General features: G+C 71.6%; 55 protein-coding genes (2 of these 55 running past the window's edge). 22 read left to right on the top strand and 33 right to left on the bottom strand.

Translation table 11 applies throughout. From position 1 onward, the window contains the following. Positions 1 to 590: the 3' portion of an MBL fold metallo-hydrolase gene (locus ACWDZ7_RS11555; RefSeq protein ID WP_451796472.1), read on the top strand. 67 nt of this gene lie to the left of the window's left edge; 590 of the gene's 657 nt are visible here — the last part of the coding sequence; the start codon falls outside the window, past its left edge; the stop codon is at positions 588 to 590. A 34-nt stretch (positions 591 to 624) separates the two neighbouring features. Here the strand turns inward: ACWDZ7_RS11555 and aroQ are convergent, their stop codons facing one another. After that, a complete protein-coding gene (gene aroQ, locus ACWDZ7_RS11550; RefSeq protein ID WP_451796471.1) occupies positions 625 to 1,104 on the bottom strand; it encodes a type II 3-dehydroquinate dehydratase in 480 nt (159 codons plus the stop codon). Positions 1,105 to 1,180: 76 nt separating this feature from the next. On the opposite strand from aroQ, the gene ACWDZ7_RS11545 reads away from it, so the two are divergent. Both ACWDZ7_RS11545 and ACWDZ7_RS11540 read left to right on the top strand, forming a co-directional pair. Then, positions 1,181 to 2,230 (top strand): S66 family peptidase, encoded by a 1,050-nt coding sequence (locus tag ACWDZ7_RS11545; protein WP_451796470.1) that lies wholly within the window; start codon positions 1,181 to 1,183, stop codon positions 2,228 to 2,230. 62 nt (positions 2,231 to 2,292) lie between these two features. Next, the gene (locus ACWDZ7_RS11540; RefSeq protein ID WP_451796469.1) at positions 2,293 to 3,582 is read left to right on the top strand and encodes an MFS transporter; all 1,290 of its coding nucleotides are present in this window, start codon (positions 2,293 to 2,295) and stop codon (positions 3,580 to 3,582) included. Positions 3,583 to 3,588: 6 nt separating this feature from the next. Here ACWDZ7_RS11540 and ACWDZ7_RS11535 read toward each other — a convergent pair whose 3' ends face one another. From ACWDZ7_RS11535 to ACWDZ7_RS11510, 6 genes are all read right to left on the bottom strand, one after another. Continuing rightward, entirely contained in the window at positions 3,589 to 4,689 is a 1,101-nt protein-coding gene (locus tag ACWDZ7_RS11535) for a calcium:proton antiporter (RefSeq protein WP_451796468.1), read from the bottom strand. Between the two features lie 73 nt (positions 4,690 to 4,762). Further along, positions 4,763 to 5,767 carry a TerC family protein gene (locus ACWDZ7_RS11530; protein WP_451796467.1) on the bottom strand — a complete coding sequence of 335 codons (1,005 nt, stop codon included), beginning with the start codon at positions 5,765 to 5,767 and terminating at the stop codon, positions 4,763 to 4,765. A gap of 264 nt (positions 5,768 to 6,031) precedes the next feature. After that, positions 6,032 to 8,248 carry a TerD family protein gene (locus ACWDZ7_RS11525; protein WP_451796466.1) on the bottom strand — a complete coding sequence of 739 codons (2,217 nt, stop codon included), beginning with the start codon at positions 8,246 to 8,248 and terminating at the stop codon, positions 6,032 to 6,034. Between the two features lie 44 nt (positions 8,249 to 8,292). After that, positions 8,293 to 8,871 carry a TerD family protein gene (locus tag ACWDZ7_RS11520; protein ID WP_451516855.1) on the bottom strand — a complete coding sequence of 193 codons (579 nt, stop codon included), beginning with the start codon at positions 8,869 to 8,871 and terminating at the stop codon, positions 8,293 to 8,295. Positions 8,872 to 9,026: 155 nt separating this feature from the next. After that, positions 9,027 to 11,177 carry an excinuclease ABC subunit UvrB gene (gene uvrB, locus ACWDZ7_RS11515; RefSeq protein WP_451796465.1) on the bottom strand — a complete coding sequence of 717 codons (2,151 nt, stop codon included), beginning with the start codon at positions 11,175 to 11,177 and terminating at the stop codon, positions 9,027 to 9,029. Between the two features lie 62 nt (positions 11,178 to 11,239). Beyond that, positions 11,240 to 12,115, bottom strand: coding sequence for an MHYT domain-containing protein (locus tag ACWDZ7_RS11510; protein WP_451796464.1), 876 nt, complete (start codon positions 12,113 to 12,115; stop codon positions 11,240 to 11,242). Positions 12,116 to 12,389: 274 nt separating this feature from the next. Between ACWDZ7_RS11510 and ACWDZ7_RS11505 the strand changes: the two genes are divergently transcribed. The 3 genes from ACWDZ7_RS11505 (at position 12,390) to ACWDZ7_RS11495 (ending at position 15,242) form a co-directional block, all read left to right on the top strand. After that, complete coding sequence (locus ACWDZ7_RS11505; protein WP_451796463.1) at positions 12,390 to 13,286, top strand: glycerophosphodiester phosphodiesterase family protein; 897 nt, start codon at positions 12,390 to 12,392, stop codon at positions 13,284 to 13,286. Between the two features lie 52 nt (positions 13,287 to 13,338). Next, a complete protein-coding gene (locus tag ACWDZ7_RS11500) occupies positions 13,339 to 13,884 on the top strand; it encodes a methylated-DNA--[protein]-cysteine S-methyltransferase (protein ID WP_451796462.1) in 546 nt (181 codons plus the stop codon). Between the two features lie 83 nt (positions 13,885 to 13,967). Then, complete coding sequence (locus ACWDZ7_RS11495) at positions 13,968 to 15,242, top strand: MFS transporter (RefSeq protein WP_451796461.1); 1,275 nt, start codon at positions 13,968 to 13,970, stop codon at positions 15,240 to 15,242. Between the two features lie 35 nt (positions 15,243 to 15,277). Here ACWDZ7_RS11495 and ACWDZ7_RS11490 read toward each other — a convergent pair whose 3' ends face one another. Then, entirely contained in the window at positions 15,278 to 15,643 is a 366-nt protein-coding gene (locus ACWDZ7_RS11490) for a cupin domain-containing protein (protein ID WP_451796460.1), read from the bottom strand. Between the two features lie 140 nt (positions 15,644 to 15,783). Here ACWDZ7_RS11490 and ACWDZ7_RS11485 point away from each other — a divergent pair, with 140 nt between their 5' ends. Both ACWDZ7_RS11485 and ACWDZ7_RS11480 read left to right on the top strand, forming a co-directional pair. After that, the gene (locus ACWDZ7_RS11485; RefSeq protein WP_451796459.1) at positions 15,784 to 16,689 is read left to right on the top strand and encodes a pseudouridine-5'-phosphate glycosidase; all 906 of its coding nucleotides are present in this window, start codon (positions 15,784 to 15,786) and stop codon (positions 16,687 to 16,689) included. Further along, positions 16,686 to 17,627 (top strand): carbohydrate kinase family protein, encoded by a 942-nt coding sequence (locus ACWDZ7_RS11480; RefSeq protein WP_451796458.1) that lies wholly within the window; start codon positions 16,686 to 16,688, stop codon positions 17,625 to 17,627. Before ACWDZ7_RS11485 ends, ACWDZ7_RS11480 begins: the two co-directional genes overlap by 4 nt. 506 nt (positions 17,628 to 18,133) lie before the next feature. Here ACWDZ7_RS11480 and ACWDZ7_RS11475 read toward each other — a convergent pair. Together ACWDZ7_RS11475 and ACWDZ7_RS11470 are read right to left on the bottom strand one after the other, a co-directional pair. Further along, entirely contained in the window at positions 18,134 to 18,964 is an 831-nt protein-coding gene (locus ACWDZ7_RS11475) for a methyltransferase domain-containing protein (RefSeq protein ID WP_451516846.1), read from the bottom strand. Between the two features lie 120 nt (positions 18,965 to 19,084). Continuing rightward, the gene (locus tag ACWDZ7_RS11470) at positions 19,085 to 19,273 is read right to left on the bottom strand and encodes a hypothetical protein (RefSeq protein ID WP_451796536.1); all 189 of its coding nucleotides are present in this window, start codon (positions 19,271 to 19,273) and stop codon (positions 19,085 to 19,087) included. On the opposite strand from ACWDZ7_RS11470, the gene ACWDZ7_RS11465 reads away from it, so the two are divergent. Beyond that, positions 19,184 to 20,293 carry a magnesium and cobalt transport protein CorA gene (locus tag ACWDZ7_RS11465; RefSeq protein WP_451796529.1) on the top strand — a complete coding sequence of 370 codons (1,110 nt, stop codon included), beginning with the start codon at positions 19,184 to 19,186 and terminating at the stop codon, positions 20,291 to 20,293. The two genes, ACWDZ7_RS11470 and ACWDZ7_RS11465, sit on opposite strands and share 90 nt — an antisense overlap. Positions 20,294 to 20,306: 13 nt before the next feature. On the opposite strand, the gene ACWDZ7_RS11460 is transcribed toward ACWDZ7_RS11465, so the two are convergent. From ACWDZ7_RS11460 to ACWDZ7_RS11450, 3 genes are all read right to left on the bottom strand, one after another. Further along, on the bottom strand, positions 20,307 to 20,726 hold the full coding sequence (locus ACWDZ7_RS11460) for a CBS domain-containing protein (protein ID WP_451516844.1): 420 nt from the start codon (positions 20,724 to 20,726) through the stop codon (positions 20,307 to 20,309). Between the two features lie 109 nt (positions 20,727 to 20,835). Continuing rightward, the gene (locus ACWDZ7_RS11455; protein ID WP_451796457.1) at positions 20,836 to 21,294 is read right to left on the bottom strand and encodes a PPOX class F420-dependent oxidoreductase; all 459 of its coding nucleotides are present in this window, start codon (positions 21,292 to 21,294) and stop codon (positions 20,836 to 20,838) included. 76 nt (positions 21,295 to 21,370) lie between these two features. Continuing rightward, positions 21,371 to 22,003, bottom strand: a complete 633-nt coding sequence (locus ACWDZ7_RS11450; RefSeq protein ID WP_451796456.1) for a uridine kinase — start codon at positions 22,001 to 22,003, stop codon at positions 21,371 to 21,373. Between the two features lie 127 nt (positions 22,004 to 22,130). On the opposite strand from ACWDZ7_RS11450, the gene ACWDZ7_RS11445 reads away from it, so the two are divergent. After that, the gene (locus tag ACWDZ7_RS11445) at positions 22,131 to 22,610 is read left to right on the top strand and encodes an anthrone oxygenase family protein (RefSeq protein ID WP_451796455.1); all 480 of its coding nucleotides are present in this window, start codon (positions 22,131 to 22,133) and stop codon (positions 22,608 to 22,610) included. A 13-nt stretch (positions 22,611 to 22,623) separates the two neighbouring features. Here ACWDZ7_RS11445 and ACWDZ7_RS11440 read toward each other — a convergent pair whose 3' ends face one another. The 3 genes from ACWDZ7_RS11440 to ACWDZ7_RS11430 are packed head-to-tail and all read right to left on the bottom strand — an operon-like array spanning position 22,624 to position 24,662. Continuing rightward, positions 22,624 to 23,421: an SAM-dependent methyltransferase gene (locus ACWDZ7_RS11440; RefSeq protein WP_451796454.1), complete on the bottom strand. Its 798-nt coding sequence runs from the start codon at positions 23,419 to 23,421 to the stop codon at positions 22,624 to 22,626. A gap of 58 nt (positions 23,422 to 23,479) precedes the next feature. Then, complete coding sequence (locus tag ACWDZ7_RS11435; RefSeq protein ID WP_451796453.1) at positions 23,480 to 23,800, bottom strand: DUF397 domain-containing protein; 321 nt, start codon at positions 23,798 to 23,800, stop codon at positions 23,480 to 23,482. Between the two features lies 1 nt (position 23,801). Continuing rightward, positions 23,802 to 24,662 carry a helix-turn-helix domain-containing protein gene (locus ACWDZ7_RS11430; RefSeq protein WP_451796452.1) on the bottom strand — a complete coding sequence of 287 codons (861 nt, stop codon included), beginning with the start codon at positions 24,660 to 24,662 and terminating at the stop codon, positions 23,802 to 23,804. Between the two features lie 158 nt (positions 24,663 to 24,820). Between ACWDZ7_RS11430 and ACWDZ7_RS11425 the strand changes: the two genes are divergently transcribed. Both ACWDZ7_RS11425 and ACWDZ7_RS11420 read left to right on the top strand, forming a co-directional pair. After that, entirely contained in the window at positions 24,821 to 25,324 is a 504-nt protein-coding gene (locus ACWDZ7_RS11425; protein WP_451796451.1) for an ATP-binding protein, read from the top strand. 240 nt (positions 25,325 to 25,564) lie between these two features. Beyond that, positions 25,565 to 25,996 (top strand): hypothetical protein, encoded by a 432-nt coding sequence (locus ACWDZ7_RS11420; RefSeq protein ID WP_451796450.1) that lies wholly within the window; start codon positions 25,565 to 25,567, stop codon positions 25,994 to 25,996. Between the two features lie 88 nt (positions 25,997 to 26,084). On the opposite strand, the gene ACWDZ7_RS11415 is transcribed toward ACWDZ7_RS11420, so the two are convergent. From ACWDZ7_RS11415 to ACWDZ7_RS11400, 4 genes are all read right to left on the bottom strand, one after another. Beyond that, the gene (locus tag ACWDZ7_RS11415; RefSeq protein WP_451796449.1) at positions 26,085 to 26,270 is read right to left on the bottom strand and encodes a hypothetical protein; all 186 of its coding nucleotides are present in this window, start codon (positions 26,268 to 26,270) and stop codon (positions 26,085 to 26,087) included. 171 nt (positions 26,271 to 26,441) lie between these two features. After that, a complete protein-coding gene (locus ACWDZ7_RS11410; RefSeq protein WP_451796448.1) occupies positions 26,442 to 27,125 on the bottom strand; it encodes a DUF899 domain-containing protein in 684 nt (227 codons plus the stop codon). Positions 27,126 to 27,279: 154 nt separating this feature from the next. Beyond that, on the bottom strand, positions 27,280 to 28,725 hold the full coding sequence (locus tag ACWDZ7_RS11405; protein ID WP_451796447.1) for an amidohydrolase: 1,446 nt from the start codon (positions 28,723 to 28,725) through the stop codon (positions 27,280 to 27,282). Positions 28,726 to 28,822: 97 nt separating this feature from the next. After that, positions 28,823 to 29,875, bottom strand: a complete 1,053-nt coding sequence (locus ACWDZ7_RS11400; protein WP_451796446.1) for a phosphatidylinositol-specific phospholipase C domain-containing protein — start codon at positions 29,873 to 29,875, stop codon at positions 28,823 to 28,825. A gap of 177 nt (positions 29,876 to 30,052) precedes the next feature. On the opposite strand from ACWDZ7_RS11400, the gene ACWDZ7_RS11395 reads away from it, so the two are divergent. Both ACWDZ7_RS11395 and ACWDZ7_RS11390 read left to right on the top strand, forming a co-directional pair. Continuing rightward, positions 30,053 to 30,652, top strand: coding sequence for a 2'-5' RNA ligase family protein (locus ACWDZ7_RS11395; protein ID WP_451796445.1), 600 nt, complete (start codon positions 30,053 to 30,055; stop codon positions 30,650 to 30,652). Between the two features lie 164 nt (positions 30,653 to 30,816). Further along, positions 30,817 to 31,323: a DUF3574 domain-containing protein gene (locus tag ACWDZ7_RS11390; RefSeq protein WP_451796444.1), complete on the top strand. Its 507-nt coding sequence runs from the start codon at positions 30,817 to 30,819 to the stop codon at positions 31,321 to 31,323. Between the two features lie 98 nt (positions 31,324 to 31,421). On the opposite strand, the gene ACWDZ7_RS11385 is transcribed toward ACWDZ7_RS11390, so the two are convergent. The 3 genes from ACWDZ7_RS11385 to ACWDZ7_RS11375 are packed head-to-tail and all read right to left on the bottom strand — an operon-like array spanning position 31,422 to position 36,645. Next, the gene (locus tag ACWDZ7_RS11385) at positions 31,422 to 31,859 is read right to left on the bottom strand and encodes a hypothetical protein (protein ID WP_451796443.1); all 438 of its coding nucleotides are present in this window, start codon (positions 31,857 to 31,859) and stop codon (positions 31,422 to 31,424) included. A gap of 60 nt (positions 31,860 to 31,919) precedes the next feature. Further along, positions 31,920 to 33,308, bottom strand: coding sequence for an SWIM zinc finger family protein (locus tag ACWDZ7_RS11380; RefSeq protein WP_451796442.1), 1,389 nt, complete (start codon positions 33,306 to 33,308; stop codon positions 31,920 to 31,922). A 13-nt stretch (positions 33,309 to 33,321) separates the two neighbouring features. After that, positions 33,322 to 36,645, bottom strand: coding sequence for a DEAD/DEAH box helicase (locus ACWDZ7_RS11375; protein WP_451796528.1), 3,324 nt, complete (start codon positions 36,643 to 36,645; stop codon positions 33,322 to 33,324). A gap of 293 nt (positions 36,646 to 36,938) precedes the next feature. Between ACWDZ7_RS11375 and ACWDZ7_RS11370 the strand changes: the two genes are divergently transcribed. The 4 genes from ACWDZ7_RS11370 to ACWDZ7_RS11355 all read left to right on the top strand — a co-directional run bounded on the left by ACWDZ7_RS11370 (position 36,939) and on the right by ACWDZ7_RS11355 (position 41,014). Next, positions 36,939 to 37,931 carry a metallophosphoesterase family protein gene (locus ACWDZ7_RS11370; RefSeq protein WP_451796441.1) on the top strand — a complete coding sequence of 331 codons (993 nt, stop codon included), beginning with the start codon at positions 36,939 to 36,941 and terminating at the stop codon, positions 37,929 to 37,931. Between the two features lie 14 nt (positions 37,932 to 37,945). Further along, positions 37,946 to 39,295 (top strand): MFS transporter, encoded by a 1,350-nt coding sequence (locus tag ACWDZ7_RS11365; protein ID WP_451796440.1) that lies wholly within the window; start codon positions 37,946 to 37,948, stop codon positions 39,293 to 39,295. Beyond that, entirely contained in the window at positions 39,292 to 40,410 is a 1,119-nt protein-coding gene (locus ACWDZ7_RS11360) for a TolB family protein (protein WP_451796439.1), read from the top strand. Before ACWDZ7_RS11365 ends, ACWDZ7_RS11360 begins: the two co-directional genes overlap by 4 nt. Positions 40,411 to 40,555: 145 nt before the next feature. Beyond that, positions 40,556 to 41,014, top strand: coding sequence for an N-acetyltransferase family protein (locus ACWDZ7_RS11355; RefSeq protein WP_451796438.1), 459 nt, complete (start codon positions 40,556 to 40,558; stop codon positions 41,012 to 41,014). Here the strand turns inward: ACWDZ7_RS11355 and ACWDZ7_RS11350 are convergent. The 4 genes from ACWDZ7_RS11350 to ACWDZ7_RS11335 all read right to left on the bottom strand — a co-directional run bounded on the left by ACWDZ7_RS11350 (position 41,011) and on the right by ACWDZ7_RS11335 (position 46,239). Further along, positions 41,011 to 42,246 (bottom strand): glycoside hydrolase family 6 protein, encoded by a 1,236-nt coding sequence (locus ACWDZ7_RS11350; RefSeq protein WP_451796437.1) that lies wholly within the window; start codon positions 42,244 to 42,246, stop codon positions 41,011 to 41,013. The two genes, ACWDZ7_RS11355 and ACWDZ7_RS11350, sit on opposite strands and share 4 nt — an antisense overlap. A gap of 1,070 nt (positions 42,247 to 43,316) precedes the next feature. After that, positions 43,317 to 44,267: a prolyl aminopeptidase gene (pip, locus tag ACWDZ7_RS11345; RefSeq protein WP_451796436.1), complete on the bottom strand. Its 951-nt coding sequence runs from the start codon at positions 44,265 to 44,267 to the stop codon at positions 43,317 to 43,319. A gap of 25 nt (positions 44,268 to 44,292) precedes the next feature. Continuing rightward, positions 44,293 to 45,483 carry an MFS transporter gene (locus ACWDZ7_RS11340; RefSeq protein ID WP_451796435.1) on the bottom strand — a complete coding sequence of 397 codons (1,191 nt, stop codon included), beginning with the start codon at positions 45,481 to 45,483 and terminating at the stop codon, positions 44,293 to 44,295. A 33-nt stretch (positions 45,484 to 45,516) separates the two neighbouring features. Then, complete coding sequence (locus ACWDZ7_RS11335; protein WP_451796434.1) at positions 45,517 to 46,239, bottom strand: uracil-DNA glycosylase; 723 nt, start codon at positions 46,237 to 46,239, stop codon at positions 45,517 to 45,519. Between the two features lie 261 nt (positions 46,240 to 46,500). Here ACWDZ7_RS11335 and ACWDZ7_RS11330 point away from each other — a divergent pair, with 261 nt between their 5' ends. Further along, positions 46,501 to 46,962 (top strand): RNA-binding S4 domain-containing protein, encoded by a 462-nt coding sequence (locus ACWDZ7_RS11330; RefSeq protein WP_451796433.1) that lies wholly within the window; start codon positions 46,501 to 46,503, stop codon positions 46,960 to 46,962. 202 nt (positions 46,963 to 47,164) lie between these two features. Here ACWDZ7_RS11330 and ACWDZ7_RS11325 read toward each other — a convergent pair whose 3' ends face one another. Both ACWDZ7_RS11325 and ACWDZ7_RS11320 read right to left on the bottom strand, forming a co-directional pair. Continuing rightward, positions 47,165 to 47,602 (bottom strand): DoxX family protein, encoded by a 438-nt coding sequence (locus tag ACWDZ7_RS11325; RefSeq protein ID WP_451796432.1) that lies wholly within the window; start codon positions 47,600 to 47,602, stop codon positions 47,165 to 47,167. Positions 47,603 to 47,736: 134 nt separating this feature from the next. Next, positions 47,737 to 48,453, bottom strand: coding sequence for a class I SAM-dependent methyltransferase (locus ACWDZ7_RS11320; protein WP_451796431.1), 717 nt, complete (start codon positions 48,451 to 48,453; stop codon positions 47,737 to 47,739). Between the two features lie 121 nt (positions 48,454 to 48,574). On the opposite strand from ACWDZ7_RS11320, the gene ACWDZ7_RS11315 reads away from it, so the two are divergent. Continuing rightward, positions 48,575 to 48,838 carry a DUF6343 family protein gene (locus tag ACWDZ7_RS11315; RefSeq protein WP_451796430.1) on the top strand — a complete coding sequence of 88 codons (264 nt, stop codon included), beginning with the start codon at positions 48,575 to 48,577 and terminating at the stop codon, positions 48,836 to 48,838. Positions 48,839 to 48,868: 30 nt separating this feature from the next. Here the strand turns inward: ACWDZ7_RS11315 and ACWDZ7_RS11310 are convergent, their stop codons facing one another. From ACWDZ7_RS11310 to rpsA, 4 genes are all read right to left on the bottom strand, one after another. After that, entirely contained in the window at positions 48,869 to 49,237 is a 369-nt protein-coding gene (locus ACWDZ7_RS11310) for a tetratricopeptide repeat protein (protein WP_451796429.1), read from the bottom strand. Between the two features lie 28 nt (positions 49,238 to 49,265). After that, on the bottom strand, positions 49,266 to 49,904 hold the full coding sequence (coaE, locus tag ACWDZ7_RS11305) for a dephospho-CoA kinase (protein ID WP_451796428.1): 639 nt from the start codon (positions 49,902 to 49,904) through the stop codon (positions 49,266 to 49,268). 23 nt (positions 49,905 to 49,927) lie between these two features. Beyond that, positions 49,928 to 50,866 carry a PAC2 family protein gene (locus ACWDZ7_RS11300; RefSeq protein WP_451519882.1) on the bottom strand — a complete coding sequence of 313 codons (939 nt, stop codon included), beginning with the start codon at positions 50,864 to 50,866 and terminating at the stop codon, positions 49,928 to 49,930. Between the two features lie 167 nt (positions 50,867 to 51,033). After that, on the bottom strand, positions 51,034 to 52,554 hold the full coding sequence (gene rpsA, locus ACWDZ7_RS11295; protein WP_451519881.1) for a 30S ribosomal protein S1: 1,521 nt from the start codon (positions 52,552 to 52,554) through the stop codon (positions 51,034 to 51,036). 363 nt (positions 52,555 to 52,917) lie between these two features. Here rpsA and ACWDZ7_RS11290 point away from each other — a divergent pair, with 363 nt between their 5' ends. Together ACWDZ7_RS11290 and hrpB are read left to right on the top strand one after the other, a co-directional pair. Continuing rightward, entirely contained in the window at positions 52,918 to 53,739 is an 822-nt protein-coding gene (locus tag ACWDZ7_RS11290) for a class I SAM-dependent methyltransferase (protein ID WP_451796427.1), read from the top strand. Positions 53,740 to 53,743: 4 nt separating this feature from the next. Next, on the top strand, positions 53,744 to 55,263 hold the 5' portion of the coding sequence (gene hrpB, locus ACWDZ7_RS11285; protein ID WP_451796426.1) for an ATP-dependent helicase HrpB. Its footprint extends 1,051 nt past the window's final position; only the first 1,520 of its 2,571 coding nucleotides appear in the window; its start codon is at positions 53,744 to 53,746; the stop codon falls past the right edge of the window.

Genomic DNA, 55,263 nt, shown 5'->3' with positions numbered 1-55,263 from the left:
TTTCCAAGGTCGCGGTCGGGCCGATGGACAACAACGCGTACCTGCTGCGGTGCCGGGCCACCGGCGAGCAGCTTCTGATCGACGCGGCCAATGACGCCGAGACGCTGCTGACGCTGATCGGTGACGACGGCATCGCGTCCGTCGTCACCACGCACCAGCACGGCGACCACTGGCAGGCGCTCGCCGCCGTCGTCGAGGCGACCCGCGCGCGGACGTACGCGGGCCGCGAGGACGTCGAGGGCATCCCCGTGCCGACGGACGTACCGGTCGACGACGGCGACACCGTCCGCGTCGGCCGGGTCGAACTGACCGCCCGCCATCTGGTGGGCCACACGCCGGGCTCCATCGCGCTCGTCTACGACGACCCGCACGGCCATCCGCACGTGTTCACCGGCGACTGCCTCTTCCCGGGCGGCGTCGGCAACACCTGGAAGGACCCGAAGGCCTTCGCGAGCCTCATCGACGACGTCGAGACGAAGATCTTCGGGACGCTCCCTGACGAGACGTGGGTCTACCCCGGCCACGGCGACGACACGACGCTGGGCGCCGAGCGGCCGCACCTCCCGGAGTGGCGCGTCCGAGGCTGGTGAGCACAGGCGGCGCCGGTCGGCCGAGGGGTACGCGTCACGCCCCGGCGGCGACCAGCGCCGCCACCCGCTCCACCGCGAAGGCGTACCCCTGGACGCCACAGCCCGCGATGACACCGTCGGCGCGCTGCGAGACGTAGCTGTGGTGCCGGAACGCCTCGCGCTGGTGGATGTTGGAGATGTGCACCTCCACCACGGGCATCCCGTCACAGGTGTTGAGGGCGTCCAGGATCGCGACGGACGTGTGGGAGTAGGCCGCCGGGTTGATGACGATGCCCGCGTGGTGCTCGCGCGCCTCGTGGATCCAGTCGACCAACTCCCCCTCGTGGTTGCTCTGTCGCAGGTCCACCGTCCCGCCGTGCGCGGCCGCCGCCTTGGCGCAGAGGGCCTCGACGTCGGCGAGGGTGTCCGAGCCGTAGATCTCGGGCTGGCGCTGCCCGAGAAGGTTCAGGTTCGGGCCGTTCAGGATCATGATCGGGGCGGTGGCGAGGCCACGGGTACCGGTACTGGGGGTCATGGAGGAGGTCTATCACGCCTCCCGCGCGCGGGAACTCGCGTGCGCCCCCCGGGAGTACGACCCTACGCTGCCCCGCATGACTGCCGAGCCGCTGTACCCGCCCAAGCCCTCACCCGGTGACCGCATCGCCGTGATCTCACCCTCCAGCGGTCTTCCGGGACTCTTCCCGCTCCCCTACGAGCTGGGCCTCGAACGGCTCCGCAAGCAGTTCGGACTAGAACCGGTGGAGTACCCCTCGACACGGAAGATGGGCGCCACGCCGCGGGAGCGGGCCGACGACATCCACGCGGCGTTCACCGATCCGACGATCAAGGCTGTCGTCGCGAGCATCGGAGGCGACGACCAGATCATCGTACTGCCGCACCTGGACCGGGAGTTGATCCGCGCGCACCCGAAGCCGTTCTTCGGCTGGAGCGACAACACCAACCTGCTCGCCTACCTCTGGCAGTGCGGCATCGTCGGCTACCACGGCGCGTCCGTGATGTGCGAGCTAGGCCGGCCCGGCGCGATGGCACCCCTGACCGAGGAGTCGCTGCGCGCCGCGCTCTTCACCTCGGGACCCTACGAACTCCGCCCCGCCGACCGCTACCGCGACGTCGACCTGCCCTGGGAGGACCCCGCGACGCTCGCGCAGGAGCCGCCGACCGAGCCGGGCGGCGGCTGGCGCTGGCACCGGCCGGAGCGGGTCGTGGAGGGCCGTTCCTGGGGCGGCAACCTGGAGATCATCTCGTGGCTCCTGATGGCGGACCGTGAGATCGCGGGAGACCCGTCGGTGTACGACGGGTGCGTGCTGTTCCTGGAGACCTCGGAGGAACTGCCGAGCGCCGACGAGGTGTTCCGCATCCTGCGCAGCATGGGTGAGCGCGGGCTGCTGCGCCGCTTCCCCGCCCTCCTGATGGGGCGCGCCAAGGCCTGGTCCTTCACGCGCCCCCACGACGCGGACGCGAAGGCCGCGTACGCGCGTGAGCAGCGGGAAGCCGTGCTGCGGGCGCTGGACGCGTACGCCCCGGACACCATGGCGGTCTTCGACGTGGACTTCGGGCACACGGACCCCCAGCTGGTGATGCCCTACGGAGGCGCCGTACGGGTCGACGGGCCGGGGCGGCGCATCACCGTGACGTACTGAGCGACCCGATCACCTCCGTACGCCCCCCGTAACCACTCGTCACTCTGGGTAGTTGTCGCGGCATGCGCACCACTGAACCACCCTCCCTGCCGCGGCTCGCGGCGGCCTCGCTCGCCGGGACCGCCATCGAGTTCTACGACTTCTTCATCTACGGGACGGCCGCGGCGCTGGTCCTGGGCCCGTTGTTCTTTCCGACGTTCTCCCCGCTGGCGGGCACGCTCGCCGCCTTCGCGACCTTCGGCGTGGGGTTCGTGGCGCGGCCGTTGGGGTCGATCCTCTTCGGGCACATCGGTGACCGGCGCGGGCGGCGGCCCGTACTCGTCGGGTCGCTGCTCCTGACGGGCCTCGCCACGGTCGCCGTCGGCTGCGTACCGACGTACGAGTCGATCGGGATCGCCGCTCCCCTGCTCCTCCTTGTGCTGCGCTTCGTGCAGGGGCTCGGTCTCGGGGGCGAGTGGGGTGGCGCCGTGCTGCTGACGGCGGAGCACGCGCCCGCCGAGCGGCGCGGGCTGTGGGCGAGCTTTCCCCAGATCGGGCCCCCGGTCGGCTTTCTGCTGGCCAACGGCGTCATGCTGGTGCTCTCGGTGACCCTTTCCGACGCGCAGTTCGCGGCCTGGGGGTGGCGGGTGCCGTTCTGGGCGGCGGGGGTGCTCGCGGCGGCCGGGCTCGCGCTGCGCACCTCGCTCGCGGAGAGCCCGGACTTCCTGCGCGTGCGCGAGCACGCGCGCGTGCCGCTCGTCGAGGTGGTCCGCGGGCACTGGCGCCTGGTGCTCCTGACGGCGGGCGCGCTCGCCGTCGGGTACGCCGTCTTCTACGCGGTGACGACCTGGTCGCTCGCCTACGGAGTGGAGCGGCTCGGCGTGAGCCGCACGGTCATGCTGGCCTGCATCATGGCGGCCGTGGTGGTGAAGGGCGCCCTGACGCCCGTGGTGGCCGTGCTCGGCGACCGGTACGGGCGGCGGCCGCTGTGTCTGCTCGGGTGCGCCGCGTCCGCGCTGTGGATGTTCCCGATGATCGCGCTGCTCTCGACCGGGCAGCCGCTGCTGATCTTCCTCGGCTTCCTGGTGGCGATGCTCGCGTTCATCACGATGTTCGCCGTGATCGCCGCGTATCTGCCCGAGCTGTACGAGCCACGGGTGCGCTGCACGGGCGCCGCGGTCGGCTACAACCTCGGCGGGGTGCTCGGCGGCGCGCTCACGCCCATCGTGGCGACGGCGGTTGCGCGCGGGGAAGGCACTCCCTGGGGCGTGGCCGCGTATCTGTCGTGCATCGCCCTGCTGAGCCTCGGGTGCTTCGCGCTGCTCCCGGAGACACGGCCGGTGCGCGAGGTGGCGGCGCCGGTCACGGGCTGACCCGGCCTAGGGAGTGACCGCCAGTTCCAGGTACGCCGCGAACAGCACCAGGTGGACGCCGCCCTGAAGCGGTGTGGCGCGGCCCGGCACGACCGTGAGCGTGCCGACGATCACCGTGAGGACGAGCAGCACCATGTGGGTCGCGCCCAGGCCGAGCACGAGCGGCCCCGACAGCCAGACGGAGGCGACCGCGACGGCCGGGATGGTGAGGCCGATGCTGGCCATCGCCGAGCCGAGGGCGAGGTTCAGGCTGGTCTGCACGCGGTCGCGGCGGGTGGCGCGCACGGCCGCGATCGTCTCCGGGAGCAGCACGAGCAGCGCGATGATGACGCCGACCACGGCGTGCGGCATGCCCGCGTTCTCCACACCCGTCTCGATCGTCGGCGACACGCCCTTGGCGAGTCCGACCACGCCGATCAGGGCCAGCGCGAGCAGTCCGAGGCTGAGCAGTGCCTGCCGGGAGGAGGGGCCCTCGGCGTGGCTGTCGGCGTCGATGACCTGGCCCTGTTTGGTGAGGGGCAGGAAGTAGTCGCGGTGGCGCACGGTCTGGGTGGTCACGAACAGGCCGTACAGGATGAGCGAGGCGACGGCGGCGAAGGTGAGCTGGCTGGGGGAGAACTCCGGGCCCCGCCTGGTGGTGGTGAACGTCGGCAGGACCAGGCAGAGGGTGGCCAGGGTGGCGACGGTCGCGAGGGCGGCGCCGGTGCCCTCGGGATTGAAGACGGCGACGCGGTGGCGCAGGGCGCCGACCAGGAGGCAGAGCCCCACGATGCCGTTGCAGGTGATCATCACTGCGGCGAAGACGGTGTCGCGCGCCAGCGTCGAACTCTTGTCGCCGCCGTCGGCCATGAGGGTCACGATCAGCGCCACTTCGATGATCGTGACGGCGATGGCGAGGACGAGTGAGCCGAAGGGTTCGCCGACCCGGTGTGCGATCACCTCGGCGTGGTGGACGGCTGCGAGCACCGCTCCCGCGAGGACCAGTGTCACCACGGCGACGACCACGCCCGGCAGGTCGCGCCCCCAGGTGAGGGCGAGGAGGACGACCGCGAGGATCGGGACCACGGTCGTCCACTGCATGCCGAGCGCCCGGAGCCGAGTGACCATGACTCGATGCTGCCCCGGGCGCTCAGGTGTCGCTACTCGGTGCCGCCCCGCTGGGGAGGCGGCTCGGAGGCGGTCAGGCCTCGATGCTGTCCTTGGAGGTCTCCCCGGCGGCTTCGGCCTCGGCCGCCGCCTTCTGCGCCTGCTTCTTGGAGGCGATGAGGCTGGTGATCGTGGTGATCACCAGGACGCCGCAGATCACGGAGAGCGAGAGGGGGATGGAGATCTCGGGGACATGCACCCCGGACTCGTGCAGGGCGTGCAGGACGAGCTTCACGCCGATGAAGCCGAGGATCACCGACAGGCCGTAGCTGAGGTGGACCAGCTTCCTGAGCAGTCCGCCGATGAGGAAGTACAGCTGGCGCAGACCCATCAGGGCGAAGGCGTTGGCGGTGAAGACGATGTACGGGTCCTGGGTGAGGCCGAAGATCGCCGGGATGGAGTCCATCGCGAAGAGCACGTCGGTGGTGCCGATGGCGAGCATGACGACCATGAGGGGCGTCATGATCTTCTTGCCGTTCTTCCGGATGAAGAGCTTCGTGCCCTCGTACCGGTCGGAGACTCCGAACTTCTTCTCGACGGACTTCAGGAGGCGGTTCTCCTCCCAGTCCTCTTCGTCCTCGTCGGCACGCGCCTCCTGGATGAGCTTCCAGGCGGTGTAGATCAGGAACGCGCCGAAGATGTAGAAGACCCAGGAGAAGTTGGCGATGACCGCGGCGCCGGCGGCGATGAAGATCGCGCGCAGGACCAGGGCTATCAGCACACCGAACAGCAGGACACGCTGCTGGAGATGGGTCGGCACCGAGAACTTCGCCATGATCAGGATGAAGACGAAGAGGTTGTCGACGGAGAGCGACTTCTCGGTGATGAAGCCCGCGAAGAACTCGCCGGACGCCTGGCTCTCACCAGCGACCAGCAGGCCGACACCGAAGAGCGCCGCGAGGGCGATCCAGACGACCGTCCATATTCCGGCTTCCTTGATCGACACGTCATGGGGCTTGCGCCCGATGAAGAAGTCGATCGCGATCAGGGCACACAGACCTAGAACGGTCGTTACCCACAGGGTCATTGAAACGTCCACTGCGCCTCCGGCGTCGTACGGCTACTGATCAGCGTCGTCGCTGCCGGAGGTCTCTTCCACCCGAGGCGGTCACCGCCATGAGTCGGGCCGACGCCCCGGGACCGATGGCGGTCCGTATTGACGGGTACGTCGCAGCCGGGAGTACTCCCCTCCGCTGATAGAAGAGTACGCGAAATACCAAGGGTTGGTAAAGGCGATGGCAAACAAAAACCAAGAGCCCAGCTCAGAAGGGGGCAAAAGGCGCTTTGCCGTCGACGCGGGACCTCAGCGGCCGCCGGTGCGGCGGGCTGCGGCGACCCGGTCGAGTACCTCCCGCAGGACCTGGCTGCCCGGCGGGAAGACCGGCGGGTCGTACGTCCAGGTGTGACCGACCCACGGGTCGGCGAGGTGGTCGTCCGGGACCGGGGTCAGACGCAGGAGCGCGCGCCACAGGGGGTCGAGCAGCGGGCCGTACTCGGCGGCGTCCTCGCGGTCGGCGACCATCATGAGGTGGACGCCGACGGCCGGGCCCTCGTCCGCGAGGTAGCGCAGCTGGGTCACGGCACGGTCGTCGAAGCCGTGCGGGAAGTCGTTGACGATCAGGAGCTGCTCGGCGGTGTCGAGGTCCGGGGGGAGCGCGTCGGCGGCGCCGCCGCGGATCGCCATCTGGACCAGGTCGACGCGCTGGGTGAGCGCGGCGAGGACCGCGCGGACACCGGCCGCACCGGAGGCCGGGGGCCCGGCGAGGACACCGGCCGACACGAGCGGCGCGAACGCGGACGCGGCGGCACCCGCCGCGTCGATGACGTGCACCTGGAACTCGCCCGCCGGATAGGCGGCGAGCAGCCGGGCCGCGTGCGCGACCGCGGTGTCCACGGCGAGGCGGCGCAGCTCGGCGGAGTCGGTGAAGTGGTTGGTGAGGGCCTTGCCGCTGTCGATCCACAGGCCGCGCTCCAGCGGCAGCCGGACGAGCATGGGAATCCGCAGGTCGGTGCGCTCGGGGAGGTGGAGGTCGCCGAGGCGCAGGGCCATCGGGATCTCCATGGGCGCGCGGTAGGCGTGCCAGACGGGGCTGCTCCATGCCGCGTACGCCGGGGGCAGGGCGGGCTCGACGACGTCGGCCTCGGCGGCGAGCTGGGCGAGATCGCGGTCGAGGGCCGCCCTGGCCTGGCCGACGAGGTCGCTGTGCTTGGCACGGGCGCGCTCGCGGGCGGCGTCACCGACGCCGCCGATGCGGCTGCGCGGGTCGTCGAGGACCTTGTCCAGCTCCTGCTCCATGCGGGAGTCGGCGAAGTCGACGGCGCTTCGGTACGCCGCCGTGGCGCGGGCCAGGTCTTCGAACATGCCCCACACCTGGTTGTAGAGCCGCTCCTCCATGGACCAGCCGGTGGCGTCACCCGCGACGGGCTGCGCGGACTCCCCGGGCCGGGCCGGGGGCGCGGCGGACGGTGCCGACGACGGGGGCGCGGCGGCCTGCCGTCCCGGGTGGGTGTAGTCGACGGGGCCGCTCGACGGATCAGCGGGACCGCTCGCGGGGCCGGCGGGGGCGTCACCGCCGGCCGGCTGCCGCGCGGGTGGGACGGGTGGCCCTTGGGGCGGTGCGGGCTCGCCTTGGGCGGGCATGGGCTGGCCTTGACCCGGTAGGGGCTCGCCTTGGGCGGGCATGGGCTGGCCTTGACCCGGTAGGGGCTGGCCGTGCGGAGGCGTCGGCTGCCCTTGAGTCGGCGTGAGTTGACCGTGGGGCGGCGTGGGGTGGCCCTGCGAGGGCGTGGTCTGGCCCTGGGTCGGAGTTGGCGGGACCTGGGACGCGGGCATCTGACCCTGGGTCGGAGTTGGCGGGACCTGGGACGCGGGCGTCTGGGGCCGGGGTGGGGTTGGCGCGGCACGCGGCGCCGTACGCACTCGGGGGTCGTCCGAGGACCGGAGTGGCGGCGCGGCCACGGAGCGGGCCAAGCCCTGTGCCACGGCGTCGTTGATGGCGCCCGCGAGTTCGCGGGCCTCGGGCAGGCCCTGGTCGGTGAGCAGCTCGGCGAGGCCGCCCGCGTACCCCTGGCCGACGGCGCGAACCTTCCAGGCGCCCTGGCGGCGGTAGAGCTCCAGGGCGACGACGGCGGACTCGGCGTCGAGGTCGGTGATGGTGTAGCTGGCGACTTCGGTGCCGTCGAGCCCGGTGACCGCGACGAAGGGGGCGGCCAGGCCGCGGAAGCTCGCAGGGCCCGCGACGCCGCCGGGCAGCGCCAGCAGGACGTTGACCCGGTGGACGGTGGCCGGCAGGGCGCCGAGGTCCACGGCGAGGCGGTGGTCGGCCGCCGCCTGCTTGGAGACTTCGAGGCCCGGCAGGGTGGGCGAGCCGGGGTGGGCCACCCATTCCACGCCGCGGACCTTGCCCTGGTCGTCGCCGAGCGTGGCCCCCGCCACGATCGGCCGGCCGGCCGAGACGCGGATCTCCAGGCGGGTCCCGGGCAGCGGGTGGTTCTGCCCCCGCACCAGCTCGGCCGTCATCGCGTTTCGTTCCCCCTCGTACGTACGGATGGTGCTTATGCGGCTTACAGGTGCGGCAGGATCGACGGCATCAGGTCCTGGAAGGTGCGGCCGTTGGCGGGGTTGCCGATGGCCGTCATCTGCCAGCCCGCGCCCGCGCGGTGGACCTTCGCCATGATCTGGGCGGTGTACTGGCCGCCGCCGTCGAGGGTGTAGCGGGCGAGCTCCTGGCCGTTGGTCTCGTCGACCAGGCGGCAGAACGCGTTCTGCACCTCCTGGAAGGTCTGGCCGGTGAATGAGTTCACCGTGAAGACGATCTGGTCGATGTGGACGGGGATCCGCTGCAGGTCGACGAGGATCGCCTCGTCGTCCCCGCCCTGGCCGACGCCGCCGACGAGGTTGTCGCCGGTGTGCCGCACGGAGCCGTCGTCGCTGACGAGGTGGCGGAAGAAGACGACGTCCACCGGCTGCTTGTCCGCGAACAGGACCGCCGAGGCGTCCAGATCGACCTCGCGGGTGCGGGTGCCGAACAGGCCGCGGCGCGGGGCCGCCTGCCATCCGAGTCCCATGCGCACCGCGGACAGGGCGCCCCCGTCGTCCTTCTGCAGGTTGATGGCCTGACCCTTGGTCATGTTGACCGTCACGCGCTGTCCCCTCTCGAACTGCCTGGGCAACCGCCTCTTGCGGTTGCCCAGAACCCTATGCAGTGCGGCTCGCCCGGCCGAACCGCGGGCCGCACATTGTGGCGGTCCTGCAACAGACCGGCCAGTACGCCGTTTCCCCTGCCCCAGGCGTGCTTCTAGGCCTGGCCCGCCTCCTTCATCTGCCGCAGCTCCTTCTTCATCTCCGACACCTCGTCGCGCAGCCGCGCGGCGATCTCGAACTGCAGGTCGGCGGCGGCCGCGCGCATGCGCGCGGTCATCTCCTCGATCTGCTCGGCCAGTTCGGCCGCGGGGCGGTCGGTCGGGACGGTCCGCCCGCCCTTCTTGCCCTTGGCGGAGGTGGCCGCCTTGCCGGCCTTGGCCGTCTCGCCGCCGAGCGAGGGCACCGGCGCCTTGGCGCCCTTGCCGGCCTTCGGCTTGCGGTAGTCGGAGCCGAGGAGCTGTTCGGTGTCGACCTCTTCGCGCGCGATCGCCGACACGATGTCGTTGATCTTCTTGCGCAGCGGTTGCGGGTCGATGCCCCGCTCCTTGTTGTACGCGATCTGCTTCTCCCGGCGGCGGTTGGTCTCGTCGATGGCCTTCTCCATCGCCGGGGTGATCTTGTCGGCGTACATATGGACCTGTCCGGAGACGTTGCGCGCCGCGCGGCCGATGGTCTGGATCAGGGAGGTCCCCGAGCGCAGGAAGCCCTCCTTGTCGGCGTCGAGGATCGCCACCAGGGAGACCTCGGGCAGGTCGAGGCCCTCGCGCAGGAGGTTGATGCCGACCAGGACGTCGTACTCACCGGCGCGCAGCTCGCGCAGCAGTTCGACGCGGCGCAGGGTGTCGACGTCGCTGTGGAGGTAGCGGACCTGGATACCCAGTTCGAGGAAGTAGTCGGTGAGGTCCTCGGCCATCTTCTTGGTGAGCGTGGTGACCAGGACGCGCTCGTCCTTCTCGGTGCGCGTGCGGATCTCGTGCACCAGGTCGTCGATCTGCCCCTCGGTGGGCTTGACGACGACCTCGGGGTCGATGAGGCCGGTGGGGCGGATGATCTGTTCGACGAAGCCGTCGCCGCGCGAGAGCTCGTACTTCCCCGGGGTCGCCGAGAGGTAGACCGTCTGGTCGATGCGGCCCAGGAACTCCTCCCACTTCAGAGGGCGGTTGTCCAGCGCGGAGGGCAGCCGGAAGCCGTGGTCGACGAGGGTGCGCTTGCGGGAGGCGTCGCCCTCGTACATCGCGCCGATCTGCGGGACCGTGACGTGCGACTCGTCCAGGACGAGGAGGAAGTCCTCGGGGAAGTAGTCGAGGAGGGTGTTGGGGGCGGTGCCGGGGGCGCGGTCGTCGAAGTGCATCGAGTAGTTCTCGACGCCGGAGCAGGAGCCGATCTGGCGGAGCATCTCCAGGTCGTACGTGGTACGCATGCGCAGGCGCTGGGCCTCCAGCATCTTGCCCTGCTTCTCCATCTCGGCGAGGCGGTCGGCGAGCTCCTTCTCGATGCCGTTGACCGCCTTCTCCAGGCGCTCCGGGCCCGCTACGTAGTGCGATGCCGGGAAGACGTACAGGTGGTCGTCGTCGCTGATGACCTCGCCGGTGAGCGGGTGGAGGGTGGAGAGCGCCTCGATCTCGTCGCCGAACATCTCGATGCGGACGGCCAGCTCCTCGTAGACCGGGAAGATCTCGATGGTGTCGCCGCGGACGCGGAAGGTGCCGCGGGTGAACGCCAGGTCGTTGCGCGTGTACTGGATGTCGACGAAGCGGCGCAGCAGCTGGTCGCGGTCGATCTCGTCGCCGATCTTGAGCGAGACCATCCGGTCCACGTACTCCTGCGGGGTGCCGAGGCCGTAGATGCAGGAGACGGAGGCGACCACGATCACGTCGCGGCGGGTCAGCAGCGAGTTCGTCGCGGAGTGGCGCAGGCGCTCCACTTCCTCGTTGATCGAGGAGTCCTTCTCGATGTAGGTGTCCGACTGCGGGACGTACGCCTCGGGCTGGTAGTAGTCGTAGTACGAGACGAAGTACTCCACCGCGTTGTTCGGCAGCAGCTCGCGGAACTCGTTCGCCAGCTGGGCGGCCAGCGTTTTGTTCGGCGCCATCACGAGGGTGGGGCGCTGGAGCTTCTCGATCATCCACGCGGTGGTGGCCGACTTGCCGGTGCCGGTCGCGCCGAGGAGGACGACATCCTTCTCGCCTGCGCGGATGCGTCGCTCCAGCTCGGCGATGGCCGCCGGCTGGTCGCCACTGGGCTGGTACGGACTGACGACCTCGAAAGGTGCCACCGTGCGTTCGATCTTGGATACGGGCCGCATGGAATCCACCGTACGACCCCGCACTGACAACCGGGCAGGATCGGCCGCCGGGCGGCGCTACGTCACCGGTTCTGCGGGGTGCGCGAGCCGGGCCGCCGGCCGGAGCCGCGGCGGGGCCCGGGGACGTGCCGGTCGCCCGAGCGCGGGACGGGGTAGGACCGGCCGGGGCGCCCGCCCTTCGCGCCGCTCCTGGTGTCCGTCCGGTGGCCGCCCATCACCATCAGCGGGTCGAACATCACGATCACGCCCGCGAGGAGCAGGAAGGCGAGCGGCCCGATCATCATCGGCGCGAGGATCTCGGCGGACGAGTCGCCGGGCGGCGCGGCGTCCGAGCCGTGCAGATGGACGCTGAGGGCCGCCATCCCGGTGTAGTGCATGCCGCTCACGGCCAGGCCCATGACGAGGCTCGCGCCCAGGCTCCACAGGAAGCCCCGCACCTGCGCGGCCGCCCAGAGCGCGGCGGTGGCGGCGACCATGGCGATCACCACGGACGCGGCGACGGTGAGCGTGTTGTACTCCAGCGTCCCGCGAAGACGCATACCGGCCATTCCCAGGTAGTGCATCGATGCCACGCCGAGGCCCGTGATCGTCCCGCCGGTGAACAGGGCCGTGCCGGTCGTGCCGCGGTAGCCGACGATGAAGATGCCGACGCCGACCATGACGATGGCGACGGCGAGGCTGGCGAAGGTCAGCGCCTTGTCGTAGTGGATGGGCGCCTCTTCGACGGTGAAGCCCATCATCGCCACGAAGTGCATGGTCCATATCCCGGAGCCGATCGCGGCCGAGCCGAGCGCGAGCCAGCCGGGCCGCCAGGAGTGCGCGACGAGCAGCGATCTGGTCGTGCAGCGCAGCCCGAGTGCTCCTCCTAGGCAGGCCATGGCGTAGGCCACCACCGGTGTGACGACTCCGTAGCTGAACCCGTCGACCGTGCCCTGCATGCGCGGTAGCCCTTCCGCCTGTTGTGCCCAAATGCCGTAAAACGCCCTATTTACCCCCTACCGTCGGCCGTCTGAAGGACCATCGGCTGAGGCAGAGAGTAAAGCTCACGCCGGGGCGTCCGAACGATTTTCCGGCAAAGAATCGCGTTTCCCGCGCGCGGGGTCCTCGACTTTGGTGACTCCGTTCAACCTGTGGCCATCCTGCACCTGTTTCTCGTTGGCCGTGGACTGTCACTCTCGACCGGTCCGCGATCTCACGACGCGAGGAGTACCCGTGTACGCACGCGCTGCCGCTGCCGCCACCGCCGCCCTCCTGGGAGCCGGTGCACTCGTCCTCCCCTCCGCCACCGCCTCCGCGCAGACACCCGCGGCGACGCGCACCGGTGAGCACGACAGACCGCTGATCGTCGCCCACCGCGGCGCCTCCGCCTATGCCCCGGAGAACACGTTCGCGGCCATCGACAAGGCTCGCGACATGGGGTTCCGCTGGGTCGAGAACGACGTCCAGCGCACCAAGGACGGCGAGCTCGTGATCATGCACGACGACAACCTGAAGCGGACGACGGACGTCGAGGAGGTCTTCCCCGGCCGCGCCCCGTGGAAGGTCGCCGACTTCACGGCGGCGGAGATCGCGAAGCTCGACGCGGGCAGCTGGTTCAGCCCGAAGTACGCGGGCCAGCGCGTGCCGACCCTGAAGCAGTACATGCGCCGGGTCTCGCACAACCACCAGAAGCTCGTCTTCGAGTTCAAGAAGCCCGAGCTCTACCCGGGCATCGAGAAGCAGGGCCTGCGTGTGCTCCGCGAGACGGGCTGGCTCGACAAGCACCACGTCAAGAGCAAGCTGGTCATCCAGAGCTTCAGCGCCGACAGCGTGAAGACCGTGCACGCGCTGCGGCCCGATGTGAAGACGGGCTTCCTCGGCACCCCCGCGGTCGCCGACCTGCCCGCGTACGCGAAGTTCTCCGACCAGATCAACTCGACGCACAGCTCCATATCGGCCGGTTACGTCTCCGCGATCCACGCGCTCAAGGGCCCGCACGGCAAGCCTCTGGAGATCTTCACCTGGACCATCAACGACGCCGCGAACGCGGTGCGCGCGGCGAACTTCGGCGTGGACGGGATCATCACCAACACGCCCGACGTCGTGCGTGAGGCGCTGCGGGACGACTGACGCACACCGCTGACGGGCCGCGTTGTCAGTGGGCGGTCGTACGGTGGTCGGCATGGACCAGGACCAGCGTCAGGCCGTGTGGACCGTCGTCGGCAGCGACATCGGCCCCTTGCTTCTCGCCGCGACCGGCGCGGGGCTCGTCACCGTGGCCTTCCACGCCACGGACGACGTGCGGGACAAGACTCTGGAGCGGCTCGGCTCCCGGCTGGGCGCCGAGCCGGTCCGGGCCCCGGACTCGCCGCTGCTCGCCGAGCCGATACGGCAGCTCGCGGCCTACTTCGCGGGCGAGCGGCGCGACTTCGAGCTGCCGCTGGACTGGTCGCTGATCTCCGGCTTCAACCGCCAGGTACTGCGCGAGCTGGCCTCCGGCGTGCCGTACGGCGCGGTGGTGGGCTACGGCGACCTGGCCCGCCGCGTCGGCCGGCCGGGCGCCGCCCAGGCCGTCGGCATCGCGATGGGCGCCAATCCGCTGCCGGTCGTGGTGCCCTGCCACCGCGTGGTGGAGAGCGACGGAGGCATCGGCGGCTTCGGCGGGGGCCTGGAGACCAAGCGGCTGCTGCTCGCGCTGGAGGGGGTGCTGCCCCGGCCGCTGTTCTGACGCCACAGCTCTGTTCCGGTGTCACCACGGCCCGCCGCGGCGACCCTGTTTCGTACGGACGAACGCCCTGGCACACTGCGTCAGTGACTTCGACCCTCGACGCCCCCGACATACCCGGGCCGGAGGCGCTGGCCGCCCTCCGCCGCCGTACGAACGCGGTACTGATCGCCAGTCAGATACTGGGCGGGCTCGGGGTGCCGATCGGCATCGCCCTGGCCCCGATGCTGGCCACCGATGTGAGCGGGACGGAGGCGCTGTCCGGCCTCGCCCCGACCGCTTCCGTGGCCGGTACGGCCCTGCTCTCGCTGCCGCTCGCCGCGCTGATGAACTCGCGCGGGCGGCGTGCCGGGCTCGTCCTCGCGTATGTGATCGGCGCGCTGGGCGCGGGGCTCGTCGTGCTCGCCTCGGTCGTCGAGAGCTTCGCCCTGCTGCTGCTCGGCATGGCGGCCTTCGGGGCGGGCTCGCTGGCCACCCTGCAGGCGCGGTTCGCCGCGGCCGACCTCGCCGAACCCGACCGGCGCGGCCGGGCCATCTCGCACGTCATCTGGGCCACCACGATCGGCTCCGTGCTCGGACCGAACATCTCCGCGCCCGCGAGCCGGATCTTCACCGGCACCTCCATTCCCGAGGAGGCCGGCCCGTTCCTCTTCGCCGCCGGGATCTTCGCGGCCGCCGCGCTGGTGGTGGCGGTGCTGCTGCGGCCCGACCCGCTGCTGACCTCCCGCGCGCTGGCCCCGCAGGACAGCGGGACCGCGCAGAGCCGCTCGCTGAAGGCCGGTGTCGCCGCGGTGGCCGCCTCGCCGATGGCCCGCCTCGCGCTGGTGACGGTGGCCGCGTCGCACACGGTGATGGTCTCGATCATGGTGATGACCCCGGTCGACCTGGGGCACCACGGTGCGAGCCTGCAACTGGTCGGCCTCGTCATCAGCGGTCACATCGCGGGCATGTACGCGTTCTCGCCGGTGATGGGCTGGCTCGCCGACCGGTTCGGCCGCCTCTCCGTGATCGGCCTGGCCGTGGGGCTGCTGTGCTGCGCCGCGCTGCTCGCCGGCACGGCGGGCCCCAGCCACGGCCAGACCGCCGCCGGGCTCTTCCTGCTGGGCCTCGGCTGGTCCGCCGGCCTGGTCTCCGGCTCGGCGCTGCTCACCGACTCGGTGCCGCAGCCCGCCCGGGCCGCCGTGCAGGGCCTTTCGGATCTGACGATGAACGCGGCGGCGGGCATCGGCGGCGCGGCCGCGGGCCTGATCGTCGCGCGGGCGAGCTACGGCTGGCTCAACCTCGTCGGGGTCTGCGTCCTGCTGCCGATGGCCGCGCTCGCCGTGCTCAGGGCGCTCAAAAAGCCTGATTCCAAGGCCTGACTCTCCACTCTCAGGGCGGTCAGGTCTCAGGGCGGTCAGGGCAGCGTGATGTGGTACGCCTTGCGCAGCGTCTCGTGCACCGTCCACGTCGTGCGGTCGCCCTCGCGCAGCACCGCCGCGTCGCCGGGGCCGATCTCCAGCGTGTCGCCGCCCTCGACCTCGACGGTGGCGCGGCCGCTGACGACCACGAACAGCTCATTGGCCTCGGTGTCGGTGACCACACCCGGCGTGATCTGCCAGATGCCGCGCAGCTGCTTGCCGTCGGCGGACTCCCACAGCACCTTGCCGGTCACCACCGGGTCACCGGAGACGATCTGCTCCGGGTCCAGCGGCTCGGCCTCCAGCTCGACATCCGGAATATGCACGGCAAAAGACGCAACAGTTCGATCATTCATGGTCATGGCCGGTCACCCTAGCCGGGGGTCGTACGGAGCCCGCGCGGACCCCCTGCCGGGGTCGGCCTCCGGCGCGCCGGAAGGGTTTGGCGGGGTGCACCGCCCGCCAGGGATGAGGGGAGACCCGACAGGCAGGAGGCAGGCCCGTGCTGGTGGTGTCCGACGAGGTACGGACGGCTGTCGCGCAGCGGCGCCCCGTGGTGGCCCTGGAGTCCACGATCATCGCGCACGGCCTGCCGCGGCCGCGCAACCTCCAGGTGGCGAAGGAACTCGAAGCGGTCGTACGTGATGAGGGCGCTGTCCCCGCGACGATCGCGGTCCTGGACGGGCGCCCCCGTGTGGGCCTGGACATGGCCCAGTTGGAGCGGGTCGCCAACGAGGAGGGCATCCGCAAGCTGGGCCACCGCGATCTGCCGCTCGCCGTCGCGGCGGGCGTCAGCGGGGCGACCACGGTGTCGGCGACGGCGCTGCTGGCCGCGCGCGCCGGGGTACGGGTGTTCGCCACGGGCGGGCTCGGCGGCGTACATCGGGAGTGGACGCAGACGCAGGACGAGTCGGCCGATCTGGGGCTGCTCGCCCGCACCAGGATCACGGTGGTGTGCGCGGGCGTGAAGTCAATCCTGGACGTGGCGGCGACGTTGGAGCGCCTGGAGACGCTGGGGGTCGCGGTCGCGGGGTACCGGACGGACCGTTTCCCCGGCTTCTACCTCGCCGACTCCGGGCACCGCGTGGACTGGACGCTGCGTACGCCCGGGGAGGTCGCCGGGGTGATGCGGGCGCAGGACGCGCTCGGCGGGCCCGACGCGGCGCTGATCGTGGCGAATCCGGTGCCGGAGGCGGAGCAGCTCGATCCCGCGCTCCACGCGCGCGTGCTGGACGAAGCGCTGCGCGCCTGCGAGGAGCGGGGCGTCACGGGGCAGGCGGTCACGCCGTTCCTGCTCGACGAGTTGATGCGGCGCACCGAAGGGGCTTCTTTGGAGGCCAATCTCGCGGCGGTGCGCGGCAACGTACGGCTCGCGGGGCGGGTCGCGGCCGCGTGGGCCGGGCGGTGACGGTGCGGCCGGCTCCGCGCCCGGCCGGGGGGCTGCTCGTCGTCGGGGACGTCGTCATGGACATCGTCGCGCGGCACCGTACGCCGCTCGCGCCGGGCACCGACACGGCCGCGGCCATCCGCGCCGTGCCGGGAGGCGCCGGGGCCAACGTGGCGTGCTGGGCCGCGCATTGGGGGTGCCCGGACGTACGCCTCCTGGGGCGGGTCGGCGCCGACTCCGCGGCGTGGCACGAGGCGGCGCTCACGCGCGCGGGGGTGCGGCCGCGGCTCGTCGTCGACCCCGAGGCGCCGACCGGAACGGTGATCTGCCTGGTGGACGGGGGTGCGGGGGCCGAGCGGACCTTCCTCACGGACAGCGGGGCCTCGCTGCGGCTCTCTTCCGCCGACTGGTCGCCCGCGCTGCTCGACGGTGTGGCCTGGCTGCATCTCTCCGGCTACCTGTTCTTCGCCGCGCCGAGCCGGGCGGCGGCCGGCGCGGCGATGGCTGCGGCACGCGCGCGTGGTGTGCCGGTGAGTGTCGATCCGGCGTCGGAGGGGTTCCTCAAGGAGGTGGGTGTGGAGCGGTTTCTTGCGGCGGTGGAGGGGGTGGCGGTGCTGTTGCCCAGCAAGGGGGAGGCGGAGTTGCTCGCGGGGGTGTCCGGGGCGGCGGCCGCCTCGGTGGAGCTGAGCCGCCGCTTCTCCGTGGTGGCGGTCACCTCGGGGCTGGGTGGGGCGGTGGTGGCTCGGGGTGGTGAGGTGCTGGGGCGGGTTTCCGCGGTGCGGGCGAGGGTGCGGGACACCACGGGGGCGGGTGACGCGTTCACCGGGGCGTTTCTGGCCTCGCGGCTGGCGGGGGCGGGGCTTTTGGGGGCGGCGGCGGAGGGGTGTCGGGCGGGGGGTGTGGCTGTGGGGCGGGTGGGGGGTCGGCCGCCGGGCGGGGTGCGGTGCGGTTCTGGATAGGGGCGGGGGGCTGGGGGTTGCGGTCTGCTTTGGACTGCGGGTTGTGGGGTCGGCTGGTCGCGCCGCTCCCCGCGTGCCCTCCCGGGGGGCTGGCCCCGTGTTTATAGTGCCGGTCGTCTCGGGCTGGTCGCGCCGTTCCCCGCGCCCCTGCCGAGGGACCTGGACCCGTCTTTGGAGTGCCGGTTGCCTTGGGCTGAGCGCGCCGTTCCCCGCACCCCTGCCAGGGGGCCTGACCCGTCTTCAAAGTGACGGTTGCCTTGGGCTGAGCGCGCCGTTCCCCGCGCCCCTTCGGGCGCGCTGGACCCGTCTTCGGAGTGCCGGTTGCCTTGGGCTGGTCGCGCAGTTCCCCGCGCCCCTGTCGGAGGGCTCGTCCCGTCCTCAAAGTGACGGTTGCCTTGGGCTGAGCGCGCCGTTCCCCGCGCCCCTGCCGAGGTGGGGCTCTCGTCTTCGAAGTGGCCGTTTTCGTGGGGCCGGGCTCGGGCGCGGGGAAGGGGTCTTGTGGAGGGTTACTGCTTTCTTCCCCAGGTCGAGATCAGGGGGGAGGTCGCCACGTCCATGGAGGGTGTGGCGATGTTCGACAGGTGGTTGTCGAGGTCGTCGGGGGTGGTGAGGCCCGCTGCGATCAGGTCCTGGCGGAGTTGTTGGAGGGTCGTTGTCTCCAGGGCCGCGCAGGCCGGTGAGGCCAGGGGGAAGTACGCGTCGGACTCCACGTGGCGCAGGCCCGCCTCGCGCAGCAGGCGGGGCAGCCGGCGGCCGTACGCGAGGTCGGCGCCGCGTTCCGCGAGCAGCGTGCGCACGGCGCGGCGGAGCCGGTTGGCCAACTCCTGTGCCGGACCGTACTCGTCGGGGCAGGCCAGGGGCTGGAGCGCGGGGTCGGCCTCCTCGATCAGGAGCCTGCCGCCGGGCCGCAGCGCCCTGAGCATCGACTTCAAGGCCCCCTCCTGATCCGCGACGTCGGCCAGGACGAGCCGCGCGTGCACGAGGTCGAACCCCTCGATGGGCGGCGGGTCGGCGGCGACGTCGTGCGTGCGCACTTCGAGGGGCGAGCGCGCGGCCCGCGTCTGCCAGGACGTGTCGATGTCCGTCGCCAGGACCCTGCCGGTGGGGCCGACCCGCTTGGCGAGCCAGGAGATCACGGAGGTGCCGCCCGCCCCCACCTCCCAGCAGCGCCAGCCGGGGCCGATGCCGAGGCGCTCGATGTGTCCGAAGGTCGTGGGGTCGAAGAGGGCGGCGTAGGCGGCGAAGCGCTGTTTGTCCTGGGCCTGCCGGGCGTCGGAGAGCTGACGGGGGTCGGGGAGCTGCCGAGGGTCGAGGAGGTGGCCGTCGATTCGCGTCATGCCAGGATCATCCCAGTTGTCCGGCTTGCTCCCGGGAGGCAGAACCGGTCATTCCGGAACGGAATGCTCCGTTCCCACAGGCCTCAGCGGAGTACGCAACCGTCCTGGCAGACTGACACGTCACGTCATCAGCGCGAGGAGCCCCACATGTCGATGGCAGGCAACCTGCGAAAAGTCGGAAGCCTGGGCAAGGTCGGAAACCTGAGCAAGGTCGGAAGCCTGAGCAAGGTCGGAAACCTGAGCAAGGTCACAGGCCTTCGGAAAGTGGCCCGCCTGGGCCGCCGCGGCGCCCGCGTCGACCTGAGCCACCCAGCCCGCTCCCCCCTGGGCTCGTCGGTGGTGAACTGCGTGACGTACCGCGAGGGGGTGCGCCAGCCCCCCGGCCGCGACCTGGTGGAGGCGGTGGAGCGCATCCGCAAGACGGACGACGGATTCGTCTGGCTGGGTCTGCATGAACCGACGGAGCAGGAGTTCGCCGGCATCGCCGACCTCTTCGACCTGCACCCGCTCGCCGTGGAGGACGCGGTGCACGCGCATCAGCGCCCGAAGGTGGAGCGGTACGACCACACACTGTTCGCCGTCTTCAAGACCGTCTGCTACGTGGAGCACACGGAACTGACCTCGACCAGCGAGGTGGTGGACACCGGCGAGATCATGGCCTTCGTGGGCCGGGACTTCGTCATCACGGTCCGGCACGGCCGGCACGGCTCGCTCGGCCCGCTGCGCGAGGAGCTGGAGGCCTCGCCCGAGCAGCTGGCCCAGGGACCGGCCGCCGTGCTGCACGCGATCGCCGACCATGTCGTGGACGACTACCTCGCGGCGACGGACGCGGTGCAGTCGGACATAGACCAGGTCGAGACGGCCGTCTTCGCGCCGGACGGCGAGCGGCTCGACCCCGGCCGCATCTACCAGCTCAAGCGCGAACTGCTGGAGCTGAAGCGGGCGGTGGTGCCGCTGGGCCGCCCGCTCCAGGTGCTCGCCACCCAGCCGATGCGGGTCATCGCCCCGGAGATACAGGCGTACTTCCGGGACGTCGACGACCACTTGAAGCGGGCCACCGAGCAGATCGCCGCCTTCGACGAGCTGTTGAACTCGATTCTCCAGGCGCACCTCGCGCAGGTGACGGTCGCGCAGAACGAGGACATGCGGAAGATCACCGCTTGGGCGGCGGTCATCGCGGTGCCGACGATGGTCTGCGGTATGTACGGCATGAACTTCGATCACATGCCCGAACTGCACTGGCGGTTCGGGTACCCGCTGATCATGAGCTTCGTCGCGGCGGCCTGTTTCACGCTGTACCGCGGGTTCAGGAGGAGCGGCTGGCTGTGATCCCGGGGCGGAGCTACCCCTGGGCGTACACGCTCTCGACCCAGCCCGCCAGCTGGTCGTCGGAGAGGTGCTTGGCCAGGTCGGCCTCGCTGATCATGCCGACGAGCCGTTTGTTCTCGATCACCGGCAGGCGGCGGATCTGGTGGCCCTGCATCTCCCGCAGGACCTCGTCGACATCGGCGCCCGAGTCGATCCAGCGCGGCGTGCCCTTCGCCAGGTCGCCCGCGGTGACCTGCGACGGATCGTGCCCCATGGCCACACAGCCGACCACGATGTCGCGGTCGGTGAGGATGCCGCAGAGCCGTTCGCTCTCGTCGCCGATGGGCAGCGCGCCCACGTCGAGCTCGCGCATCAGCTGGGCGGCGCGGTCCAGGGTCTCGTGCCTGGGGATCCACTGGGCCCCCGGGTGCATGATGTCTCCGGCGGTGGTCATCGGTACCTCCCGTTGCCGGGCAGTGTCCGGAGCGGCGCGAGCGCGCCGCTGGTCCCGGCGTCCTCATTCTCGTGGCGCCCCCGGCGAGCCGCATCCGGAGCCGAGCACCTCAGGGCGCGAACGTGATGACCTTGCGCGGGGTGACGCGGACGATGACGCGAATCTCGTCGTCCTTCTCCGCCGGCGGGTCGATGCCCAGGTACTTGTGCGAGAGCTCGTACGGCAGCCGCTTGCCCTCGTCCGGCAGGATCTCGGCGGTGCCCCGGATCTCGGCCGAGGAGTACGGGTTCGTGAGGTCGTAGACCGAGAGGCTGATGCGCGGGTCGCGTTCGAGATTGCGGACCTTCTGGCGTCCCGCGGTGGCGGAGAAGAGGATGGCGTCGCCGTCCCGTTTGATCCACACCACCGAGTTCTGCGGGGCGCCGCCCGGCCCCAGCGTGGCGACGCTGGCGAAGTTCCTGCCGTCGAGGAGGGTGCGGACGGATTCCCCGAGGACGACGGGGTTCGCCTGCGGGCTCGCGTTCGTATTCGCGTTCGTATTCGTGTTCGCGTTCGCGTTCGAAGTCATGGCCGCAGCCTATCTATATGCACGTGCATATAGATAGGCTTTCACGGAAGTGACCGGAACCGCCCCGGCCCCGGGGTCAGCCGCTCCACGCCGGACGGCGCGGATCGTCCGCCCGCACCACCACGTCGGCCACGGCCGCGGGGTCGGTCTCCGTCTCGTACCGCTCGAAGGCCGGAAGCGTCCATCGCTCCCCCTCCGGCGTACGCCGCCGCAAGGCACCCGGCGAGAGGCGTACGTGCACCGTCAGGTCGAACGGGAACCAGTGGCCGAGCAGCAGCGGCCCGTGCAGCAAGAGCACGCCGCCGGGCGGGAGCCGGACGTAGGGGCTGCGGGTGGCGCGGTCGGCCGCCGGGTCCCAGAGGTCGGGCAGGACGCGGCCCGTGCCCTCCGGGTCCAGCGGCCCGAGGACCTCGCGCCACAGCGCGCCGGTGTCGAACCAGCCGCTGTAGTACGCCTCCACGTCCTGACGCCCGTACTCCAGTCGCAGCGAGGCGGGCCGCAGGAAGTCCTCCGTGGCGACCACGAGCGAGGTCCGCCCACGCAGGCGCAGCGCGTCGCCCACCCGCCGCGCCAGTTCGCCGGTGCCGCTCGCAGGCGCCCCGTCCACGGCGACGCGCGGCCAGGGGCTGCCGTCGTTCGTCTTCAGGTCGAGCAGGCGGTCGGCGAGGGTGTCGGCCAGGCGTTCCCAGGTGATCGGTTCGAGTCGCACAGGTTCATGATGCCGTCACCCCTCCCTACAGGTTTCGCAATTGACTTGTGGGGATACGGGCCGCCGTGCAGGATCACTCGCGGCCCGTCCATCCGACGTAACGGCCTCATCCACCACGGGAGTTGCCATGATCGACGGACCGTACTTCGTCCTCACCGTGCTGGGCGTACTCGCCTGCGGTCTCACCGCCGGCGCCTTCGCCGCGTTCTCGGCCTTCGTGATGAAGGGCCTGGCCGCCCTGCCCCCGGCGCAGGGCATCGCCGCGATGAAATCGTTGAACGTCACCGCGGTCGGCCCGGCGTTCATGGCCGTGTTCCTGGGCGCGACGGGGCTCTGCGCGGTGCTCGCCGTCGTGACGTTCGTCCTCTGGCCGGAGGAGGGCACCTTCGAACTGCTGCTCGGCTGTGCGCTGCATCTCTTCGGCTCGTTCGGCGTGACCGTCGCCGCCAACGTTCCCCGCAACGACGCCCTCGCCGAGGTCGACCCGGACAGCGAGGCGGGCGCGACGTACTGGCGTACGTACGTACGTGAATGGAGCGCCTGGAACCACGTGCGCGGCGTGGCCTCGCTCGCCGCGTCGGCGTGTTTCATCCTGGCCCTGACCTGATCCCCGCCCGCTCTCAGGGCTTGCGCGCCACCGCCCCGTACCCCGGCGTCGGCCCCTCCCCCGCGTCCGGTGCGCGCTCGCCCAGCTCCGGCTTCCACTGGTCGATGACCGCGACTCCGGGATCCACCATCTCGTACCCCTCGAAGAAGCGGGTCACCTCGGCGCGCGTACGCAGCGCCAGCGTCATGCCGCGTGCCTTGTACAGCTCCCCGGCCTGCTGCGCCGTGTCCGGCGTGAACTCGCCCGTGCCGTGCGACAGCATCAGATGACTGCCGGAGGGCAGTGCCCGCATCAGACGGTCCACCAGGTCGTACGCGCCGTCCTCGTCCGCGATGAAGTGCAGCAGCGCGACCAGCGACAGGGCGACGGGCCGGTCGAAGTCGAGGACGCGCGCGGCCTCTTCGAGGATCTTCTCGGGCTCGCGGAAGTCCGCCTGGATGTACTCGGTGACGCCCTGCGGCGTCGAGCGGAGCAGCGCCTCGGCGTGGGCGAGGACGATGGGGTCGTTGTCGCAGTAGACGACACGCGTCTCCGGAGCGATGCCCTGTGCGATCTGATGGAGGTTCGGTTCGGTCGGTATGCCCGTGCCGATGTCCAGGAACTGCCGTACGCCCTGGGTCGTGAGCCAGCGCGTGGCGCGCTGCATGAACGCGCGGTTGGCCCGCGCCATCGTCAGGACCCGCCCGTCCATGGCGACGAGCTGGCGGCCCATCTCCTCGTCCACCGGGTAGTTGTCCTTGCCGCCCAGGAACCAGTCGTACATCCGTGCGGGGTGCGGCTTGCTGGTGTCGATGTACGACGGGTCGGTCATGGCAGCTCCACGGGTCAGTGCAGGCTCAGGGGTTTCAAGAGGCTTGGGTCAAGGAGGGTCACGACAGCAGGAAGTCCGCTTCGCCCGCCTTCGCCCCCTGGATGAACGCGTTGATCTCCCCGTGCGTGTAGATGAGCGCGGGGCCGTCGGGGTCGGCGGACTGGCGCACCGCGACCCTGCCGTCGGCCAGCTTCATGGCCTCCAGGCAGTTGCCGCCGTTGCCGCCGCTCCACGGCTTGTGCCAGCCGTCGTTGCCGAGGTCACGGGCGGGCATGCCGTTGTAGATCCGGGACTCGCCGCGGGATTCGACGCGCGAGTCGTCGCGGGCTCCTGGTGAACGCGGACCGGCGGGGCGGGTTCCGGCTCGATGTCGGTCCATGTCACAGCTCCTTGCGGACGTCCCGGAGGATGTCCTTCGTGCGTTGTGCCGTGGCGGCCTGCGCCGCCATGCGGTCCATGACCTCCAGGTGGGTGGCCACCTCTTTGCGCGCGTCCAGGTAGACGGCGCCGGTCAGGTACTCGCTGTAGACCATGTCGGGCAGCTCCGCCATGGCGAAGCGGAAGAGCACGAACGGTCCGTACGTTCCGGGGTGCGGGCCCGCCGCGAACGGCGCCACCTGCAGCGTGACATGGGGCATCTCGGTGGCTTCGAGCAGCCGGTCGAGCTGTTCGCGCATCACCTCGGGGCCGCCCACGGGTCTGCGCAGCGCGGTCTCGTCCATCACGACCCACAGCCGGGGCGCGTCCTCGCGGGCGAGCAGCGCCTGGCGCTCCATGCGCAGCGCCACATACCGCTCGATGTCCGCGGGGCGGGTCTGGCCGATGGCGCCGGAGCGCATGACCCCGTGCGCGTACTCCCTGGTCTGGAGCAGGCCGGGCACGAAGTGCGGCTCGTAGGACCTGATGAGGCTGGCGGCGCCCTCCAGGCTGACGTACATGCTGAACCAGCCGGGCAGGATGTCGTGGAACCGCTGCCACCAGCCCGGCTTGTTGGCCTCCTCGGCGAGCGACACGAAGGCCTCGGCCTCGTCGTCGGCGACGCCGTAGGCCTTCAGGAGCAGCTGGAGATACGGGATCTTCAGCGCGACCTCGGCCGTCTCCATGCGGCGGACGGTGGCCGGGGCGACGCGCAGGATCTTCGCCGCCTCCTCGCGTTTCAGACCCGCGCTCTCGCGCAGATCCTGCAGGCGACGACCGAGGACGACCTGGCCTACCGTCGGCGCGGACCGCGGTTCGCTCACGTCTCCTACCTCCACCTGACTCCGCGTTGTCACAACTCACACCGCACCGCGAGCTGTTGCGAGCAGTGTGCCATGTGCCGTCTCGGAGGGACACGCCACTGTGCACTTTTCAGAGTGGGTCTTGCCAAGGTGTTCTGGGCGGGGCGATAGTGGAGAGCGTGACTCCGCCCGCGCTGTTAGGAACCGAAGCCGTCGGAGGCCGTCTCGGCGTTCTCGCCGAGGCCTGGCCCGAAGACGCCGCCGAGGTCTGCGTCAGTTTCGCCCTCGCCCCGAGACCGGGCTCCGTAGCGCAAGCCAGACGGCTGATGCGCGCACGGCTCGGCGACTGGGCGGTGCGTGACGACGACGCCTGCGACGCGGCGGCACTCATCCTCTCCGAACTGGTCACCAATGCCGTGGTGCACACCGCGAGCCGGCGGATCATCTGCGAGTTCTGCGCGGATCCGGAGAAGCTGCGAATAGCCGTACGTGACGAAGGCTGCGGTTCAGGGATGCCGCGCCCGGTGCACAGGGGGGCCGACGATGAGCACGGGAGGGGATTGCTACTCGTCGACGCGGTGAGCAGTGCGTGGGGCGTCCACGACGCGGGGCCCGGGATCGGGCGAACGGTGTGGGCGGAGTTGCGGCGGACGCCGACGGAAGCAGTGTCGGCGTCCGCGTAGACCGAAGAAGTTTTCGCGTGGACCGAAGAAGTTACGCATAGACCGAAGAAGTTACGCGTAGACCGAAGAAGTGACGGCACGACCGATTGCGGCGGCGCGGACCAGAACGATGGCGTCGGCGTATACGGGGAACGCGTGTGCGGAGAACGGCGCGCGCGGAGAACAGGTACGGGTATCGGGTGAGTCGAGCGTGGCAGTGACGCGGGCGGGGGGCATGTGAGCGCGGGTACGGTGCGGCCGTTGGATCTGAACACCTTGGTCCGGCTCTCCCGGCGACGACAGCGCGCCGGAGCCCCGCCACCACCGCCCACGCGGCTCGACCTGCCCGAAGGAATGACCCAGCCGCTCGGGTGCGACGCGGTGGCGGTGCCCGCGGCGCTCGGGCCCCGGCTGATGTCCCGGCTGCCGCGCGTGGGCTGTGTGTACGAGGACGGGCCGCGCTGGTGGTGGATCGTGCCCGCCGACTCCGACGTCGCCATGGAGTGGCCCGCGCCGGTCGCCTACTCTGCGGGCGCGGTCGTCCGGGACGGCGGGCGACGGCGCCCCGTGCTGATCAATCGTCCGGACGGCGACGTCCCCTACACGCCGCCGATTCCGCTGTATCTGGCGTTGTGCCGGGCGACGGGGACGACGCCCGGGTGGTCTCGCGCGCGGGGCGCTCCGCTGGGTTGAGCGGTCTCTCGGTCGGTTCCTTCCCCGCGGATCGCCCGTGGCTGGTCGCGCAGCTCCCGCGCCCCTTACGGGGCCCGGTCGGGTGCCCTCACGCCGCCGCGCGGGTCTCCTCCGGCTCGCGCATGATCACCAGGAAGGCGTCCGAGGCGAGGTCCATCACGACCTCCGCGGGCCGGCCCTCCTGGCGGCGGGCCCGGGCGAACTCCTCCGCGGGCCACGACCCGCGGGGTCCGCCCGCCGGAAACCGCTCCAACACCACTGGTGCGTTCGTCATGTTCCTGTCCCCCGTACCGTTCTGGTCCATACGCGGTCCGAAGACCCTGTACTGAGGAGAACGCGCGGAACCCGTCCGAAGGCTCGCGATGTAACCGGACCGAGACGGAGTTGCGGCATTTCCCAGGGTTCTCCCCGGGAGCGGCCTCCTCCTGCGAGGCTCCGGGGAGTCTCAGTCCTCGTACTCGTCGTGGTACCGCACCCGCGCGCTGCCCGCCGGGGCGCCGAGCGCCGACGCGCGTCCCCTGGGCCGCTCCCACTCCTCCTGCCGGCCGAGCGCGGTGAGGTCGAGGAGGCTGGTGGTGGAGCCGATGCCGTCCAGGCCTCGGGCGAACGTCGCGTACGTGTGGTAGACGCGGTCGCCGGACCGCAGGAAGCAGTTGATCGCGGGCACGTCATGCGGCTCCTCGGCGAAGGACGCCTGGAAGTCGTGGTTGAAGTCGCCGCCGTTCGTCGAATACCAGGGCACGGTCCAGCCCATGCGGGCCTTGAAGGTGAGGAGCGCGGTGTACGGGGCGCGGGAGACGGCGACGAAGTTCGTACCGCGCGCCCGCAGATGTGCGAGGTGTCCGATCTGGTCGAGGAAGGCGGAGCAGCTGCGGCAGCCCGCGTCCCACTCGGGGGCGAACATGAAGTGGTAGACGATCAGCTGGTCCCGGCCGTCGAAGAGGTCGAGCAGCGTCTCCTTCCCGTCGGAGCCGTCGAAGTAGTACTCCTTGTCGACCTCCACCATCGGCAGTCCGCGCCGCGCGGCGTTGAGCGCGTCGCGAGCGCGGGTGGCGGCCTTCTCCTTGGCCAGCAACTCCTCACGCGCGACGAGCCACTCCTCGCGTGTGACGATGTCCGGAAGTCCCATGGCGTGTCTCCTCCACCCTTCGGGCGCGTACCTCTGTGAAGGGTGGACCGCCGGGGTGTGCGGAACTCATCGCTCGCGGGTGAGAAAAGCCGAAGAAAGTTGAGAACTCCCCCTGCGCCGCGGGCCAGAGGCTGTGGCAGGGCGCGGCCCGCGATCATCCCTCGTACTCCTGGACCCGTCCGCCATGGCTCCGGTCGACCAGTTCGGGCAGCAGTTCGCCCAATTCCCGTACGGTTTCCCGCACGTCGATGGTGAGCGGTTCGCGGTCGCGCATCACGACCCTGCCGTCCACGATGGTGGTGCGCACGTCACCGGAGCGGGCGCTGTGTACGAGGGTCGCGGCGAGGTCGTGCACGGGCTGTGTGTGCGGCCCGGTCAGGTCCACGAGGATGATGTCGGCCCGTCGCCCCTCGGCGAGGCCGCCGATCTCCCGACCGAGCCCGACGGCCCGCGCGCTCTGCAGCGTGGCGTGGTCCAGGGCCTGGCGGGCGGTGAGCCAGGTCGGGTCGTTCTCCGCGTGCTTCTGGACGAGGGCGGTGAGCGTCATCGACTCCCATACGTCGAGGGTGTTGTTGGACGCGGCGCCGTCCGTGGCCAGGCCGACGGGGATGCCGGCCTCGCGCAGCGCCCGCACGGGTGTGGTGTCCCAGCCGAACTTCAGATAGCCGCGGGGCGCCGAGGCGACGGCGACGCGTCCGGCGGCACGTTCGGCGGCGCGGCGCAGTACGGGGAGGTCGCGGGCGGTGTCGAGGCCGGTGGCGTGGGCGATGAGGAGGTCCACGTCGAGGAGCCCGGCGCGCTCCAGGACCTCGATGGGCGTGCGGCCGTGGCGGGCCAGGCTGTTCTCGGTCTGCTCGCGGTTCTCGGCGGCGTGGATGTGCACCAACAGCCCGTGTTCGCGAGCGAGGTCGGCGGTGGCGGCGAGATCGGTGTCGTCGACGGTGTAGGGGGCGTGCGGGGCCAGACAGGTGGTGACGCGCCCGTCGGCGCTGCCGTGCCGGCGCAGCGCGAAGTCGAGCGAGGCGGCCCGCCCTTCGGGCCCCTGGGAGCTGAAGTAGGCCTGGCCGAGGACGGCGCGCAGACCGCTCTCCTCGGTGACGTCGGCCACGGTGTCCATGGCGAAGTAGTGGTCGGCGAAGGTGGTGACGCCGCCGCGGATCATCTCGGCGCAGGCGAGCCGCGCGCCTAGCCCGACCGTGCGTTCGGTCAGATTGGACTCGATGGGCCAGATCCAGTCGTTGAACCACGCGTGGGCGGGCAGATCCTCGGCGAGGCCGCGCAGGGCCACCATCGGGGTGTGCGTGTGGCAGTTGATGAGGCCGGGGAGGGCGACCGTGCCTCGGCCGTCGATTTCCTCGGGGTGGTGGTCGGCGGGGCCTGCGGGGCCCATGGTGTCCGTGAGGGCCGTGGCCTCCGTGGGGGTGACGGAGGCGATGACTCCGTCACGTACGACGATCGTGGCGTCCTCGATGAAGACGATCTCCCCGTACGGGTCGTGGGTCAGGGCGGTGCAGCCGGTGATACGAAGGTCGGCGGGGCCCGGCGTGGGGGGCGGGGAGGGCGGCGGCGTGGGGGGCGGCGGCGTGGGGGGCGGCGTCATTTCTTCACGGTAGTGCGAGTGCGTACGCCATGGGCCGGGTCAGCTCCGCCACGGACAAGGCGGAGGGCCCGGGGCCCTGGAGGAGCCAGTTCCGGGCTCAGCCCCGCGGAAGCACGGTCGAGAGCACACCCGGCAGCGGATACCAGTCCGACGACACGATGCTGGCGTGCCGCCCCGCGAGCAGCGCGACCCGCTCCTTCGCCTGCGCCTCGGTCGGACGCGTCCCGTCGATGGCCGGGGCGACACTGTGGGCGTCGGTCATGACGACGAGATAGCGCCGGTCGGCGTACCACCGCGTGTCGATGCCCCCGCCCGCGTACGCGGAGGCGTCCCCGTCGAACAGCACGAACCACGGACGGATCGACGCGTCCGCGTACCGCCCGCGCGGATCACCCGCCTCCGCGCCCAGCACGGCGGGGAAGGCGGCGGCCTCACCCAGGCGGCCCGCCGCGGCGAGGTCGCGCAGATGCGTGGCGTACTCGCGGTCGGTCCACAGGGTGTCGGCGGGGTTGCCCTGCTCGACCGTGCCGGGTATCAACTCGACCACGAACTTCCCGGCGAGTTCGGAACGCCGGGGCCAGCCCTTGGCGCGTACGGCGTCGTCGAGAGAGGCGTGTCCGGCGGCCAACCGGCCCGGCCGATACAGGGCGTCGCCCAGGGCGGTCGTCAGGAGCGCGTCGAGTTCGGCGGGTCCGCGCCCGCGTCTGCCCTGGAACCCGTCCTTCAGTTCGACCTTGACCAGGATCGGGCGGTGGCCCGGATGGGCGTCGTGCCAGCTGCGCATGTCCCTCAGGCATCCGGCCAGGCTCTGGTTGCGCGGCTTGGTACGCAGCTCACCGGGGTTCTGGGCGTTCTCGCAGTTGTTGTCGTTGCCGAGCGGGTTGCTGTGGGACACCCGCCATCCGCTGCCGAACACGTTGGTCCACACGTCGAGTTCCAGCATTCCGGCACCGGAGTCGAGGGCGTCGGCGAAGTAGGGGTGCTTCGACTTCTCGTACGCGTTGTGCAGCCCGACGCCGGTCGTGGCCGAGTACGCGGAGCCCGGCGCGGGATCGTCGGCGGCGACCGCGGCGCCGCTCCCGCCCCCCAGGACACCCCATGCGAGGACCGCTCCCGCCACCAGCCCGACCACTCCCCTGCGCACCGCCACGCCCACCGCCCCCTCGCACCCACTCCGGTCAAGTCATGGGCAACGTAAGGGAGTCGAGTGACGTGAGGGAAGACGGCGGCTTACGGCTTTGGGGTGCCGGGGTTGGCCGTGACACGATGCCGCGCTGTGAGCACTGGGGTACGAGGGTCGGCAGAGGCGAGGGCGAGAGCGAGGGGGTTGGTTGCGGCACCGGAACGGGAAGCCGTGCCGCCGGCGGCCGACGGCTGGGCCGACCTGCCCGGCGACACGGCCCTGAGCATCCGCGTCCCCGAGGCGAACCCCCTGGTGAGCGCCGGCTTCCCGGCCCATGTCACGGTGCTCTACCCGTTCCTCAACAAGTCCCGCTTCTCCGCGTCGACCCACGCCGACCTGACGGAGCTGTTCGCGGCGCACGCGCCCTTCACGCTCACGTTCACCGGGTTCCGCCGCTACCCGGGCGTCCTCTACCTTCCGCCGGACCCCGACGCCCCGATCCGGGCCCTCACCACGTCCCTCACCGCCCGCTGGCCCGAGGCGGTCCCCTACCGGGGCATCTTCACTCCGCCTCTCGCTCCCCACCTGACACTCGCGAACCACGAGGGCCCGGAGACGTACGAAGCCGCCTACGACGCCCTTGAGTCCCGGCTCGCCCCTCACCTGCCGCTCGTCAGCCGGATCAGCTCGGTGCACCTGATCGTGACGGACGGGGCGGGCGGCGGCTGGCGGGACCTCATGACGTACCGCCTGGGAGGGGCGGACGGACCCGCGCTCTGTGACGAGCGTGCCGAGCGGGCGTGAATCCGCCGGGCGGAATTCAAGACTTACCGCCGGAAGAGCGGCTGGTGGGGCGGGTGCGTCCGATACGGTTTGCGGCCGATACGGGTCTACGAAGACGACGAGTCCCCGGCATGTACCGGGGGTTGACGTCCGTACCCTCACCCTCCACCGAAAGGGATCGTCCCGTGGCTCTCAGCCTCTCCCGCATCACCCGTACCCGACTCGCCGTGGCCGGCGCCGCGACCGCGGTCCTGGCGGTCGGCGCGCCGGCGGCGTACGCCTCGCTGGACGGCGAGTCGCGCCCGTCGTCCTCGGCGGCGTCCTCCGCGACGTCGTCCTCCGCGTCGGAGGTCACCCGGGGCAAGCCCTTCGTCGAGACCCGGCTCTTCTTCGGCACGGAACGCCCCGACGGCGGACCCGCCGTCACCGACAAGCAGTTCATGGCCTTCATCGACAAGGAGGTCACGCCCGGCTTCCCCGACGGGCTGACCATCCAGGACGGGCGCGGGCAGTGGCGTGACTCCAACGGCAAGATCGAACGCGAGCGTTCGTACGAGCTGATCCTGCTGTATCCGACAGGCGAGGCGCGCAAGCGGGACGTGCTGATCGAGGAGATCCGCAGCGACTACGAGAAGGCGTTCGCGCAGGACTCGGTGGCGCGGCTGGACGAGCGGACCAGGGTGGACTTCTGAGGCTTCTGCGGCTTCTGCGGCTTCTGCAGTGGACGGCGGTGTCCCAGTCGCTGGTCGAGAAAGGCTCGCTCCGTCATGGCGCGCACGTCCGAGGCAACTCAAGGCTCTCGGTGGTGACCAGTGATGAGCTTTCCGGCCTGGATGACGGTGCCGTGCTGCACACCACCACTGATGGTGTTGTACGTGACGTCACCCCGAGGCTCTCCCCCGCCACCCTCGGAGGCCAATTCGGCGAGCAGGGCCCGCAGCTCAGCGGCAGCGGCCGGATCGGCGGCGAGTCTGCGCCGGAGCCGCGAACGCCACTCCGCCTGCACATCGGCCGCCATGTCCGCGTCTTCGGTCTCCCGCGCGGCGACCAACTCGGCCCGCGCCTCGTCCAGCTCCCCGACGACGGCGTCGTCCGCGCCCCCGGGTCCCTCGCCCCGCGAGAAGAACCCGGCGACCCGGTCCCGGGCCTGCGCCCACCCGTCGGCCACCATCTGCTGCACGAGCGCCGCCGCCCCGGCGGCTGCCAACGCCGTCAACTCAGCGTCCACAGGGCCTCCTTCTCCGCGTCCGAGGCCTTCACCGTAACGCGCCCCACCGACAATTCCTCATCAAGGTGTGGAGGCTCCGCGGCGCGAGCCGGGTGCGGGCTCGGTGCGGGCTGGACCGTCCCCGATCACCCCCGCCACCGCCCCCACCACGTCCTCGTCCGCCTCCCCCTCCGGCCACCAGTCCTCCGCGCCCGGCTCGCTTCGGTACGGGTACCAGCGGCCGTCGCGGCCGTAGCGGATCTGGAGGGAGGCTTCGAGGTTCGTGAGGGTGTTGCGGTGGATCGTCATGCGAGGGAGGTCTGCCGCTGTGAGGGCGCCTCGGGCGCGGTCGAAGGGGCCCGCCGGAGGGTCCCAGAGGGATTCCAGGGCCGCCAGGCCCTTCTCGCCGCCCTGGCGCCAGGCCGCCGCCGCCCGTGAGAGGTCGGCGGGGGTGCTGCCCACCGAGCGGGCCAGTTCGGCGAATTGGCGACTGAAGGTGCGGCGGCCCGTGAGGCCGGGATGGGAGGCCGCCAGGCGGACCGCGTCGTGCCAGGGGGACGTGGCCGTGAAGGGGTCCGCGCCCGTGGTGAGGAAGGCGTGGGCCCTGGTCGCCGCGTCCGTGATCAGGAACTCCAGGGATGTCGGATCCGGGGCGCCGGGGAGCGAGGGCAGCACCGGGGGCTCGCCGGGGCGGGCCGGGGGCGCCTGCGGGGGCGGCAGCGCGGGGCGGTACTCCGTGGCCAGGACGGACCGGGCCGGGGTGCCGGGCAGGGTCGGCCCGGACGAGGAGGGTGGGGGCGGGGTGGCCGCCTGCTGTTCCGCCGCCGACTTGTGCGCGTTGCGGCGGGACAGCTCGTCCAGCAGGTCCTGCTCCTCACCGCCGCGCAGCAGCAGGAGGACGAAGGGGTCGGCGTCCAGGAGGCGGGCCGTCTGGTAGGCCAGGGCGGCCGCGTGTTTGCAGGGGTGGCCCCGGTCCGGGCAGGTGCAGGAGGGTGCCAGCTCGCGTGCGCCGGGCAGGAGTTGGACATCCGCCCGGTTCGCCGCCTCGGCCAGGGCGTGCGGCATGTCCTTGTCGAGCAGGGCCGCGATGTGCGCGGGGTCCGTGGCCACCGCGTCCAGGAAGCGGTCCCAGTGTTCGGGGAGCATCGTCCGCAGGCGGATCTCCGCGCGGTAGGGGCGGGGGCGGCTGCCGTGGACGTACGCGACGATGCGGCCCGGCGCGACGGTGATCGTGTCGACCGCGCCTTCGCGGGCGTACGCGCGGCCGCGCGCCAGGCGTGCCTGGTCCAGGGCGCTCTCCTCCAGCGCGTCGATCCACGCGTTCCCCCACCAGGACGTGGCGAAGGGCGCCTGGGGGTCGGCATGCGCCGGCAGGGCGGGGAAGACGCGGCCGCTGCCCATGCGGCTGGTCTCGCTCATGCCGCTGGCCCAGCCCAGGCCGCCACGGCCGGATCCGGTCCTCGGCTTCACGTCGTCCTCCTCTTCACGTCGTCCTCCTCAGCGCCACCAGGTCCGCCAGTTCCGCGTCGGACAGTTCGGTGAGCGCCGATTCGCCGCCGTCGCCGAGCACCGCGTCCGCCAACGCCTGTTTCGCCGCGAGGAGTTCCGCGATGCGGTCCTCGACCGTGCCCTCCGTGACGAGGCGGTGGACCTGCACCGGCTGGGTCTGGCCGATGCGGTACGCGCGGTCGGTGGCCTGCTCCTCGACGGCCGGGTTCCACCAGCGGTCGTAGTGGATGACGTGGCCCGCCCGGGTCAGGTTCAGGCCCGTGCCCGCCGCCTTCAGGGAGAGGAGGAAGACGGGGATCTGGCCCGACTGGAAGCGGTCCACCATCTCCTCGCGCCGCGCGACCGGCGTGCCGCCGTGCAGGAGCTGGGTCCCGATGCCCCTGGACGACAGATGTGTCTCCAGGAGGCGGGCCATCTCCACGTACTGCGTGAAGATCAGGACAGCGCCCGCGCTCTCCGACTCCGTGAGGATCGTGTCGAGGAGTTCGTCGAGCAGCTCCAGCTTGCCCGAGCGGGGGCGGCCCGACCGGGTGGTGAGCATGCCGTCCTTCAGATACTGCGCCGGGTGGTTGCAGATCTGCTTCAGCGCCATCAGCAGCTTCATCACCAGGCCGCGGCGGGCGATGCCGTCCGACGCCTCGATGCGGGCCAGCGTCTCGCGCACCACCGCTTCGTAGAGCGAGGTCTGTTCGCGGGTGAGCGTGACCGGGTGGTCGGTCTCCGTCTTCGGCGGCAGCTCCGGGGCGATGCCGGGGTCGGACTTCTTGCGGCGCAGGAGGAAGGGGCGTACGAGACGGGACAGGCGGGTCAGCGCCTCGTCGTTCTCGGCGGTCTCGCCGCCCTCCACCAGGCGTGCGTGCCGGGCGCGGAACGCCTTCAGGGGGCCGAGGAGCCCGGGGGTCGTCCAGTCGAGCAGGGCCCAGAGCTCGGAGAGGTTGTTCTCCACGGGGGTGCCGGTGAGCGCGACACGGGCCGGGGAGGGGATCGTGCGCAGCGCCTTCGCCGTCGCCGCGTGCGGGTTCTTGACGTGCTGCGCCTCGTCCGCGACCACCAGCCCCCAGGGTGTGGCGGCCAGTTCGGGAGCGCTCGTACGCATCGTGGCGTACGTGGTGAGGACGAAACCGTCGGTCAGCCCGGTGAGTGTGCGGGCCGGGCCGTGGAAGCGGCGCACCGGTACGCCCGGCGCGAACCGCTCGATCTCCCGCTGCCAGTTGCCGAGCAGCGAGGCCGGGCAGACCACGAGCGTCGGCGCGGGGTGGGCGCGGTGGAGGTGGAGGGCGATCAGCGTGATCGTCTTGCCGAGGCCCATGTCGTCGGCGAGACAGCCGCCGAGGCCGAGCGAGGTCATCCGGTCCAGCCAGGCCAGGCCCCGCAGCTGGTAGTCGCGCAGGGTCGCGTGCAGGCCGGGCGGCTGGTCGACCGTGTCGAGGTCGTCCGTCACGCGCTCGCGCAGCCTCGCCAGCGCGCCGACGGGCACGGCGGGGACCTGCTCGCCGTCGACGTCCGCCGTGCCGGTGAGCGCGACCGACAGGGCGTCCACCGGGTCGAGCAGGCCGAGGTCGCGCTTGCGTGCCTTGCGTACGAGTTCGGGGTCGACCAGGACCCATTGGTCGCGGAGGCGGACCACCGGGCGGTGCGCCTCCGCGAGCAGGTCCAGCTCCGCCTCCGTCAGTGGGTCGTCCGGCTGGTCGCCGAGCGCCAGCTGCCAGCGGAACTCGAGGAGTTCCTCCGTCTTGAAGAAGTCGAAGTTGTCGGCGGCGGTGCCCGGTGCGGGGCGGACGACGGCCGTCGCGGTGAGGCCGCGCGTCAGCTCTCGCGGCCAGTGGACGGCCACGCCTGCCGCGCCGAGCCGGCCGGCCGTCACGCCCAGGAGGTCGTACAGCTCGTCCTCGCTCAGCGGCAGCACGTCGGGGCGCGGCCGCTCCAGGAGCCTGGCGAGCGGCGGCCATACGCGGGCGGCGCGGCGCAGCGCGAGCAGCGTGTCGACCCTGGCCCGCGGGCCGAAGTGATCGGCGGCGCCCGCCCAAAGTTGCGGGACGTCGGTCACGAGCGAGGGGTCGGCGAGGCTGTGCACCTGCACGATGGCGGCTGCGGTGCTGGAGACGGCTGCGTGGGGGATGCGTTCTTGGGCGGCGGTCGGGGCGTGGGCCTGGGTGCCGTGTGCGGCGCTGGTCTGGGTGGCGTGCGCAGCGCGGGCCTGGGTGCTGCTCGCTGTGCTGGCCTCGGCGGCGGTCGCGGCACGGGCCTGGATGCCGTGCGCGGCGCGGGCCTCGGCGCCATGCGCGGCATGGGCCTCGGCGCCGCTCGCTGCGCTGGCCTCGGCGCCGTTCTCCTTGGTGGCCGCGGTGCTGGTCTCGGTGCCGTCTGCGGCAGTGGTCTCGGCACCGGCTTCGGCAGTGGTCTCGGCACCGGCGGCGGAACCGGCCGTGCCTTCGGAGCCGGAGTCGGAGCTGGAGCCGGAGCCCGGCGTCTCCCCCGCGTCGAACACCTCGTGCGCCCGCAGGTCGAGCCGTAGGGAGACCCGTACCCCCGCGTCCATCCCGGCCGCGACCTCCGCCGCCCACTCCCGCGCGCCCGGCAGCCGCTGTGGCTCGCGGGCCGCGAAGGGGGCGCCGACCGCGTGCGCGGCCGCGGGGCTGCGCGGCAGGGCGTCCACCACCGCGTCCACGAAGGCTCTGACCAGGGCGAGCGGCTCCGGCAGCAGTAGTGGTCCGCTCCCGGGCAGGGGTACGGCGTGCGCCTCGGCGGGCAGTGCGGCGGCGATGGCGCGCAGCTGTGCGACATCGGCCTCGTCGAGCGGTCCCGCACGCCACGCGTCCAGGTCTGACGCGGTGAGGCCGGGCAGCAGCCTGCCCCGCGCGGCGAGGTGCAGCGCGTGCCGGGCGGCCGCGGCCCAACAGGCGGCGGCCGGGTGCGGGTGCCTGCGCGCGGTGCGCAACAGGAGCGGCACGGCGTCGGCCACCGGCAGAAACAGCGCGGGCACGGTACGGGGGCGGGCGCCCTTGCCGTGCTTACGGGCGACCACGAGATCACCCCGCCGGTCCCCCCTGCCGGACGGGACCAGACCCGGCCCGCCCCGCCCGGCGCCCTCGCCCGCTGCTCCCCGAGCGGCAGTAGGTCCCTCGTCCCTCGCACCCTCAAGCCCCGTCACCCCCGGCAGCTCTCCCCCGTCCGGCCGCCAGAACGCGAGCCGGCCCTCCCTCGGCACCTCCGCCGGCAGGAAGACGGCCGCGCAGGAACGTACGAGAAGGGCATGGTCGGCCGACGCCACCGCCTCCTCCGCCGCCTCCGACGTCATCGCCGCCACCTCGCTCAGCCCCTGCCCACGCCACCTGTCCCCCACGTTCGCCACCCTAGGCGAGACCACTGACAACCCCTGGCCAGGCAACCCGAGCGCCCCCGCCCTGGGCCCGACCCGGGCCGCGCCCGCGCCCCGCGGCTCCCGACAACCGTGCCCCGCCGAACCCCGCGCGAACACTGGAAGGAAAGTTTCCTAACAATAATTCACCCCAAGTTCTTGACGCGCACATGCCGCATCGCCAGGATTCCCCGAGACGGCCCGGCACCCCCACGTCAACCGAGGAGACGGACATGTCGCCCACCCCCCGCGCCATGAATTCCCGTACGCCCAAATCGTCTGCGCGCAGGGCCCGCTGGGGCATCCCCCTCGCCGCGGGCGCCTCGCTCGCCCTGATCGGCGGCGTCCTGCTCTGGTCCCCGGCCGAGAAAGCCGACGCCTCCCCCAACGCCGAGTCCAACGCCGAGTCCAACGCCGAGCCCAGGGCCGGCTTCACCGCGGTCGCCGCCGGTGACATCGCCGAGCAGTGCACCGCGAGCAGCAGCAGCTGCAAGCACCCCAAGACCGCGGCCCTGGTCAAGCAGATCAACCCGTCCTTCGTGATGACCATGGGCGACAACCAGTACGACGACGCCCGCCTGAAGGACTTCAAGAACTACTACGACAAGACCTGGGGCGCCTTCAAGAGCAAGACCCGCCCCATCCCCGGCAACCACGAGACCTACGACCCGGCCGGTCCCCTCAAGGGCTACAAGTCCTACTTCGGGTCCATCGCCTACCCCGACGGCAAGAGCTACTACAGCTTCGACCAGGGCAACTGGCACTTCATCGCCCTCGACTCCAACAGCTTCGACGACGACGAGCAGATCGACTGGCTCAAGGCCGACCTCGCCGCCAACTCCAAGAAGTGCGTCGCCGCGTACTGGCACCACCCGCTCTTCTCGTCCGGCGGGCACGGCAACGACCCCGTGGGCCGGCCGGTGTGGAAGATCCTCCAGGAGAACAAGGCCGAACTGGTGCTGAACGGCCACGACCACCACTACGAGCGGTTCGCCCCACAGGACGCGGACGGCAAGGCCGACGCGAACGGCATCGTCGAGCTCCTCGGCGGCATGGGCGGCGCCAACCCGTACGACATCGAGGAAGTGCAGCCCAACAGCCAGAAGCGGATCACCAAGACCTTCGGCGTCATCAAGCTGAACTTCAGCGACACCGGGTTCTCCTGGAACCTCGTCGCCACGGACGGCTCGACGAAGGACACCAGTCCGTCGTACACCTGCCGCTGAGACGAACGAACGCCATGTATCTGGCCACCACCGCTACCACCGCTACCACCGCCACCACCGACGCGGTCGCCAAGGCCTCGAAGAAATCCGAGGAGGAGTTCTCGGAGAAGTCCTCGGAGAAGTCCTCGGAGAAGTCCGAGACCCGGCGCGGCCGCGTCGCCGCACCCGTCCTCGCGCTCGGCGCGGTCAGCCTGGTCACGGACATCTCCTCCGAGATGGTCACCGCCGTCCTGCCGCTCTACTTCGTCCTGCAACTCGGCCTGTCCCCGCTCCAGTTCGGTTTCCTCGACGGGCTCTACAACGGCGTCACCGCCCTGGTGCGCCTGGTCGGCGGGTACGCCGCCGACCGCGGCGGACGGCACAAACTCGTCGCCGGCGGCGGTTACGCCCTCTCCGCGCTCTCCCGCCTCGGGCTCCTCCTCGCGGGCGGCGCCACCGCCGGTATCGGCGCGGCACTCGCCGCCGACCGCATCGGCAAGGGCGTGCGGACCGCGCCGCGCGACGCGCTCATCTCGCTGAGCAGCCCGCCCGACGCGCTCGGCCGCGCGTTCGGCGTGCACCGGGCCATGGACACCACGGGCGCGCTCCTCGGGCCGCTCGCCGCGTTCGCGCTGCTGTGGGCGACCGCGGACGCCTACGACGCCGTGTTCGTGGTGAGCTTCTGCTTCGGACTCCTCGGAGTGCTGACGCTGGTCGCGTTCGTGCCCGGCCACCGCGAGCAGACGGCCCGCCGAACCAGGCCGCCGGGCCCGGCCGCGCAGCGCCCCAAGGCACTCGGCCTGCTCCGCGTCCCCGCCTTCCGGCGCGTCCTCGTCGCCGCCTCGCTGCTCGGCGCGGCCACCATCGGCGACGCGTTCCTCTACCTCCTCCTCCAGCGGCGGCTCGACTTCGCCGTGTCGTGGTTCCCGCTGCTGCCGCTGGGCGCCGCCGCGGTCTATCTGCTGCTCGCCGTCCCTGCCGGGCGGCTCGCCGACCGCGTCGGGCGCCGCGTGCCCTTCCTCGCCGGGCACGTGGCTCTTCTCGGCGGCTACGTCCTGCTGCTCGCGCCCACCGACGGATGGCCGCTCCTCATCGGCGTACTGCTTCTCCTCGGTGTGTTCTACGCCTCCACCGACGGCGTCCTGATGGCCCTGGCCACGCCCGTGGTGCCCGGTGAGCGGCGGGCCGGCGGCATGGCCGTGCTGCAGACCGGACAGGCCCTCGCCCGGCTGCTCGCCGCCGCCGGGTTCGGCGCGGCCTGGACGCTGTGGGGCGTCGGCACGGCGCTGACCTGCGCGGTCATCGCACTGGCCGCGGCGCTGGCGGGGGCGGCCGCGCTGCTTCCCCGTACCGAGCCACATCCCCGTGCCGAAAGGTCCCCATGACTTCGTCCACATCCACCGCGCCACGGTCGCTGCGCTCCCGGATCGTCGCGGTCGCCGTGGCCGCCGCCGTCCTCGCGGGCGTCGCCGTCGCGTACACCCTGCACGCGGCACAGCGCGCGCAATCCGCCGACGCCGTATCGGAGTTCGGCCTCGACCGGGGGCAGCTGTACTTCCGCAGCACGGAGGCGGGCGCGGGCCGTGTCGCCCGCCTCCCGGCACCCGGCAAAGCCTCGGACCGGAGGGACTGGGGGGACCGGACGGACATGACGGGCCAAACGGGCCAGGCGGACCAGGCGGACCAGGCGGACCAGGCGGACCAGGCGGACCAAGCAGGCCGGACCGCCCGGACCACCGGCGGCCCGTCCTGCGAGCGCTTCTACGCCGCCGCCCGCACCGGCCTGTGCCTGCAGCGCCGCTCCGGGATCCCGCCCAAGTCGTACGCCGTGGTCCTCGACGACCGCCTCCGCGAGAAGCGCCGCATCGCGCTGACCGGCATCCCCAACCGGGCCCGCGTCTCCGCGTCGGGCCGGATGCTGTCCTGGACGATGTTCGCCACCGGTGACTCCTACGCGGGCTCCTCCTTCTCCACCCGCACCTCGATCCTGGACACCCGTACCGGCTACCTCATCAAGAACATGGAGGAGATCCCCCTCACCCTCGACGGCCGCCGCTACCACTCCCCCGACGTCAACTACTGGGGCGTGACCTTCACCAAGGACGACAACCGCTTCTACGCGACCGTCTCGACCAAGGGCAAGACGTATCTCGTGCGCGGCGACATGAAGAAGTGGGCGGCGACCGCTGTGCGCGAGAACGTCGAATGCCCCTCCCTCTCCCCCGACAACACCCGCCTCGCCTTCAAGAAGCGCGTACGGAAGGGGACGCGCGACCCGTGGCGGCTGTACGTCCTCGACCTTCGTACGATGCGTGAGCAGCTGCTCGCCGAGCGGCGGAGCGTCGACGACCAGGCCGCCTGGCTGGACGACGGCACACTCGCGTATGCCCTGCCGGGCGAGGACGGACGGAAGTCGGACATCTGGTCGACGCCCGCGGACGGTTCGGGCGAGCCGACTCTGCTGGTACGGGGCGGAAGTTCGCCGGCGGCGGTGCGCTGAGAGGTAGACGGTGCGGCGCCTTCCCGGGGGCGTACTAATCCGGATGCGCACGCGACGGCGATCACGCATGATCAGCATCCGTCATCCGTCATCCGTCATCCGTAATTCGTCATCCGCCATCCGTCATCCGTCCCTTGGAGAGCCCTTGACTTCCGTTCCGGTCGACCTGCGCCAGGCCACCGAGCCCGACGGTGCCGCTGTCGCCGACGTCTATCTGCGGTCCTACGACGCCGCGTTGCCGACGGTGCGGCGGGCGCATACCGACGCCGAGGTGCGGGAGTTCTTCGAGTACGTCGTCGTGCCGCGCGGCGGAACGTGGATCGCGGAGGCGGCGGGCGAGGCCGTCGGCATGATGGTGCTCGACGGGGACGAGCTGAGCCAGCTCTACCTCGCCCCCCAGTGGCGGGGGCACGGCATCGGCGACCGTTTCGTGGCGCTGGCCAAGGAGCGCAGCCCCGAGGGGCTCGCGCTGTGGACGTTCCAGGTCAACGCGCCGGCGCGGCGGTTCTACGCACGCCATGGGTTCGTCGAGGCGGAGCGGACGGACGGTTCGGACAACGAGGAGCGTGAGCCGGACATCCGCTGCGTCTGGCGTCCGCGCTAGCCGACGGCCCGTTGGGCGAGGCCCAGTGCGTACTGCGGCCACCACCTGCCGGCCCGCGGCCCGCCCCGGCAGGTTCCGTCGGACTCGCCGGGCCGTTTGATCCACAGGTAGGCGTCGAGTGCGGCGTCGCCGGTGACAGTGGTGGGGGGCGTGCCGAGCGCGCGGCCGGGCGGATTGCACCAGGCGTCGTCGCCTTGGTAGGGGCCGTTGCCGTTGCGGCTGGTGTCGATGACGAAGTGCTTGTCGCCGCCGAGTGCGGCGGCGAGCCGGTGACCGTACCGTGTACTCGCCTCGTTGGTCTGGAAGTTGGATACGTTCAGCGCGAAGCCGTCGGTCCGGTCGATCCCGGCGCTGCGCAGTGGGGCGACCAGGCGCCGTACGTCGGGGATCCAGCCGGCGTTGCCCGCGTCGAGGTACACCTTGGTGTTCGGGTGGCTCTTGAGGCGCTGGACCGCGTAGGCGAGCAGCCGGTACCGCTCTCGGGCGTCCGCTCCGCGGCAGCCGGCCACCATGTGCGCGACGGCGTCCGGTTCCACGATCACGTACGTGCCCGTGGCGCCGAGGCCCTTGGCGAACTCGTCGATCCACCGACGGTAGTGGGCGGCGTCGCGGGCACCGCCGGACGAGTAGGAGCCGCAGTCCCGGTACGGAATGAAGTAGGCGACGAGGACCGGGACGCGCCCCGCCTTGGCCGCCGCCTCGACGTGGGCCCGTACGACGGCGCCGGGCCCGTCCTCATTCAGCCACACGGCCTGCGGCCGCCCGGCGATGCGCTCGATGAGCAGAGCATCATCGGCCCGCCCTCGCGCACGCCACTCACCGACCTGCCTCGCGGCGGCACTGTCCGGGTCGACCCAGAAGAGGGGCGCGTCTTTGGGTGGCGAGGTGGGCTCGGGTGGGGAGGTGGGCTCGGGTGGGGAGGTGGGCTCGGGCGGGTCGGTGGGCTCCGGCTGGGGGGTGACCTCGGGCGAAGCTGCGGGATCGGGCTGGGGGGTGACCTCGGGGGAGGCTGTGGGATCGGGCTGGGGGGTGACCTCGGGGGAGGCTGTGGGATCGGGCTGGGCTGTGGGCTGGGGCGAGGCAGCGGCGTCCGTCGGGACAGTTCCCCCGGGGGAGACGGTGGGCTCGGGCGGAGCGGTCATCTTGGGCGAGGCAGCGGTCTCCGTCGGGGCAGTGGCCTCAGGCGAGACGGTGTCCCCGGGCGAGACGGTGACCTCGGACGAAGCAGTCACTTTGGGGGAGGCAGTGCCTTCAGTCGGAGCAATGGCCCCAGGCGAGACAGCGGCGTCCATCGGCGTAGTTGCCTCAGACGAGACGGTGACCTCGAACGAAGCAGTCACTTTGGGGGAGGCAGTGCCTTCAGTCGGAGCAGTGGCCCCGGGCGAGGCAGCCACCTCCATCGGCGCAGTCACCTCAGGCGAGACAGTGACCCCCGACGAAGCAGTCACCTTAGGCGAGGCAGCGGCCTCCGTCGAGGCAGTTGTCCCGGGTGAGACGGCGGTTTCGGGCCAGGCGGCGCCCTCCTTCGGTGCAGTCACCTCAGGCAAGACGGCGCCCCCGGGCTGAGCAGCGGCCTCGGGCGGAGCAGTAGCCCCAGGCGAGATGGTGCCCCCGGGCGGAGCAACAGCCTCAGGCGAGGCAGTAGCCCCAGGCCAGACGGTGGTCCCGGGCACAAGACCAGCCGCAGGCAGGACGCCGGTCCCGGGCAAGACACCAGCCGCGGGCAGGACGTCAGTCCCCGGCGCGACACCAGCCGAAGGCCGCACGCCGGCCGCAGGCAAGACCCCGGCCGCCACCGTGCCCCCCATGGCTCCCACGCCCGAAAGGAGTACGACCGTGAGAACCACCCGGAGAAGCGGGAATCGGCGCCGCGGGCGGAGGCGGCGAGAAGGTGGCTGGGACACCGGACGGCTCCACGTGCTCGGCGCCGGTCCTGCCCGACGCTTTCTCCGGAGTCTGCGGCGGTCGCGACCCGGCGGCGACCCGAACTCCGCCCGAACGGCGGAAGATCACCCTGACGGCAGCGGATCCCGAGCGGCCCCGTTGACGACGGGCATCCCTCGCTTGGACCACGGGTGCGGTGGACCGAACCCGTCCGATGGACCACAGGTAGCGGTGGACCGAACCCGTCCGACCGGACCTGACCGGACCCAGCCGGACCCAACCAGACCCCACCAGACCCAGCCGGATCCGACCGGAACCAGCCGGACCCGACCAGACCCGACCGGACCCAGCCAGAAAAAGCCGAACCCAGCCAGAAGCAGATGGATCCGACCAGACCCACCCGCACCATCCAGAACCCTCACCCCCGGAACCGATCCGTCGCCGCCGCCAGCTCATCCGCGACCCCGCGAGCCCCCGCGTTGTGCCCCACGTCGTCCACAAGGATCAACTCGCTCCCGGCCCACGCCCGCTGAAGCCGCCACGGGATACCGACGAGGTTGCCGAAGTCCAGACTGCCCTGCACCATCACCCCCGGAATCCCCCGGAGGGACCCCGCGGCGCGCAGGACGACCTCGTCGCCGCCCAGCCAGTGGTCGTTGGCGAAGTAGTGCGTGACGGTGCGGGCGAAACCGGCACGGAAGGCCGCGTCCTCGTAGCGGGGGACGGACCGCGGCGGCGCGGGTTCGAACGCCGTCTCCCAGTCCGTCCAGGCCCGCGCGGCAGCGCCCCGCACCGCGGGGTCCGGGGACTCCAGGAGCCGGTTGTAGGCGGCGGCGAGATCCCCGTCCCGGTCCTCCTTCGGCACACCGTCCCGGAAGGCCCGCCACGCCTCGGGGAAGATCTTCCCCAGCCCCCGGGTCATGAGACCGACCTCCGCGCGGCTGCCCGTGGCGAGCCCCGTGAGGACCAGCTCGGAGACCCGCTCGGGATGCGTCTGCGCGTACCGCAGCCCGAGCACCGAACCGAACGACGCGCCCCACACCAGCCACCGCTCGATGCCCAGGTGCCTCCGCAGCAGTTCGAGGTCGGCGAGCAGATGAGGGGTCGTGTTGACGCTCATGTCGGTCGCCGGGTCGCTCGCGTGCGGCGTGGAGCGGCCGCTGCCCCGCTGGTCGAGCAGGACGACCCGGTACGCGTCGGGGTCGAAGTACCGGCGGAAGAAGGGCGTACAGCCGGAGCCGGGCCCGCCGTGCAGCACCACGGCCGGCTTGCCGCGCGGATTGCCGCACGCCTCCCAGTACACGCGGTTGCCGTCGCCGACGTCGAGCATGCCGTGGTCGTAGGGTTCGATGTCCGGATAGAGGCCCATCGCGGCACCCTAACCCGGTCCCGTGTCAGAGCGTCTTCGCGTTTCGCATCCGCCCGTACGCGTAGACACACCCGGCGAGTGCCAGGTCCGACAGCAGCATGAAGCCGATCGAGTACGAGTCCTTGGCTCTGTAGATGGCGCCCATGACCAGCGGCGGCAGGAACCCGCCGAGGCCGCCCACCGCGCCCACGATGCCGGTGACGGAGCCGACCTGTGGCTGCGGGGTGACCTGCGAGACGAGGGCGAAGACGCTGCCGCTCGCGGTGCCGAGGCCCGCCGCCATGACGAGGAAGCAGATGGTGCCGACCGGGTACAGCGTCGGGTCGAAGGCCTGTACGACGGCGAAGAGCGCGACCACCCCGAGGGCGACGGAGGTGACGGTGGCCGGGTGGAACCGGTCGGAGAGCCAGCCGCCGATGGGCCGGAAGACGACGGTGACGAGCGCGAACCCGGCCGCCTTGGTCCCGGCGTCGGTGGGCGAGAGGTCGTACCAGGTCTTCAGATACGTGGGCAGGTACACCCCGAAGGCGACGATCCCGCCGAAGCCGATGGCGTACAGCGCCGACAGTTCCCAGGTGACCCGCAGCCGGCCGGCCTGCCCGAGCCGGGTGATGAGCGCGGTGGTGGGCACGGGCCGGTCCGGGCGGTCGGTGATGAGCACCGCCGCGAGCAGCGCGAACGCGGCGAGGGCGATGGCCACGATGACGAAGGGCAGATTGGCGCCGTGCTCGGCGATGCGCGGCGTGAAGTAGCCGGAGAGCGCCACTCCGCCCATCCCCATGCCGAAGACGCCGAGCGCGAAGCCTCTGCGGGCGGGCGGGAACCAGGAGTTGACGAGGGGGATGCCGATGGCGAACGTCGTTCCGCCGAGGCCCAGCAGGAAACCGGCGCCGAGCATCGCGACGTAACTGTTCCTGGCCGGGATGATCAGCAGCACCGGCACGATGGTCAGCGCCGAGACCAGCGGGAACATCAGCCGGGCGCCATAGCGGTCGGTGAGCGCGCCGACCGGCACACGGCCCAGCGAGCCGACGATCACCGGCACGGCGACGAGGAGCGACTGCTCGAAGGAGCTGAGTCCGAGGCGGTCCTTGAAGTCGCTGCCGAGCGGCGCCACCAGGTCCCAGGCCCAGAAGGTCAGTGTGAAGCCGACGGTCGCCACGGCCAGGTTGCGGTAGGCGGCGGCGGAGGGCCTGGCCGCGAGAGTCTCGTCCACGCCCTCACGCTAGGAATCACCGTGCGCCGCGGCTCACTCTGCTGGGCCGTCCGGGTGCAGCCCCGCTTCGACGGCCGCCGTACGCAGCACGTCCCGCAGCATCGCGGGCGTGAGCCGTCCGGTGAACGTGTTGCGCTGGCTGACGTGGAAGCAGCCGAAGAGGTCGAGCCCCTCCCCCTCGGGGCCGCCCTCCAGGACCACGTGCGCCCCGTGTCCGAACGCCGGCCGGGGCCTCGGCACCTGCCAGCCCGCCGCCGCGAAGGCGGGCAGCGCGGCCTGCCAGCCGAAGCCACCGAGCACGATCACCGACTTGAGCGTCGGGGCGAGCAGTTTGAGTTCGCTCACCAGCCAGGAGCGGCAGGTGTCACGCTCCCCGGTGGTGGGCTTGTTCTCGGGCGGGGCGCAGTGCACCGGCGAGGTGATGCGCGTGCCGTAGAGGGTCAGGCCGTCGTCGACGCTCTCGGCCGTGGGACGCGAGGCCAGCCCGACGTCGTACAGCGCCGGGTAGAGGAACTCGCCCGAGCGGTCGCCGGTGAACATCCGCCCGGTGCGGTTGGCGCCGTGCGCGGCGGGCGCGAGGCCGATGATCAGCAGCGACGCGTCGTGCGGTCCGAAGCCGGGCACCGGGCGCCCCCAGTACGTCCAGTCGGCGAAGGCCGCGCGTTTGGTGCGCGCGACCTCCTCGCGCCAGTCGACGAGGCGTGGGCAGGCGCGGCACCCGGTGATCCGCTCGTCCAGTTCGCTCAGGCCGTCCATGCCCTCCACCGTACGTAACGTACACACGTACGCATGTATGTACGTGCCGTGTGTACGTTACGTACGCTCAGGTCATCGCCGCCCCCAGCGCCACGAACCCGCCGACCACACGAACCGACCATGACGCCGGCGATGAGCAGCGCCCCGCGCGCGCCAGCCGGTGCGCGAGCCGCCCGAAGTATCGACGGCCTCGCTCAGCGGATTCCGGACGGCTCGCCGGGAGCCGGGCATGCCGCGCCGGAGCCGGACTAAGGTCTGTACATGGCTTCGGAGACTTCAGGAGGCGGCAAGGGCCGCGCCCCGGGCGACCCTTCCACGGGCAAGGCTGCCGCGGGCGGCGCGCCGGCGGGCGAGGGCTCGGTGCGCGTCGACAGCTGGATCTGGTCGGTCCGCCTCGTCAAGACACGCTCGATGGGCGCCGCCGCCTGCAAGGGCGGCCATGTGCGGGTCAACGGCGAACGCGTCAAGCCCGCGTACGGCGTGCGCGTGGGCGACGAGGTGCGGCTACGGCAGGCGGGCGGCCGGGAGCGGATCGTCATCGTCAAGCGCGTCATCCGCAAGCGCGTCGGCGCGCCGGTCGCCGCCGAGGCGTACGTCGACAACAGCCCGCCGCCCCCGCCGCGCGAGGCCGTGGCCCCGGCGGGCATCCGCGACCGGGGCGCGGGCCGCCCCACGAAGCGGGACCGCCGCGAGATGGAACGCCTGCGGGGCGCGGAGGGCTAGACCGCCCGATCGCGGAAGAGTCCCGGCAACACGCCGTCATGTACGGCGTGTTGCCGGGACTTCTCTGCGATGCGGTGCGGTGTCGTCCGGTGCGAGGCGGTGCGGTGCGGTGCGAGGCGGTGCGGTGCGAGGCGATGTGACGCGGTGCGGTGCGAGGCGATGTGACGCGATGCGCGCCCTGGGTCCTGCGGTCGGGCTCGTCTCACGCCCGGACGCGGGCGATCAGCTTCGCCGTCTCGTCGCGCCGCGCCCACGCGATCCACGCCAGCGGCGGGATCAGGATCAGCGGCGTCGCCGCGTTCTCCCCGCCGAGCGCCGTGACGGTCACGATGAACGCGCCGGTCATCAGGCCGATGAACGCCGTCGCGGCCAGCGAGGAGAGCAGCGGGATCAGCAGCGCGATGCCGCCGAGCAGCTCCAGCGCGCCGATGGTGTACATGCCGGGCGCGCCCCAGCCGAGCTTGTCGAAGGACTCGACGGCGGTCGGGTGCGCGATCAGCTTGGGCACGCCGCTCGCGACACCGAAGAACACGGCGAACAGCACCTGCAAGGTGCGCAGCGTGATGCGGGCGCCACGGCCACGGGGGCCGGTACGGGCGGTGGTGACTGCGGTGGAGTTGGCCGTGGCGGTGGCGGACATGCTGTCTCCTCGGTGAGCGGATCGGGCGGGCCTCGCCTCCGGGCTGTCGGCCTGCCGCGCTGTTGTGCTGTCACCGGTATAGACAGGCCCGCGCCACGAAACTCATCGCTCCCGCCCGAAAAATACTGGTCGCCTCAGCCCGCCGCCACGGCCACCGGCACCGCCCGCACCCAAGTCCCGTCCTCCGTGAGGTACTTGTCGACCTTCAGGCCCTCCTCCGCGAGCGCCGCCTCGAACTGGGCGCGGGTGAGCGGCCGGGCGCGGAACGTCTGCGTCCATACGGCGTCCGGAAAGACGTACTCCGCCCGCACCTCGTTCACACCGTCCCCGATGGGCTCCGCCGAGACGATGCGGATCGTGTAGCCACCCGGGTCGACGCGCTCCCTCGGCAGGTTGGTGTGGTAATCCTCGCCCTCCCGCTGGATCAGCACGCAGCCGCCGTCCGTGACATGGCTTCGGCAGGCCCGCAGCATTCCACGCCGCACGGCCACGTCACCGGTGTGCACGAGGAACGACGCGAGCATCACCACGGCGAACTTCTCGTCCAGGTCGAGCCGCTCGATCGGACTCCGCACCGTGCGCACCCCGCCGTCGAGCGCGGCGACCTTCTCCAGCATCTCGGCGGACTCGTCCACGGCTGTCACGCGAAAGCCACGCTCCAGGAGCGGCCGGGTCACCCGGCCCGCACCGCTGCCCAGTTCGAGGATGTGCGACCCGGGTGGCACCGCCCCCGCTATGACGTCGGGCTCGTCGCCGACGGACAGGCGCGTGTACAGGTCGACCGCGCAGCCGTCCGGGGTGATCGCGCCGGGTCCCGTTCCTTCGTATCCCTCACGCATCTCCACACTCATGCCCCTCCAACGAAGGACGCCACCGGCTCGTTCCACAGCATCCACAGGGCCTCGCCGCGCAGGCGGCCCGCCCGCGTTCTCCACCCGCCCTCTCTATCCTGAAAGGAGGAGATGACTTCTGATGACGCGTACAGGCAGTGAACCGGCGACCGCGCGCAGCCCCCTGCGGATGCGCTTCTGGTTCAGCGTATGGGGGCTCGTCTGGGCGGCCTTCGGAACGGCCGCCTTCGCGCTCACCGGGCGCACGGCGTGGGCGGTGGCGTGCGGGGTGCTGCTGCTGGTGGTCGCCGCCGACCTGGCGTGGGTGGTGCACCGCATGCGTCAGGGCCCGCACTACCAGCCGGGCCGCGACGTCCCGCCGTACGATCCGCCGGGCTCCCCCTAGGGCGTGTTGCGACAGTCCCGCTCGGCGGGGTCAGTCTTCCTTGTCGAAGCGGGCCGCCGCCAGGTACTCGGGCTGGGGGTCGAGCGCGGCCGCGAGGCGGAAGTGGCGTCGCGCCTGGTCGGGCCGGGAGCCGCGCTCGTAGGTGCGGGCGAGCGCGAAGTGCGCGAACGCGTTGTCCGGCTCGCGCTCCAGGACGATGCTGAACTCCAGCTCGGCGGCGCGCAGCTGCGCGGCGGCGAAGAAGGCGCGCGCCCGCAGCAGCCGGGCCGCGGTGTTCTCGGGGTGGGCGGCGATGACCGTGTCGAGCAGCTTCACCGCGCCGCGCGGATCCCGTGCGGCAAGGAGCTGCTCCGCCGCGCGGAAGTCGATGACGTGAGTCTCCGGGGTGATTTCGGGCACGCTGGACTCCTTCCCTCACTCCCCAGCGTCAACGCCCGCCGCGGCCGTCCCTATTCCGCGTCAGCGCCGTACCGCGTCCGCGCCGTATGAGGTCCGCCCACACCTCGTCGACCCGCTCCCGGAGCCCTTCGAGGGGGCCGTCGTTGTCGATCACGATGTCCGCGGTCTCCAGGCGCTTCTCGCGGGTGGCCTGCGCGGCCATCCGCGCGCGGGCGTCCTCCTCGCTCATGCCGCGCAGCCGCACCAGGCGGTCGAGCTGGGTCGCGGGGCTCGCGTCGACGACGACCACGACGTCGTACAGCGGAGCCAGGCCGTTCTCGGTGAGCAGCGGCACGTCGTGGACGACCACCGCGTCGTCCGAGGCCGACCGTTCGAGCTCGGCGGAGCGGGCGCCGACCAGGGGGTGCACGATCGAGTTCAGGACGGCCAGCTTCCCGGCGTCGGCGAAGACGATCGCGCCGAGCCTCGGCCGGTCCAGGGAGCCGTCCGGAGCCAGGACCTCCCGCCCGAAGGCCTCAACGACGGCCGCCAGGCCGGGAGTTCCCGGCTCCACCACCTCACGCGCGATCTTGTCGGCGTCGATCAGCACGGCACCGGACGCGGCGAGCAGCCGCGAGACTTCACTCTTGCCGGCGCCGATGCCGCCGGTCAGGCCCACTTTCAGCATGACCGGCAGCTTAGGCGGTGGCGTTACGCGTCGCCCTCCCGCTCGGCGAGGAAGCGTTCGAATTCACGGCCGATCTCGTCGGCGGACGGGATGTCGGCCGGTTCGGCGAGCATGTTGCCCCGCTCCTGGGCGCCCGCCGCGGCGTCGTACTGGTGCTCAAGGCCCTGGACCAGGGCGACGAGCTCCTCGTCGCCCTCCTGGATCTGCCGGTCGATCTCGGTCTGCGTGCGGTGCGCCTCGGTGCGCAGTCCGTGGGCGACCGTGGGCAGCACCAGGCCGGTCGCGGCGGTGATCGCTTCCAGGACCGTGAGGGCCGCGTCCGGGTACGTGGAGCGCGCGATGTAGTGCGGGACGTGCGCGGCGACGCCCAGCACGTCGTGACCGGCCTCCAGGAGGCGGTACTCGACGAGGGAGGCCGCGCTGCCGGGCACCTGTGCCTCGTCGAAGGGGCTGCGGTGGCCCGGGACCAGGTCGGTGCGGTTGCCGTGCGGGGTGAGGCCCACGGGGCGGGTGTGCGGCACTCCCATGGGGATGCCGTGGAAGTTCACGGACAGGCGCACGCCGAGGCGCTCCACGATCTGCTGGACGGCGGCCGCGAAGCGCTCCCACTCGATGTCCGGCTCGGGCCCGGAGAGCAGCAGGAAGGGCGCCCCCGTGGCGTCCTGGAGGAGACGGACGTCGAGCGTCGGCACCTCGTAGTCGGACCAGCGGTCGCGCCGGAAGGTGAGCAGTGGACGGCGGGCGCGGTAGTCGACGAGGCGGTCGTGGTCGAATCTCGCCACCACCTGCCCCGGAAGGCTGTCGGTGAGGCGCTCGACGATCTGGTCGCCGGTCTCCCCCGCGTCGATGTATCCGTCGAAGTGGTAGAGCATGACCAGTCCTGCCGACTCCTGGGCGAGCGCCATGTCGACGACGGCGAGGCCCTTCGGCTCCCATGCGTACAAACCCTGCGGATCAAGCACTGTGACCGCTCCTCCTCGTGTTCGTAACGGAGAACGCACGCGAGGACACGCGCATTCCCGCCCACGCGCCCTCCGCGGCCGAACCGGAACGCACCGCGGGCCCGCACCTCCGAAAGGGAGGTACGGGCCCGCGGCGTTGTTCAGCTACGACCGCCTGGAGGCGAGCTTCAGCTCTGGCCACCGGCCAGCTTCTCGCGAAGCGCGGCAAGCGCCTCGTCCGAAGCCAGGGCGCCGGAGTTGTCGTCCGACTCCGAGGAGTACGAACCGCCGCCACCGCCGCCACCGGTGCCCGCGGCCGGAGCCGCGCCACTGGGAGCCGCGACACCCTCGGCCTCGGCCTGAGCGTCGGCCTCGCGGGACTTGATGACCTGGGCCTGGTGCTGCTCGAAGCGCGACTGCGCCTCGGCGTACTGGGTCTCCCAGGCCTCGCGCTGGGTCTCGTAGCCCTCGAGCCAGTCGTTGGTCTCGGGGTCGAAGCCCTCGGGGTAGATGTAGTTGCCCTGGTCGTCGTAGGACGCGGCCATGCCGTACAGGGTCGGGTCGAACTCGACGGCCGACGGGTCGGCGCCGAAGGACTCGTTGGCCTGCTTCAGCGACAGCGAGATCCGGCGACGCTCGAGGTCGATGTCGATGACCTTGACGAAGATCTCGTCGTTGACCTGGACGACCTGCTCCGGGATCTCCACGTGGCGCTCGGCCAGCTCGGAGATGTGGACCAGGCCCTCGATGCCCTCGTCGACGCGCACGAACGCACCGAACGGAACGAGCTTGGTGACCTTACCGGGAACGACCTGCCCGATCTGGTGCGTGCGGGCGAACTGCTGCCACGGGTCTTCCTGCGTCGCCTTGAGCGACAGGGAGACACGCTCGCGGTCCATGTCCACGTCGAGAACCTCGACGGTGACTTCCTGGCCGACCTCGACAACCTCGGAGGGGTGGTCGATGTGCTTCCAGGAGAGCTCGGAGACGTGCACGAGACCGTCGACGCCGCCGAGGTCCACGAACGCACCGAAGTTGACGATCGAGGAAACGACGCCGGAGCGGACCTGACCCTTCTGCAGGGTCGTGAGGAAGGTCTGACGGACCTCGCTCTGGGTCTGCTCGAGCCAGGCACGGCGGGACAGGACCACGTTGTTGCGGTTCTTGTCCAGCTCGATGATCTTGGCCTCGAGCTCCTTGCCCACGTAGGGCTGGAGGTCGCGGACGCGGCGCATCTCGACGAGGGAAGCCGGCAGGAAGCCACGGAGGCCGATGTCGAGGATGAGACCACCCTTGACGACCTCGATGACCGTACCGGTGACGATGCCGTCTTCTTCCTTGATCTTCTCGATCGTGCCCCAGGCGCGCTCGTACTGAGCGCGCTTCTTGGACAGGATCAGACGGCCTTCCTTGTCCTCCTTCTGGAGAACCAGGGCCTCGATCTCGTCGCCGACCTTGACGACCTCGTTCGGGTCGACGTCGTGCTTGATCGAGAGCTCGCGGCTCGGGATGACGCCTTCGGTCTTGTAACCGATATCGAGCAGGACCTCGTCCCGGTCGACCTTCACGATGACGCCGTCGACGATGTCGCCGTCGTTGAAGTACTTGATCGTCTCGTCGATCGCGGCGAGGAAGGCTTCCTCGTTACCGATGTCGTTGACCGCTACCTGCGGGGTGGTGGAAGCGGTGGTCTCGGTGCTGCTCGTCATGTGGGTAAGGGCTCCGGTACGGACAGTGAGTCGTAGGTACTGCTAGCGCCGGAGCCGATTTCGCTCTGAAGAAGCCGGACAGCCTGGGAAACGCCGATTCCTGAGTTCCGAAGAAACGGAAGGCGCCTCGACAACCGAGGGGACATGCAACAGATGCGAGCGCATCCTGCTATGTCTGAGGACGGCAGGCTCGCAGCGCAACTTGTAGCATACGGGGGCAGCCGGAAAGGGTCAATGCGCGAAGGCGCACACCCGGGGCGGATCGCCTCATACCCGGCACAAAACCTGTCGCCTGAGGCCACACGGGCCGCACCGCGCCCCCTTCGCGACGAGGTTCGACGGAAGACACGAAAGATTACGACGATGGAGCCGATCATCCAAGAGTCCGAACCGCCCGAGCCCGAGGCCACCCGCCGTGACGCGAACATCACGGAGAGCAGTCGCGCGAACCGCGGCTGGTGGGACCGGAACGCCGACGAGTACCAGATCGAGCACGGCACGTTCCTCGGGGACGACCGCTTCGTGTGGGGCCCCGAGGGGCTCGACGAGGTGGAGGCGGAGCTGCTCGGTCCGCCCGAGGAGCTCAAGGGCAAGGACGTCCTGGAGATCGGCGCCGGCGCCGCCCAGTGTTCGCGCTGGCTTCTCTCGCAGGGCGCGCGGCCCGTCGCCCTGGACCTCTCGCACCGCCAGCTCCAGCACGCGCTGCGGATCGGCGGCACGGTGCCTCTGGTACAGGCCGACGCGGGGGTGCTGCCCTTCAAGGACAGCGCCTTCGACCTCGCCTGCTCCGCCTACGGGGCGCTGCCCTTCGTCGCCGACCCCGTACTGGTCCTCAAGGAGGTGCGTCGCGTGCTGCGGCCCGGCGGCCGCTTCGTCTTCTCCGCGACGCACCCGATCCGCTGGGCCTTTCCCGACGAGCCGGGCCCGGAGGGGCTCTCCGTAGCGGCCTCCTACTTCGACCGCACTCCTTACGTGGAGCAGGACGAGGAGGGCAACGCCGTCTATGTGGAGCACCACAGGACGATCGGCGACCGGGTGCGGGACATCGTGGCGGGCGGTTTCCGCCTCGTCGACATCGTGGAACCGGAGTGGCCCGCCTGGAACACCCAGGAGTGGGGCGGCTGGTCCCCGCTGCGCGGAAACCTGATCCCGGGGACGGCCATCTACGTATGCGTACGAGACTGAGCGGGTGATCCGTAACCCCGCCTTCCTGGACCTGCCCGTACGTGACGCGCTGCCCGCCCTCCGTTCCGCTCTGGAGGGGCCGGGCAGCGCGGTGCTGTGTGCGCCGCCCGGCACGGGCAAGACGACGCTGGTGCCGCTGGCCCTCGCGGGCCTGATCGAGGCGCCTGGCGCCTTTCAGGGCGTACGCCGTGTCGTCGTCGCCGAGCCGCGGCGCATCGCCGCTCGGGCCGCCGCGCGGCGGATGGCGTGGCTGCTCGGCGAGAAGGTGGGCGGGAGCGTCGGCTACACCGTGCGCGGGGAGCGGGTGGTGGGTCCCCACGCGCGCGTGGAGGTCGTCACGACGGGTGTCCTGCTCCAGCGGCTGCAACGGGACCAGGAGCTGACCGGCGTGGACGTCGTCATCATCGACGAGTGCCATGAGCGGCATCTGGACGCGGACACGGTGGCTGCCTTCCTGGTGGACGTGCGGGCGGCGCTGCGGCCCGATCTGCGGCTCGTGGCCGCGTCCGCGACGACCGACGCCGAGGGATGGGCGCGCGTCCTCGGGGGCGCGCCCGTCGTGGAGGCGCAAGGAACCACGCATCCCGTGGAGGTGGTGTGGGCGCCCCCCGCGCGTGAGGTGCGGCCGCCGCACGGCATGCGGGTCGATCCGGCGCTCCTGACGCATGTGGCGTCGGTGGTGCGGCGGGCGCTGGCCGAGCGGGACGGTGACGTCCTGTGCTTCCTGCCGGGGGTCGGCGAGATCGCACGGGTGGCCGGACAGTTGACGGGCCTCGGGGACATCGAGGTGCTTCAGGTGCACGGGCGGGCGCCGGCCGCCGTGCAGGACGCGGTCCTCGCCGGGTCGCCGGGGCGGCGCGTCGTGCTCGCCACGTCGGTGGCCGAGTCGTCGTTGACGGTGCCCGGGGTGCGGGTGGTCGTGGACTCGGGCCTCGCCCGCGAGCCGCGGGTCGACCATGCGCGGGGCCTGAGCGCGCTGGCGACGGTGCGGGCCTCGCAGGCGGCGGGGCGGCAGCGGGCGGGGCGGGCCGGGCGTGAGGCGCCGGGTGCCGTGTACCGGTGCTGGGCGGAGGCGGAGGACGGGCGGCTGCCGCGTTTCCCCGCGCCGGAGATCAAGGTGGCGGACCTCGCCGCGTTCGCCTTGCAGACGGCGTGCTGGGGCGATCCTGACGCCTCCGGTCTCGCCCTCCTCGATCCGCCGCCGGGCGGCGCGATGGCGGCGGCGCGGGATGTCCTGACGGCGGTCGGGGCGGTGGAGGCCGCCACGGGGCGGGTGACGCGGCGGGGGACGCGGATGTCGCGGGTGGGTCTGCACCCCCGCCTGGCGCGCGCCCTGCTGGACGCGGTGCCTCGCGTGGGCGCGCGGCGGGCGGCGGAGGTGGTCGCCCTCCTGAGCGAGGAGCCGCCGCGGGAGTACGGGGACGACCTCGCCGCGGCGTGGCGGGCCGCTCGGCGGGGCGGGGACGCGTATGCGGCGCGGTGGCGCGTGGAGACGCGGCGCTTGGCTTCGGCGGCGGACGCCCC

It is taken from the genome of Streptomyces sp. NPDC003032, from assembly GCF_053591415.1.
Note: the sequence above shows the minus strand (reverse complement) of the source record. Positions and strands in the feature narration are given on the sequence as shown.

Bases quoted from the DNA above. Each gene is read 5' to 3' on its own strand.
- aroQ (WP_451796471.1), bottom strand. From the start codon at position 1,104: ATGACCCCCAGTACCGGTACCCGTGGCCTCGCCACCGCCCCGATCATG.
- ACWDZ7_RS11545 (WP_451796470.1), top strand. From the start codon at position 1,181: ATGACTGCCGAGCCGCTGTACCCGCCCAAGCCCTCACCCGGTGACCGC.
- ACWDZ7_RS11540 (WP_451796469.1), top strand. From the start codon at position 2,293: ATGCGCACCACTGAACCACCCTCCCTGCCGCGGCTCGCGGCGGCCTCG.
- ACWDZ7_RS11535 (WP_451796468.1), bottom strand. From the start codon at position 4,689: ATGGTCACTCGGCTCCGGGCGCTCGGCATGCAGTGGACGACCGTGGTC.
- ACWDZ7_RS11525 (WP_451796466.1), bottom strand. From the start codon at position 8,248: ATGACGGCCGAGCTGGTGCGGGGGCAGAACCACCCGCTGCCCGGGACC.
- uvrB (WP_451796465.1), bottom strand. From the start codon at position 11,177: ATGCGGCCCGTATCCAAGATCGAACGCACGGTGGCACCTTTCGAGGTC.
- ACWDZ7_RS11510 (WP_451796464.1), bottom strand. From the start codon at position 12,115: ATGCAGGGCACGGTCGACGGGTTCAGCTACGGAGTCGTCACACCGGTG.
- ACWDZ7_RS11500 (WP_451796462.1), top strand. From the start codon at position 13,339: ATGGACCAGGACCAGCGTCAGGCCGTGTGGACCGTCGTCGGCAGCGAC.
- ACWDZ7_RS11490 (WP_451796460.1), bottom strand. From the start codon at position 15,643: ATGACCATGAATGATCGAACTGTTGCGTCTTTTGCCGTGCATATTCCG.
- ACWDZ7_RS11475 (WP_451516846.1), bottom strand. From the start codon at position 18,964: ATGACGCGAATCGACGGCCACCTCCTCGACCCTCGGCAGCTCCCCGAC.
- ACWDZ7_RS11460 (WP_451516844.1), bottom strand. From the start codon at position 20,726: ATGACCACCGCCGGAGACATCATGCACCCGGGGGCCCAGTGGATCCCC.
- ACWDZ7_RS11455 (WP_451796457.1), bottom strand. From the start codon at position 21,294: ATGACTTCGAACGCGAACGCGAACACGAATACGAACGCGAATACGAAC.
- ACWDZ7_RS11445 (WP_451796455.1), top strand. From the start codon at position 22,131: ATGATCGACGGACCGTACTTCGTCCTCACCGTGCTGGGCGTACTCGCC.
- ACWDZ7_RS11440 (WP_451796454.1), bottom strand. From the start codon at position 23,421: ATGACCGACCCGTCGTACATCGACACCAGCAAGCCGCACCCCGCACGG.
- ACWDZ7_RS11435 (WP_451796453.1), bottom strand. From the start codon at position 23,800: ATGGACCGACATCGAGCCGGAACCCGCCCCGCCGGTCCGCGTTCACCA.
- ACWDZ7_RS11415 (WP_451796449.1), bottom strand. From the start codon at position 26,270: ATGACGAACGCACCAGTGGTGTTGGAGCGGTTTCCGGCGGGCGGACCC.
- ACWDZ7_RS11410 (WP_451796448.1), bottom strand. From the start codon at position 27,125: ATGGGACTTCCGGACATCGTCACACGCGAGGAGTGGCTCGTCGCGCGT.
- ACWDZ7_RS11405 (WP_451796447.1), bottom strand. From the start codon at position 28,725: ATGACGCCGCCCCCCACGCCGCCGCCCCCCACGCCGCCGCCCTCCCCG.
- ACWDZ7_RS11375 (WP_451796528.1), bottom strand. From the start codon at position 36,645: ATGACGTCGGAGGCGGCGGAGGAGGCGGTGGCGTCGGCCGACCATGCC.
- ACWDZ7_RS11370 (WP_451796441.1), top strand. From the start codon at position 36,939: ATGTCGCCCACCCCCCGCGCCATGAATTCCCGTACGCCCAAATCGTCT.
- ACWDZ7_RS11365 (WP_451796440.1), top strand. From the start codon at position 37,946: ATGTATCTGGCCACCACCGCTACCACCGCTACCACCGCCACCACCGAC.
- ACWDZ7_RS11360 (WP_451796439.1), top strand. From the start codon at position 39,292: ATGACTTCGTCCACATCCACCGCGCCACGGTCGCTGCGCTCCCGGATC.
- pip (WP_451796436.1), bottom strand. From the start codon at position 44,267: ATGGGCCTCTATCCGGACATCGAACCCTACGACCACGGCATGCTCGAC.
- ACWDZ7_RS11335 (WP_451796434.1), bottom strand. From the start codon at position 46,239: ATGGACGGCCTGAGCGAACTGGACGAGCGGATCACCGGGTGCCGCGCC.
- ACWDZ7_RS11330 (WP_451796433.1), top strand. From the start codon at position 46,501: ATGGCTTCGGAGACTTCAGGAGGCGGCAAGGGCCGCGCCCCGGGCGAC.
- ACWDZ7_RS11325 (WP_451796432.1), bottom strand. From the start codon at position 47,602: ATGTCCGCCACCGCCACGGCCAACTCCACCGCAGTCACCACCGCCCGT.
- ACWDZ7_RS11320 (WP_451796431.1), bottom strand. From the start codon at position 48,453: ATGAGTGTGGAGATGCGTGAGGGATACGAAGGAACGGGACCCGGCGCG.
- ACWDZ7_RS11315 (WP_451796430.1), top strand. From the start codon at position 48,575: ATGACGCGTACAGGCAGTGAACCGGCGACCGCGCGCAGCCCCCTGCGG.
- coaE (WP_451796428.1), bottom strand. From the start codon at position 49,904: ATGCTGAAAGTGGGCCTGACCGGCGGCATCGGCGCCGGCAAGAGTGAA.
- rpsA (WP_451519881.1), bottom strand. From the start codon at position 52,554: ATGACGAGCAGCACCGAGACCACCGCTTCCACCACCCCGCAGGTAGCG.
- ACWDZ7_RS11290 (WP_451796427.1), top strand. From the start codon at position 52,918: ATGGAGCCGATCATCCAAGAGTCCGAACCGCCCGAGCCCGAGGCCACC.